We start from the raw sequence: 45,125 nt of genomic DNA, 5'->3' as shown, positions 1-45,125 counted from the left end.
GCGGCAAACGAGCGGATCGCTTCCTTGGCCGCTTCCATTCTCGTCTTGCCGCCCGCCATATTGCCCATGCTGCCGCTGGCGTCCAGCACGATCATCACGTTGTACTGCTCCTTGAACTGAAAACGGGGATCATCCATCTCCGGGCTGCCAAATGAAGCAAGCTTGATCTGGTTGATAATTTCCTGCGGTTCTGGATAATCTTCGGCAAACAGACCGAGCAGGGCGAGATAGTACAACTCAAGCGTTTCGCGATCTGGATTTTCGATATGGGGGAATTGCTGAAGCACCTTATCGATCTCTTCTTTCTGCTTGCCATATTGAACGCCTGAAAAGCGTCCGGGTGGTAAGTTATAAAAATCCTCTGCTGTTTCGGGGAATTGAGTCACTCCTTCTGGTATTAAAGCCTTGAGTACCTCGATCTGCTTTTCCTTGTCGATGGGGCTTTCCCCAGACGTTGCGTTTTCTTCATGATCAATGTCATTAGGCTGTACAGATTGTGACTCTGGCTTTTTAGAAGAAGGTTCTGTAACGACCGGTTCCTCCCTATCAGCAAAACAACCATACAAACCGCTAATAAAAACGAGGAGGATAAGGAAAAAAAATGATTTGCATGTTCTCATGAAAGAAGCAACGCCTCCTCCTTTTGTTTGAGCCACTCATTATGTAAAGAAGCTGGCAAAACAGATGACTGATTGCCAGCACCTATTAGCCAAACAATATATCTGTTAATTATTCTCCTCCACCAATGCCTTCGATGATTTTGGACAGAGTATTGGAAACAGCACTTCCAACTGCATCATCCCCCTTAAAAAACAACTGAATCGAAGCAAACACAGCCAGAATCACCCCCGCAAGCGCTATCCACTCAATTGCCTGGGCCCCTTTTTGATTGTTCAAGGATACCAGCATCTTGGCATACCATTTTTGAATCGTGTTTGTCATCATGTTTCATGTCTCCCTTCATGGATAAAAATGTTTGTGATCCTGCATTCTTCCAAACTTCCCAACCCTTCAAACAACCATTCTGACGAAGGTATCACCTCCCCCAAAGTCCATGCTTTATTTGCTCAACATGTCGGAAAACATCGAAGTGTTCTCCAAGATGTTTAACACCATTAATCCGCCGATCAGGGCGATCGCGGTAGGCGCCACGACAAACGTGGTGATCAGGGTTACTTTGGGCGAGGCTTTTGCCGCTTTCTCCTTGATCAGCTCCTTGCGTATGCGCCGCATGTTCTCGGACTGGATTTTGAACGTGACCGCGATCGGAACGCCCAGGCGCATCCCCTGTATCAGCGCTTTGATCAGCATTTGAAACTCCGGGTTGTCATTGCGCCGCAGCAGCTGTTCATACGCTTTTTCCCGCGGCACCCCCAGATCCAGCTCCTGATTGAAGCGGGAGAACTCTTCCTGCAGCGGTCCGGGAAAAAATTGAATAACCGAGCGCAGCGATTGATCCAGGCTGACGCCTGCCTGCAGCGTCACGCTGACCGTGTCGAGAAACTCAGGCAGATCGTAGCGAAGCCGCTCCTGCCGCTCCCTCGCCTTTCTTTCAGCAGGATGATCGGCAAAAAGTAGCCGACCATCGGCCAGACGATCAGTCCGTAGGGAGCGAGCGGAAAGCCGAGGACAAAGAAAACGGTACCGGCGATGACGCCAATCAGGGCGAGCAGGATTTTTGTCCCCTGGAAGCGTTCCACGCTCAGGTCCAACGGGCGGCCCGCTTTCAGCAGCCACTCCTCCACCTCGTGCGACTCGCTGAAAAAGTTGATCCTCTGCCCCAGTGCCGCGTAATCGTCGCTGTACTGCAGCAGTTTTTTCATCCACTTTTCGGCAGAAGTTTCCCGCTTGCGGATCTCGTATCCCCGTCTTCCCGTGGTTTCGTGGATGTGGGTGAGCAGCTTTTCCTTCTCCACGGAATAGCGGTAGGTTTCCTTCAAAAAAATGGCGAAAAAGAGCAAACACAGGAACAGACAGGTGACCATGAGCGCGTCCATCGTCTCACACCTTTATATTGGTTACTTTTCGGACCAGCACATAGGACAGGATCGTTCCCAGGATAAACACGCCCAGCAGGATCAGTCCGAAGCCGGAGAACAGCGGATCGATAAACCCCTTGTTCATCGTGTTCATCATCAGCACCAGGGCGATCGGCATGATCGGTACCAGAATGGAGACGTAGCGCTGTTCGGCGGTCATCGTCTTGATCTCCTGGTTGACGATCCGCCGATCCTCCAGCGTTTCTGCCATCTCCTGCAGCACTTCGCTGAGGTTCCCTCCGGCGCGCCGCTGGATGTACAGCGTGGCCGCAAAAATCCGAAAATCCCGGGTCGGAATGCGCTTTTCCATATCGGCGAGCGCCTTGTCAAAACTGACTCCCAACCGCATTTCACGCGCCATGCGTGTAAACTCCTGCCCGGCTGGCTGCGGGATTTCCTTGGCCACCAGTTCAATTCCCTGTGTCAGCGTAAGCCCTGCGCGCAGCGAGTTGGCAAGCAGGCGGCACACCTCCGACAGTTGGTCGTTCAAGCGCTCCTGGTACTTGTTTCGCCGCACGAGAAACAGCAGGTTTTGCAGCAGGTACATGGCGGCGGAGCCGGCGATGAGATTGTAGGGAAATGTCAGCCCGACGACGTTGTTGAAAAAGAAGGCCAACCCAAACGCGCCAACCAGCATAATGCCGTAATACTCGGAAGGGGCAAGGGAAATATTTGCTTTGATCAGCTTGCCTTGTATCTGCCTGGCATGGGGGGTACGGTCGAAGCGATCCCCCCAGTCGAGGAGAAAACTTTTGCGCTGGGATTTGACATCGTACCACTCTTCCGCTCGTTTTTTCCATTCCGTCTTTTTCGCCCGGTATCCCAGGTATTCATAGAGCCCCCATATCCCGAGCAGAACGGAGAGACTAAACAGAATGGAGATGCTCACGTCGTTTCACCTCGCCTGTCGCAAACAGCGATTCGTCAATCTCGATACCAAACGTTCTGAGTCTTTCCAGCGAACGGGGCACGACGCCGGTTGCGGCGAAGTACCCCAGCACTTCCCCCCTGCTCCCGATGCCGGTGCGCTGGAAGCGGAAGATTTCGTTTACTTCCACGCGTTTTTCTTCGGTTGTCACCACTTCCGAAATGGAGACGATCTTGCGCGTCCCGTCGGAGAGACGCGTCACCTGCACGATGATGTCGAGGGCGCTGACGATGTACTCCCGAATGATGGAAGACGGCAAATCCATGCCGGCCATCACGACCATGCCCTCCAGCCGGTTGAACGCATCCTGGGGCGAGTTGGCGTGAACGGTGGTGAGCGATCCTTCGTGCCCCGTGTTCATCGCCTGCAGCATGTCAAACGCTTCGGCGCCCCGCACCTCCCCGACGATGATCCGGTCCGGCCTCATCCGCAGGGAGTTTTTCACGAGCTGTCGAATGGTGATCTCCCCTTTTCCCTCCATGTTGGGCGGGCGGGCCTCCAGCCCAACGCAGTTGGGGTGGGCCAGCCTCAGTTCCGCCGAATCCTCGATCGTGATGACGCGCTCATAGGGGGGAATGGCGCAGGCTACGGCATTGAGCAGCGTCGTCTTCCCGCTCCCGGTGCCTCCGGAGATGAGCACGTTCATTTTCGCTTCGACGACCGCCTGCAGGAAGCGGGACATCGCCTCGTTGAACGAGCCAAACTGCATCAGGTCATCCATGGTGTAGGGGTCTTTGCGGAATTTCCGAATCGAGACCAGCGTGCCATTCAGGCTGATGGGAGGAATCACCGCGTTGACGCGGCTGCCGTCCTTCAGGCGGGCGTCCACCATCGGCGAGCTCTCGTCGATCCGCCGTCCGAGCGGCGCCACGATCCGGTCGACGATGTGGCGCAGATGCTCCTCGTCGCGAAACTTCAAATCGGTCAGTTCCAGGCGGCCGTTCCGCTCGATGTACACCTGACTGTGGCCGTTGATCGAAATTTCCGTGATCTCCGGGTCGTTCAGCAGCGGCTCCAGCGGTCCCAGACCGACGGATTCGTTGATCAGGCGGGTGAGCAGCAGTTCCTTTTCGTTTCGCGGAATGACGACCTTTTCTTCCGACATGTATTGGGATACCAGGCGCTCAATCGCCAGGCGCATCTCGGTCGACGAAAGGCTGGTCAGCCGTTCCAGGTTGGTCTCCCGCAAGAGTCGGGCCTTGTAATGTTCCGCCAGTTCGTCCAGGTACGGATTGTAGGAAGGAGCCGCAAGCGGAGATGCAAGGGTCCGGGGTGCCTCATCGCCAGGCGGGGTCTTTTCATGCCTGCGTCGGAATAATGCCATCGAACTCCCCCCTTACGACAATTTCCTGAGCACCCATTTGCGAATGTCCTTCGCCGCAGGAGACAGCTTTTTCTCGTTCGCTTCTTTTTGCAGCGGCTTCCCCTGATTGACGGCCGCCTGAACGCCCTGGTGATCCCTGCTGATTTCGGCGGTGATCGGGGCGGTGATCAACCCCTTCAAGTCGGAAACGGCCAATTCGTTGTCCCTGCCCACCTGGTTGACGACGACTTCCAGCCTGCCGGCGGTATCGATCCGAAGCCGTCTGAACAATTCTTCCGCGAGCCGGTAGATCTGAACCGAAGGCGTGTCGAGATTCATCACGTAGTAGATCAGGTCCGACTCCGTCAGCGCCGTGTAGGTCAGCTCGTTCATGTACGACGGCAGGTCGACAATGACAAAATCGTAGCTGCGGCGGCTGGCGCGGATTAACCGGGTGACAAATTCCTCCGAGATGTGCTCCGCTGTCTCCGCATCACGCGGACTGACCAGGACTTCCAGCTTGGAATGGATCTCCCGCTGCGCCACATTGCGAATGTGGTTCTCGTTCATCTCGTTCATGACCGGCATCAGATCGGCCAGCGTGCGATTGCTGTCTAGCGAGAGAAAGGTTTCCACGCCGCCGTACTGCAGGTTGAGGTCGATCAGCAGGACGCTGGCGGTGGATTCCAGTTTCAACGCCTGCGCAAAGCCGGTGGCAAGCTGCGTGCGGCCGCTCCCCCCTTTTCCGCTGTAAAAGGAATACACTTTTCCCCGGCCGCGGACCAACGCCTTGCCGGACGCGTCCGCTCCCTTTTTGCGCTGCTGCATCTGCGCCAGCTCGGAGATTTTCTCCAGACGGTCCGTCAGCAGCGCCAGTTCGTCGGGCATCACGATGTATTCAACCGCACCGGCGCGGACGACATCCCGCAGCAGGACGAAATCCTGCTCTTCCGTGAGAAAAATGACAATTCCCTCGGGCAGCTCGCCCTGTATGTACTGAACCAGTTCCACCCCCGCCCCGTCTTCCGGCTGCACGAGCAGGACGACATCGGGTCCGATCCGGTCAATCTCTTTCTTCACTTCCATCGATGTGGTGTACTGCACATGCTCGTAGGGAGCGAGCCATTCCCGCAACAGGTCTTTCACCGAATCGTAATCGGCTACGACGAGAATGTTGAGTTCCGTTTTCATGCCTTACCCTCCGGTTTTGGTTCCTGCTTGCTGCTTCGCGGGCTGTCCCGCGTTTGGCGCCGTCGCAGGGGATGTCTGCGGCGCAGGAGGTGTCTGCGGCGCCTGTGACGCCGGTTTTGCCGCCGGACTTGCGGCCGGTTTGGTTCCGGGCGCAGGGCTTTTGCCAGGCGTCTCCTGCTGGCCGGGTTTCGTTTCTTGAAACGGCTCGGGAATGGCCGCTTCTCCTTTGCCGACATTGGCCTTCAGGATCCGCATGAGCTCAGCGTAGTTCTGCTGATGGATGAACCGGGGCACGTCCTCAAATGGCAGTTCCAGCGCCACGCCTTTAAACTTGCCCTCCGATTTGGCCACCATCGCCACCGGCACGTCTTTCATGAACACTTCCGTCACCGGCTTACCGTTCACCTCGTGCGAGATGATGACGTCCACGCGGTCCAGCGCCTCCAGTTCCTGGTCGAAGATGATGTTCCCCCCGGCATACACCGTGATCAGGCGGTGATTTTGGTCCCGGACGATGTTGGCGGGCTTGAGGATGTTTTTGGTAATGACGTCGCCCTTGGACAGGGGAACGACCGTCACCTGGTTTTTCAGGCTCAGTTTGTCGGTCACGTAGGATTGATCCGCGTATTTCTTCGGGATGGGCCTCGTCGTCAACTGATCCGGCTGAATCAGCGAGCGGGACGGAATGTCGGCGTTCGCCACGTAAATCTCCACCATTTCCCCCAGTTCGGCGTTCAAATCCTTGATTTTTTTCAGAAACAGAAAGCCCGCCAGAGCCGCAAGCAAAAAGGACAATGTGAGAAAAATGATGGCACGTCGTTTGGATTCCAGCATGCAGATGATTCCCTCTCCTTGGATAAATGGTGTCAGCCGCGAGACACGGCATGATGCTGTCAGACCATGCGGATCGGCTCACGACTGGGTCGGAAAGCGCAGGATGGGGTTCCTGGATGCTCCATCATGCCAGCCGCGAAACATGTCGAAAGATTTTGAAAGCAATTTGTAAGTTACAAAATAAGGAAAATATTTGCCGCAACACGGCCGTCTCCCCGGGGTGGATCAGACAGCGGCTGCTGTCAGGTATAAGAGAATCGTCCCCCCCGCTATGAACGGAGCCAGCGGAACCTCTTTCCATTTTCCTACTGCCGCCCATCTTTTTCCGATGGCCCACAGGGGAATGGCGACAAATCCCGCGATGATGTAGGCAAGGGCCATGATCAGCAGCCCGGCCTGCCACCCCACGGCGGAGCCCACAAGCGCAAACAGCTTGATATCCCCTCCCCCCAGTTGGCCGCTGCTGACGACAGCCATGCCAAGCGAGATCCCGCCCAACACGATCGCGCCCAGCGCATACGTCACCCATTGACCGGGGTGGGCGATGGCATGAAAGATGAGGAAGTACGCGATCCCCGGCAGCGTGAGCCAGTCGTAAATCATGCGTCGGCGCAGGTCGGTGTAGACGGACACGGCCATGATGAGAAAAACGGGAACGGTCACGAACGGGGACAGCAATCCATGCCCTCCTTCCCATTATTTGGGGTGGGTGTTTTCACCATCATCGACGGAATTTGTCAGGAAAAGGTTGCAAGGTTTGAAAAATTTTTGGTCGAAAAGACCCAGGGACGTTTTTCGCGTCCGGCTGCAGGAAGGGCGGACAGCCCGGCGGTTCGACGAATGGTCGGGGGGATGGTGGAGAAAAACCGGGGTGTTTCAATCGGTACGGGTAGATGACAAACAAGGTCTGGGCGGTGATGCGCATCGGCGCGATTGGTTCACCGCTGCACCGCTACCTTAGGTAGACAGCGGTCTGGTACAGAATGCACAGCCACAGCCAGATTACGGTGAATGCCGCGGCAATGGCTCGGCCTTTCATCGCATGGGTCTTGAGCCGTTTCCAATTTCGCACAAATCCGGGCAGCACCAAGATTGTCAGAAAAGAGTTGAACACGATCAGTCCGATGTAAAGGCCTACACTCAAGATCCCTGCACCCTTTCCATGAGTTTGCAGCCTGCCTCCCTTCAACGACAAACGCCCTGCTCTCTGTGACGGTACCGACAGACAGCCTCATTCACCATTGCCAAGAACAAGAAAAATATAGCAAAAATGCCAAAAGAACGGTATAGTTCTTTTGGCATTCCTGTTATCGCCTCACGCGATCTTCGTCTGTCTTCTGTTAACTGCCGGTTCTCGCCTGCCTCAAACGCTTACCACGCGGCCACGCAGCCGTCCGTGCGCATGTCGGTGCCGCCGATCAGCACGCCGTTTTCGTCCCGCCAGATGATCTGGCCGCGGCCGAAGTTGCTCGAAAACGATCCCCACTTGATCTGGTGCCCCTTTTGTTCCAGGGCGAGGGCGATATGTTCCGGGAAGTGGCGCTCCACCTCCACCGTTTTCCCTTCCAGCCACTGCCAGCGCGGGGCGTCCAGCGCGGCCTGCGGGTTGAGGTGAAAATCGATCGTGTTCATCACCACCTGCACGTGCCCCTGCGGCTGCATGAAGCCGCCCATCACACCGAACGGTCCGACCGCCTTGCCGTCCTTGGTCAAAAAGCCCGGGATAATCGTGTGGTACGTCTTTTTCCCCGGCTCCAGGCGGTTGTCGTGGGCGGGGTCGAGCGAGAAGTTGTGGCCCCGGTTTTGCAGCGCGATGCCCGTTCCCGGCACGACGATGCCCGAGCCGAAGCCCATGTAGTTGCTCTGGATGAACGAGACCATGTTGCCTTCCCCGTCGGCCGTCGCCAGGTAGACCGTCCCGCTGGAGCGCGGGTCGCCCGGCTCCGGCGTGAGCGCACGCTCGCCGATCAGGCGGCGCCGCTCGTCGGCGTACCGGTCGGACAGGAGCTCCTCGACGGTCACGCTCATCTTGTCCTGCTGCGTGATGTAGCGGAACCCGTCGGCAAACGCCAGCTTCATCGCCTCGATCTGCTTGTGGTACGTGTCAACCGTCTCTTTTTCCCCAAACGCAAACCCCTTCAAAATGTTCAGGGCCATCAGCGCCACCAGGCCCTGGCCGTTGGGCGGAATTTCCCAGACGTCATAGCCGCGGTAGTTGACGCTGATCGGCTTGACCCACTCCGGCCGGTAGGCGGCCAAATCCTCTTTGCGCAGGAAACCGCCGCACTGCCGGGAAAACGCGTCGATTTTTTCCGCCAGTTCGCCGCGATAGAAGCTTTCCGCTCCCGTCTCGGCAATCTGCCGCAGCGTCTCGGCATGGCCGGGCGACTTCCAGATCTCGCCCGCTTTCGGCGGCCGACCGTCCGGAGCAAAGGTGGAGAACCAGGGGGCAAATTCCTCACCGCTCAGCACCTGGGAAAACTTGTTGTAGGCGATCGCCCAGTAGCGGGCCAGCGTCGGGGAAAGCGGGTAGCCGTTTTCCGCGTACTCGATCGCCGGCTTCAGCACTTCCGCGAGCGGCAGGCGGCCGAAACGGCGGGACAGTTCCGCCCATGCCGCCGGTGCCCCCGGCACCGTAACCGGAATCCAGCCGTAGGTGGGCATGGTTTCGTGCCCTCTCGCCTTCACCGCTTCGATGGAAATGGCCTGCGGCGCGGGACCACTCGCGTTCAGCCCGTGCAGTTCCCCGTTGGTCCAGACCAGCGCAAACGCGTCGCTGCCGATGCCGTTCCCCGTCGGTTCCACCACGGTGAGGCAGGCGGCCGTGGCGATCGCGGCGTCAATGGCGTTCCCTCCTTTTTTCAAGATGTCCAATCCGGCCTGCGCCGCAAGCGGCTGAGAGGTGGCCACCATGCCGTTTTTCGCATACGTCGTCATACGCCGGGACGCGTACGGGTACTCCATTGCGTCAAAGTGTGTCATACGTATACCTCCGATTCAACTGTAATCGTTAGCCGATGAAGAAAAACCCGTAACCCATGGACAGGGCGATTACAAGCGCAGGGTTCAGCTTCCACTTTTCCAGCAGGAGAAAGGAGGCGATGGCCAGGATGCCGGTCTGCATCCAGCCGATGCCCTCCACGGCTCCGAGGAAAAACTCGTACGTCATCGTGCCCAAGAGCACGGTGACAATCGGACGGACCGATTGCGTCATCGCTTTCACCTGCGGCGCGTTGCGAAACACGTTGAGGAAGTTCAGCAGCAGGATCATGGCGATGGCCGTCGGCGCGATTGTCGCCAAGAGCGCGACCGTCGCCCCCGGCACGCCGGCCACCTGGTAGCCGACGTAACCCGCCAGCTTGGTGGCGATCGGACTGGGCAGGGCATTGGCGACCGCCAGCACCTCCCCGAACTCTTTCATCGTCATCCAGTGATAGTGGTCGACCACCTCGTTCTGGATCAGCGGGATGCTGGGCGGCCCGCCGCCGTAGCCGAGAATGTTGGAGATAAAAAACGCCCAGAACAACTGCAGGTAAATCATGCCGCCCCCTCCTTGCCGCCCGGCGTTTTCCGCTTCCGCAGCACCCAGGTGGAATAGGCAAACGAACCGGCCAGGGCAATGCCCACCACAATGCCGGGGTGCAGGTCAAGGAAGAGCAGGGCCACCAGCGACAGGACCAGCATGAGGGCGACGCCGCTCTTGTTCCCCGCTCCCTGCCAGCCCTTCTGCAAAAACTCCCAGGTCAGCACGCCGGTCATGACGGCGATCACCGGCTGGATCGCCTGAATCATCCCGTACACGCCGGGCGCGTCCTTCCACTGGTAAATCACCTGCAGCAGCGCGATCATGACCAGCACGATGGGCAGCACCACCGCGCAGTTGGCCACCAGCGCGCCGCTCCAGCCTTTGACCCGGTACCCGATAAACGCTGCCAGCTTGGTGGCGATCGGGCCGGGCAGGGCGTTGGCCAGCGCCAGGTTGTCGGTAAAGTCCTCTTCGCTTACCCATTTGTACTTCTGCACGCACTCGGCGTAAAACAGGGGGACCATCGTCGGGCCGCCGCCGTAGCCGAAAATGCCGATGCGAAAAAACGCGAGAAACAACTGCCAGTAGATCATCTGAATGCCTCCGTCCCGCCGTCAGGTCGCCAGCTCGCCTGCATGTACCAGGTGGCAGGAGACGAACTGTCCTCCCCCGATATCGGTCAGGCTCGGCGCTTTGGTCTTGCACAGGTCGGTCGCATGCGGGCAGCGCGGATGGAACGTGCAGCCGCTCGGCGGATTGGCCGGACTGGGCAGGTCGCCGGTCAGCAGGATGCGTTCCCGCTTCTGCCGCGGTTTGGCCACGGGAACGGCGGACAGCAGCGCCCGCGTGTACGGATGGCTGGGATTGTCGAACAGCGTCCGCTTGTCGGCAATTTCCACCACCCGCCCCAGATACATGACGGCCACCCGGTCGCACAGGTGTTTGACGACCGACAAGTCGTGTGAGATAAACATCAGGGTCAGGTTAAACTCTTTTTTCAGATCTTTCAACAGGTTCAGAATCTGCGACTGGATCGAGACGTCCAGCGCCGACACCGGTTCGTCCGCGATGATCAGCTTCGGCTTCACCACCAGCGCCCGGGCGATCCCGATGCGCTGCCGCTGGCCGCCGGAAAAATCGTGCGGATGCCGGTTCAGGTGCTCCTTGCGAAGACCGACGATCTCGATGATCTCTTCGATGGTTTTCAGCCGTTCCTCCCGCGTCCCGATGTTGTGCACCTCCAGCGACTCCATCAGGATTTGCTTGATCGTCATGCGCGGATTGAGCGAGGCGTACGGGTCCTGAAAGACCATCTGCAGGTCCTTGCGCATGCGCCGCATCTCTTCCTTGGACAGCTTGGCGAGATCCTTGCCGTCAAACCAGACTTCCCCTGCGGTCGGTTCCAGCAGCCGCAAAATGGTCCGGCCGGTGGTCGACTTGCCGCACCCCGACTCGCCCACGATGCCCAGCGTCTCTCCTGGAAACACCTGCAGGTCGATGCCGTCGACGGCCTTCACGTATCCCGTCGTTTTCTTGAAAAAGCCGGACTTGATCGGAAAGTGCTTCTGCAGCCCTTTTACTTCCAACAGCGGCTTCATGCCTCATCCCTCCCTTCCGCGTACAGCCAGCAGCGGCATTTGTGGCCGTCCAACTGCAAAAGCTCGGGCGGCTGTTCGTGGCAGATCGGCATGGCCTGCGCGCAGCGCGGGGCAAACCGGCAGCCCTTCGGCATCTGGTTGGGCAGCGGCACCGCGCCCGGGATGGTGTCCAGGTACTCCCGCTCCTCGTCCAGCTCGGGAATCGATCTCATCAGGCCGATGGTGTACGGGTGTTTCGGCTGTTCAAACAGCGTCTCCACGTCGGTCTCCTCCACCACCTGCCCGGCGTACATGACGATGACGCGGTCGCACATCTCGGCGACGACGCCCAGATCGTGCGTGATCAGCATGATCGATGTGCCCGTCTTCTCCTTCAGTTCCCGCATCAGGTCGAGAATCTGCGCCTGGATCGTCACGTCCAGGGCCGTCGTCGGCTCGTCAGCGATGATCAGCTTGGGGTCGCACGCCATCGCCATCGCGATCATCACGCGCTGCCGCATCCCCCCGGAGAGCTGGTGCGGGTACTCCCCGTAGATCTCCTCCGCGCGCGGCATGCCCACCGCTTTCAGCATCGCGATCGCCCGTTCCTTGGCCTGCGCCTTGCTCACTTTCCAGTGCAGCAGGATCGCTTCTTCGATCTGCCTGCCCACCGTGTGCAGCGGGTTGAGCGAGGTCATCGGCTCCTGAAAGATCATCGAGATTTCGTTGCCGCGCACCGCCTGCATCTCTTTTTCCGACAGCTCCAGCAGGTTGGTGCCGTTGAACCGGATCGTTCCCTCCGCCCTGCCGTTGGGCGGCAGCAGGCGCATGATCGAGAGGCTGGTGACGCTTTTGCCGCAGCCGGATTCGCCTACGACGCCAAGCGTCTCGCCGGCGCGGATGGAGAAGTCGACGCCGTCGACCACGTTGACGACGCCGTTTTCCGTGCGAAACCGCGTTCTCAGTTGTTCCACTTCCAGTATGGTCGTCATGAGGCTCTCCTCCCCAGTTTATTTCCGCACCCGCGGATCTAGTATTTGCTGCAGACCGTCGCCCAGCAGGTTGAAGCCGAGCACGACCAGGAAGATTGCCATGCCGGGGTAAAAGGTGGCGTACGGCGCGACGGACATCAGCGTCTGGGCCTGATTCAGCATGCTGCCCCAGGACGGCGTCGGCGGCTGTACGCCCAGCCCCAGATAGGAGAGCGAGGCTTCCGCCAGAATCCCCGCCGCCATCGCCAGCGTGGCCTGGATGACGATCGGGTTGAGCGCGTTGGGCAGGATGTGGCGGAAAATGATCCGGCTGTCCTTGACGCCCACCGCCCGGGCGGCCTGGATGTACTCCATGTTGCGAAGCGACAGTACCTGTCCCCGCGTAATGCGGACAAAGGCGGGGGAAAAGCCGATCCCGATCGCCAGCATGGCGTTGCCGAAGCCGGAGCCGAGCACGGCGGAGATGGCGAGCGCCAGAATCAGAAACGGAAACGCCTGCATCGCGTCCACGGTGCGCATGACGATCCACTCGTCCCAGAAGCCGCGGTAGTAGCCGGACAAAAGGCCGATGGGCACGCCGATCAGCATGGCGATGCCGACGGAGATGACCGCCGCTTCAATCGAGATGCGGGAGCCGTAGATGACCCGGGAGAAGATGTCCCGTCCCAGATCGTCCGTACCGAACGGATGCTCCGCGCTGGGCGGCATCAGCACCTTGTCGTAGTTTTGCGCGTTGGGATCGTAGGGGGCGATCTGCTCCGCGAAGATGGCGACGACGATCAGCGAGAGGATGATCAACCCGCCGAGAACGCCCAGGCCGTTGCGCACAAATTTTCGCATCGCGTTCATTATCCTTCCGCCCCTTTCCCCGCCTTGATGCGCGGATCGATGACAGCGTACAGGAGGTCCACCACCAGGTTTACCGCCACGACCAGAATGGCCGACACCAGGATGGCTCCCTGGACCGTGACGTAATCCCGCTTAAACACCGATTCCACGATCAGCCGACCGAATCCCGGAATGGAAAAAATCGATTCGGTGATGACCAGCCCGCCCAGCAGGCCGGCAATCATCAGACCGGAGGTGGTGACCACGGGAATGAGTGCGTTGCGCAGCGCGTGGCCGAGCACGGTGCGCACCTCGTTCAGCCCCTTGGCCTTGGCCGTGCGGATAAAGTCCATGTTGACCACTTCCAACAGGGACGAGCGCAGCATCCGCATCAAGACGGCCGATTCGCGCAGGCCGGTGGCCAGACAGGGCAGAATCATCGCCATGATGTTCTGCGCCGGGTTTTCGCTGAACGGCACGTAGCCCGAAGACGGCAGCCATTGATTTTCCACGGCGAAGTAAATGATCAGCATCATCGCCAGCCAGAAACTGGGGATGCTCATGCCGCCCAACGCGGCAAACGTGCTGGTGTAATCGATCCACGTTCCCCGCCGCACGGCGGCCAGGATGCCGGCCGGAAACGCGATGAGAAGCGCGACGAGAAACGTGCCGATGGTCAGCTCCACGGTGGCCGGCAGCCGCTGCATGATCAGTTCGGAGACCGGCACGCGGTCGGTAATCGACATGCCCAGATCTCCCTGGAGCACTTTGCCCAGCCAGGAAAAGTACTGGACCACAATCGGTTTGTCCAGCCCCAATTCGGCCCGCAGCGCCTGATACGCCTCCGGTGTCGCCTCTTGTCCTAAAATGACCCGGGCTGGATCGCCCGGGATCAAGTGGATTAAGGAGAACGTCATGATCGACACCAGAAGGAGAATCGGGATTGTCAGCAGCAGGCGTCTCACCACAAACATCATGACAATTCCTCCCCGTACTACGGTGTGTCGGTTACTGCTTGTCCAGCGTCGCCGTGCGGATCAGGCCGTCCGGCACGTAGGTAAAGCCGCTGATCTTCTTGCTCATCGCCAGCAGGTTGTACTGGTGGTAGACGTAGACGTAGCCCGCTTCTTCCTGCAGGATCTTGACCGCCTCCTCGTACATCCGCTTGCGCTTCGCTTCGTCAAGCTCCACGCGCGCCTTGGCGGCCAGCTCGTCCAGCTTCGGAATGCTGATGCGGCCGTCGTTGTTGGGGGTGCCGGTGACGACGAAATCATAGAAGTTTTGGTCGGGGTCCTGGCGTCCGGACCAGCCCAGGTTGAGCGCCTCGAAGTCGCCTTTGTCCCCTTTTTCGATCAATTGGCCGAATTCCAACTTTTCCAACTGCACGTTGATGTTGTAAGGTTTCAGCATGTTTTGGATCACGGCGCCGAACTGTTCGTTCTCCGTCGAGGTCGCGATGTTCAGCTTGAAGCTGAATCCGTTCGGCTTGCCGCCTTTGGCCAGAAGCTGCTTGATCTCATCCGGATTCGGCTTGACCGGCTTGTCCAGATCGCTGCTGTACGCCAGGTTGCCCGGCGCAAACGGCGAACGGCCCGGCAGCGCGTAGCCGTTGAACAGCACCTTGACCACGGCTTCCCGGTCGATGGCCCGCTCCACGGCCTGGCGCAGGTACTTGTTGTCAAACGGCGGCTTGCTGTTGTTCAGATAGAAGCCCATGTAGCCCATGCTGGGTTCGGCCACCAACTGCAGGTTGGCATCTCCTTTGATCGCCGGAATCTCCTTCACCGGCACCTCGTCGATGATGTCCAGCATGCCGGAGCGCAGGTTCTGCACCTTGGCCGTGCCGTTGGTGAACACCTTGTAGGTGACCTCATCCACGTTCACCTTGCCGTTCCAGTAGTTGTCGTTGCGCTTCAGCGTCACGTGGTCCCCTTTGACGTGCTCGACGAAGACGAACGGCCCGGTGCCGACCGGATGGTTGAGGAAGTCGTCCCCGTACTGTTTGACAGCCGCCGGCGAGACCATCATCCCCGAGCGGTCGGCCAGGATGGAGAGCAGCGGCGCGAACGGCTCCTTCAGTTGAATCTTGACCGTGTGCTTGTCAACGGCCGTGACGGAGTCCACCACTTTCAGCTCGCTTTTGCGTCTGGACTTTTCGCCGTTCATGTTGCGCTCGAAGTTGAACTTGACCGCCTCCGCGTCAAAGTCGGTGCCGTCGTGGAACTTGACGCCCTCTTTCAGCTTGAGCGTGTAGGTTTTGCCGTCCGGCGACACTTCGTACGAGCTGACCAGCATCGGCACGATCTTGCCGCTCGGATCGATGTCAAACAGCTTGTCGTAAATGCTGGCGTACACCATGCGGTCGACCAGCGCGGTGGAGGTGCTCGGATCGAGCGTCGGCGGATCGGCTTTCAACCCGATATTGATCACTTTTTTGCCTGTGCTGGCGGACGGAGCGGTCCCCGTCTGACTGCCGCCACCTCCTCCACAACCGGCGGCCAGCAGCGCTGTTCCCAAGACCGCTGCCAGCAGCGTTTTGCCCATCTTTTTCGATAACATAAGTCCTCCCCTTCCTTTTTGTTGAATGTATATGGCAACCGCTCCTGCTGCCAGGAACGATTGTCTTCAGCGGATAAAGCGAAAGCGCGATTTCAGCACTTTCAGTTCGTTGATGACGTTGACCTTGGTGATGCCCTTGATTTTGTTGAGCTTATTCATTAAAAATTGCGACAATTCTTCGTAATCGCGGTTCAACACCTGGATCATCAACTGGTAATCGCCCGTGGTCAGCACGACCAGCCTGACCTCGTAGATGTCCTGCAGTTCCGCCACCACGTCGTCCAGCTTGTCCGCCTCGACGGCCACCTGGATCAGCGACTGCACCGTGATTCCGGCCTTGACCGGGTTGACGATTCCTACCAGGCTGAGCACGCCCTCGTCCTGCATCTGCTGGACGCGTATCCGCACGGTCTTTTCCGTGACGCCCAATTCCTTGGCGATCTGCGTAAACGGCAGCCGCGCATTGTCCTGCAGCGCGCGGGCGATGGCGTAATCCAAATCGTCCAGTTGGGAATACAGTGAGCGATGATATTTCTCTTCCATAACTCCCCTACCTTTTTTCGACCAGATTTCCTGTAAGTCATTACCTATTGCGGCAATAAAAATAAATTTTCCGACGAATATCGTCTATGTTTAGATACTATAATACGATTCTCACCTAAGTGCAATAGTTTTCTCAAAATTTCTTCTACACAGCATTTTCAATATACTTTCTGAAAACATATGCTGTTTCGCCATATTCATCCAGCTTCGCGCAGCCGCATCACGGGCCACGCCCGGCTTCCCTCCAACGACAAAGATCCCGGGCAGCAGGGTCCTCCTGCCGCGCGGGATCTGCGCAGGCCGCTTTCTATAACACCGCTTTTTTCAAGTGGAACAGGTAGCGGTTGCGGATAATCCAGAAGTAGACGAATTGCACCAGCACAAAACTTGCCAGCACGATCACCGTCGGTTTGAAGACCGATGCGATGAGCATCAGCTTCAGCATGCTCTGCAGCGACACAAACGCGACGGCGCTGTGGACGATCGCCACCAGGATGGGAGCGAAGAACAGCAGGGCAATTTGCGTCGTGACGATTTTGGACAGCTCTTGTTCGGAGAGCCCGATCTTGGTGATGGCGCCGTACTGCCGCTTGTCGTTTTCCAGGTCGGTGTACAGGCGGAAGTACAGGAAGCTGGCCGCCGCGACAAAGAACAGGACGCCGACGAAGAGGCCGATGAACAGGCCGGTGTTGGCCATCTGTTTCAAGATGTAGTACTGCGGAGCGCGGGCGGAAAGGGAATACGACCTGGTACGTCCGTCGCCCAGTTCCTGTTCCAGCTTTTCGCCAATCTCCTTCGTCTCCTTCCAGTTGTCCACGACGTACCCATAGCTGTGCTGCTCCGCCACCGGTTTTGCCCGATCATACAGCTCATCCGGCACGACGGCGATCGGCCCGCCGGTGAGCGAAGGGAGCAGGGGAAATCCCTCCACCCCTTTGGGCTGCAGCCGTACGTTCCCGATTTGCAGCGTCCCGCTCTCGATCAGCTTCTCGTCCGGCCAGCGCGGGAAGTAGACCGCTTCCCGATCTCCCACCGTCACTTCCTCCGCGCCAGCCGCGCGGGCAAAGCGGTTGTAATCGGACTGCTTCACCACGGCGACCGAGGCGTCCCGCTCGTCCTCGCTGGTCGGGACGGGCAGGTAGCGAACCGTCAGGGCGTACTTTTCAAACGGAAAGCCGCCTTCTCTCAGCGCCGTTTCAATCATGGCCAGATGCTGCTGTTCCTGCTTGTTTTCCGCCATCGAATGATATTCGAACGCAAACGGATTGGTCTTGACCACCGTTTCCTGAATCGAACCGGCCAGGGCCGCCAGCGTCCCGATCGCGCAGAACGCCACCGTGGAAACGATGCAGACGAGGAAAAACATCCGCGCGTTGTCCTTCATCCGGTACGCCAGGTCGGAAAGTGTCACCAGATTGGTGCGCTTCCAGTATACGCGGCGGTCTCGCTTCAACAGCCGGATGATGAACACGCTCAACTGCGTGAACAGCAGGTAGGTTCCGGCAATCGTCAGCGCGCTGACCGGCAGCAGCAGCACCGGGACGTACGTCCCTTCCGCCCAAAGCGCCAGAGCGTAGGCCGTCCCCAGCAGTCCCGCCGCCAACAGCGAGAGAAAGACGGACGCGGTCGGCTCCCGCTTCGGCCGCTGGCTGCCCTGCAGGAGTTCCAGCAGGTTGCTCCGCTTCAAAAACAGGACGATACACACGGAGATGGCGACAAACAGGAAGAGGAACGCGACCACCGTCAAGGCAATCGCCTTGAGCGGCAGGTAAAACGGCAGCGCCTCTACATCCAGCAAAAAGCCGGCAAACAGGAAGAACAGCTTGCCCAGCACCATCCCCAGGCCGATGCCGAACACGATCGCCAGCGAGCCGATGATGAGGTTTTCCATAAAGATCAGCACGTTGCGCTGCCAGCGGGTCATGCCGTGCATGAACAGGATGCCGAACTCTTTCTCCCGCTTTTTCAAAAAGGCGCTGACGCAGTAAAACAGAAAAAAGAACGAAAACAGGTAGATGATGTACTCGGCCACCATCATGCCCTTGGCCACGTTGGCGTTAATCTCCCCGTTCTCAATCTCCGGATGGAAGATAAACATCGCATAGATGAAGAAAATCATCACGGAAAAGACGCTGCTCAGGAAAAACGCGGCATAGGTGCGCTTGTTGCGGGAGACGTTGTTACACGCGAATTGTCGAAAGGTCATGCGCGTTCCCTCCCAACAGCGACAGGGCGTCGATGATTTTCTGGAAGAACGCCTGCCGGCTCTCTCCCCGGTACATCTCGTTGTGCAGTTGGCCGTCCTTGATGAAGATCACGCGGTGACAGTAGCTGGCCGCCAGCGGGTCATGGGTGACCATCATCATCGTCGTGCCGTCGTTCTTGTTGATCGCCTCCAGCGTCTCCATCACGCTGCGGGAGGCTTTCGAATCCAGGTTGCCCGTCGGTTCGTCCGCCAAAAGGAGCGACGGCGAGTGAATGATCGCCCGCGCGATGGCTGCCCGCTGCCGCTGGCCGCCCGACACCTCGTAGGTGCGTTTGTCCAGAATGTCGCTGATGCCCAATTTGGCCGCCACGGTCTCAAGCTTCTCCTGCATGACGCGTACGTTTTCGCCGTCCAGCGTCAGGGGCAGGATGATGTTTTCCCCGATGGTCAGCGTGTCCAGCAGGTTGAAATCCTGGAAGACGAAGCCCAATTCCCGGCGGCGGAACAGCGCCAGCCTGCTCCCCTTCAACTGGTGGGGATTGGTGCCGTTCAAAAGCACCTCCCCGGAAGTGGGCTTGTCGATGGTGGAGATCATGTTCAGAAGCGTCGTTTTCCCGCTTCCGGACGGCCCCATGATGCCGACAAACTCTCCCTTGCGAATGGTAAAATCGATGTCGGTCAGCGCGCGATACGTGACCTTGCCTCCGTATATTTTGCTGAGTTTCCTGACTTGCAGCATGTCCATGTGCGCTTCTCCTTTCGTTCGAGCGTTTCAAACCGTGCAGTCTTCCTGCTCTCCTTCCCACTATACGGAAGCGCGCGCAGCCAAGCTATCGAATTAGCTTTCATCCTCCTTACGTTCTTGTAAGGTTGGGACGACGGCGGCAAAGACGATGCGGACCGACGTGCCCTCGCCCACCTTTGACTCCAGTTCCACCCCGTGATGCAGGCGGCCGCAGATTTCCTTGACCAAATACAGCCCCATGCCGGTCGATTCCGGGTATCGGCGTCCGTTTTCCCCCGTAAAGTACGGCTGAAACACGCGGTGGACGTCCTCCGGCGGAATGCCGATGCCGTTGTCCCGCACTTCCAGGACCACATCCATCCCGCGCGGATAGGCGAGGATGCCCACTTTGCTGCTTTTGCCCGCGGAGTAGCGGACGGCGTTGGTCAGCAGTTGATTGAGCACGAACGACAGCCATTTCTCGTCCGACTCCACCGCAAGCCGCTCGTCCACCTTCACTTCGGGATACACCTGATTGCGGATAAACAGCCGCTTGTTTTCCGACACCACCGCCTGGACCAACTGCCTAAGCGAGACCGGTTCGATGAGAAAATCCTGTTCAAACCGGTCCAGCCGGGCGATGTACAAAACCGTCTCCAGCCCGCGCTTGATCCGGTCCACCTCTTCGCGGACGCTTTCCGCCCGCGGATCGGGATCATCCTGCAGCAGCAGGTGAATGACCGAGATCGGCGTCTTCATCTGGTGCACCCACTGCTGGATAAACGTCGTGTACTCCCGCTGCTTCGTTTCGTAGGCGTGGAGCTGCTCCTTGAACAGCCGGTACAGCTCCTGAAACGTCTGGTCGACCGCTCGTCCCAGGGCGGCGTTGCCGTGCCGCTGGTTCAGCTCGTCCAGCGACTGGACGGGATGGCTCAGCCGTTGGTAGACCGGCCGGTTCAGCAGGTACCGGACGACCAGGTAGCTGCCGGCAAAAAACGCGCACAGAAACACCGCGTAGCTGATCAGCGAAGGGTTCCAGTACCCGTCCAGCGCAAAGATGAGCACGAGCAGCGCCAACTGGACAAAGAAAAACACCAGAAAGACGAGCTGGTCTTTCCAAAACAGCCTCATCGCCCGTCCTCCCAGGTGGCCCGCAGGCGGTAGCCGGAGCCGCGAACCGTCTCAATCGCTCCGTCCAGGTTCAGGTCTTTCAGCTTGCTGCGCACGCGCGTAATGTACACATTCAACGTGTTTTCGTCCACGAACTGCTCGTCCCACAGCTTCTCCAGCAGGCGTTCGCGGCTGACGACGCGCGGGTACTGGGTGATCAGCGCCTCCAAGAGCAGCGCCTCTTTTTTGCTCAGCTCCACTTTCCTGTCGTGCATCACCAGCTCCATCCTCTCCGGAAACAGCTTCAGCCCGGCCGCCTCCACCGTCCGCTCCCCTTCCTGGACGGCGTACATCCCGTAGGCGCGGCGAAGCTGGCTGCGGATTTTCGCCAGCACCACGTCGTAGTCAAACGGCTTGGTGATGTAATCGTCGGCACCGTTCTCCAGCGCCATCACCTGGTCCATCTTGCTCTCCCGCGCGGAGATGAACAGAATCGGGCAGTTGGACACCTGCCGGATCTGCCGGCACCAGTAAAACCCGTCATACTTGGGCAGGTTCACGTCCAGGAGCACCAGGTCGGGCTTCACCTCGGCAAACACCTCCATCACCCGGTCGAAGTGTTCGATGGTGACCGCGTGATAGCCGTATTTCTCCAACTGGTTTTGCAGCAGCTTCGTGATTTTTGGATCGTCTTCCACAATCATGATCGTCGACATCGGCATACTCCTCGCTCTCATACTCCCTATGTTGTACTATACCAAAAGAGTTCCGCCGGCAGTAGCGGACGGGCCCCCGCCCGGATTCGCCCCCGCGATGCGCGGACACACGAAAGAAAAGGGATGGCGCTGTCGTCCATCCCTCGGTGGGTTCCTATCCTTGGGCAGCCATTAGCTGCTGCAGTTTGCGGATGCCGCGGAAGTGCAAAATCTTCACGGACGCTTCCGACTTGCCCAGGATTTTTGCGATTTCGTTCATTCTCAGGTCGGCCAGGTAGCGCAGCGAGATGACGCGGCGCTGGTCCGCAGACAGCGTCCGCACGTTTTTCCACAGCGCGTCATGGGATTCCCGGTTCAGCAGCCGCTCCTCCGGCAGCTTGTCGTTCGCCTTCATCGCCGCAAACGTCTCGGTGTCGACCGGGCACTCCCGCTTTTTGCGCAGGTAGTCGACCAGGGTATTGTGGGCGATGCGGAAGATCCAGGCGCCAAACGGATGCCGCCTGTCGTACTGGTCCAGCTTGGCGTACACCTTGACAAACACGGTGGTCGTCAAATCCTCCACGTCCCAGACGTTTTTGACGCGATAGCGGAAATACCGGTGAATGTGGGCGGAATACTCTTCGTAAATGCGCTGATGATTCCATTGTTCATGCGTGCGTGTGGTGTTCATGGTTTTCTCCCGTTTCCTCATCAAGAATTCCGAATGATTTGTCTTTATTGTAAAAGCAGGCGGCTGCCCGAACCATCGCGTTACATTTCAAGAACCTTACATTTTTGTAAGGTGGGGAGAGAACCGCACGGTTACGATATGAACGGGAGTAAGACGGCGGGGAGGCCCTTTGTCTTCACGTTTGAAACCTTACCTCAGAACGGAGGTAAGGTTGAATGTACGTTCGCTCGGTTTGAGCCTAACGGTAAGTGTAGCAATCGTCCAGCCATGTTTCATGCTTACCGCAGTTTGAGCCAGGAGGAAAAATACGTCTCTTTCACCGAGAAATAGGTCGTCGCAAACCGGATAAACTCCTTGGTGTCCACCTGTTGATAGGAATATCTTTCGTAATACGCGCGAAGAAAACGCCAGCCTTCTTCCACATCGCCGTACGTGGAGACCAACTCCCACAGCCGCAGTGACGGAACGGCGTAAAACGCTCCGTAGGTTTCGCCGTCATACTGGTCCAGCGGCAGATTGGACGGCTTCTCACCAGCAATGACGGCAGCCCGGTTGGCTTGAGCGAAAACCTCCTCCTCTGTCATCTTGTCGTGACCAAGAAAGAACAGAGAGACCGCGAATTCAGTGATGCCCTCGTCCAGCCAGCCCTCGTGATAGGGGTCGTTTGCCACAACGGCGTAGAACCATTGATGAACAATCTCGTGAACGACCGTTTTCCTCAATGATGCAAGGTCGTCTTGCGGAGCGACGGTTACGATGCCGGGATACTCCATACTGGCGCCATCGTCCAGCATGATGTCCAGTTGCCGATGGGGATAGCTGCCGATCTTGTTGATAAAAAACGGCACGGCCTCCCTGGCGGTTGCGAGTGCTGCCTCCATTTTCCCCCTGTTCACTTCCTCGCCAAACACGCGAATCTGTACTCCGCTTACGGTGTCGGAAACGCAGGTGAGGCCGTTTACGACCGCAGCAAACACTTCTCTGACGCGAGAAATGGTCACCTGCCCCGTCTCTGTCGCTTCAACCGGATCTTGATCAGACGAACTGACGAACAGATACCCTGTAGGAATGTGGTAGGAAACGGTAAAATCGGCGTGACCCGTATGATAGGATTCGCTGCTGATCCGGAAATCCTGCTTGTTCCATCCGTTGTGGTACGTGGCCAGCATGGGATAGGCCTGGGCCAGGTAATAGCGATGCCCTTTCCTGGCGAAACGAATTCCGTCCTTCGGGACCGTAAACGTGTACGAGATCCGTACTTCCCGCTTTTCGCCCGGTGCCATCCCCTCCGTCAGGGGAATGGTGAGCGTATCATGTGTAAGCTGGTAATCCGTTTTCTGCTGATCCAGGTGGAGGCTGACGATCTTCACGTCGGCCGCGTCCTTTACCGTATGGGGCTTGTTGGCGTTGGTAAACGCGTTGGGAATAAAGTAAAACAGCAAGCGATCCCAGGTATCCGGTGAACGGTTCTCCACCACAATCGTCGCCTCAGCCGTAAACTTCCCGCTTTGATCCATGTGAAATGCCAACTGGTACGTTCCTTTGCTCCCGTCTGGAACCGGACGGGGATCAAATCCGGCCAGATCGCCAACCTTGCCCGGTCTTTCTTTGGCGCTGTCCCCTGTTGACTGATTGGGTACGTATGCAGAAATCGATGTATCTGCCTCCTGCCGGGGATACATCTGCCACAATCGGGTCGTGCCGGCTGCGGCTCCTAACAGGCTGGAAACCAGCAGCACAGCAATCGTCAACTGCAGCTTCCGTTCCGTACGCTGACGATTTCGTTGTGATCCGCGAATGCCTGCGGCCGGCCTTAGGCGAATGGCCATTACCGCCGGGAAAAGAGCACCGAGGACGGCAGCCAAAATCGGAATCAAGCCGACCCCCATCAGCCATAGGACATCGAGGCCGGGCAACTGACGGTACATCCACGCAATCAAGGCATATCCCAAAGCCAGCCCGCATCCGGAAGCGAGGAGTCCGCACATCACCCCTTCCCATACGATCAGGCGAAAAATAGCCCCGCTGCGCCAACCGACGGCCTTGAGTAAAAGCAGTTCCGCTTTTCGTTCCATGACGTTTTGCCACATGATCTCCGCCGTTGTCAGCACAGCCAGTGCCAAGGCGAGTATCATCGCGATGTAATGGGCATCCCCGATCTCAACGGCCACATACTGCCCCAGCCACGACGTGTACAGAACTCCCTGCAGGCGGTTCGTGACAAACTCATAAAAGACCAGAAAGCAGGTGGGCACTGCCATGGCAAAGACGGACAACAGACAGCGGCGATACCTTGCCAACAAATGGCCCAAGGCCAGAGAAAACGTTCCCTTCACCCGTACGGTCCGTCGAGTAACGGGACGCATCTCGCCATACCGCATGATCACGTGCGGCGGTATCTTGCGAACTAGCCATGCAGCCGGAATCGCCGCCAGCACATAAATGACCAGACCGCACAAACCAATGAAAAGAATACGCCACACCGGCACCGCAGCTTGTTGCTGCCATACAGCAAATCCCGCGATTGCCCAGCTAACCAGCGCGGCCCCTCCCCCCAACAGGGCCGCCTCGACAAACATCATGCCCGCCACGCGTCCGGGCCGCCAGCCGACAGCAAGCAGCAGACCGAACTCGTCTATCCGGGCGTACAGCGTAACCAGATTGGTGGCGAACACGTAGGCAACAGCTACGAGCATCACGATACCAATCACCCCGGAAAAGCCCAGCTTTGTCTCCTGAACCAGGGTAAAAGCCGTCCCAAGCTTGATAAAAAACTGCTCCATCCACCCCAACTCGTCGTATGTCCCGTTTTTCGGGATGTGAACGAGAACGGGCTGAGGAGACGATCCCAGGGTGATATCGACGATCAATCCTGTCTTGTTTTCGATCTCTCTCGCCAATAATTCTAATTTTTCCCTATTCTCTTCACTTACCTCCTGCACTCCCTTTACCTTCAGCCGAATCGCGGCAATCGGTTTGTCACCCAACAACTCCGCTGCCGCTTCCAAGGTAGTCAACAGCAGAGGTGGACTGGTAAGAAGGCCAAACGGATTGTTAGTCGGTTTCACCTGTACCGGGGGGTTTAATGGTTTGTCGTCTTTGTCTAGCACCAACCGCCCAGTAGCGGGCCGATAGGTTTCCATGGGCAGTTCGCTGTCAGGTTCTTTGGAAATACGTAACTTCTCGGGATCGTAAAACCCTATCCAGTAAGGGGTTATATCCTTGTTCTTCCAATCAACAAAAAATTGGGTGGAGCGAAAGGAGTTGGGATAACGCTCGGGCTTCATTAATAAGAAGTATGTCTGAAGCTCTGCCGGAATATTGGGCTGCACGGGTATCGCCTCGTACCCGTAAGGCCAGCGCTCTGGGTAAGGACTGCTCACTTTCCGCAGGGAAAGCGAAGAAGGCTTTTCCAAAAATAGTCCGGCGAGAGCGGCCGACTGGCCGCCGTGATCATAGCGTGAAAAAGGCTTTCCCGTTTCAGGGTCCACGCCCGACAAACTGGCCAGAATCAATTGGTGCATCTGCCGGGAGTCAAACACATATTCCAGCCGTTCTCCAGCGCTTTTTTGTTGGTGCAGATAGGAAACCCCTCCGTTCTTCTTCACCTCTTCCATCGTCCGGTTGGCATCTTCACTCGTCGCAAACGGGAGATCCAATCGTTCGTACCTGTAAATAACCTGCAGGTCGCTGTCCATTCTGCTGCTCATCAGGATGGGCACATTCATCACCTTTCGTCCGTCTCCCGCATCTATCGTTGTCACTTTGTCCTGTTCCGTAAAATACCGGCTTTTCCCGATCGGCAACACGGCTTGATCCAATCCGACCAGCGCCGCTTCTGCCTGCGGATCGATGCCAACAACCAGCAGTGGATTGATTCCTCCGCCCATATCTAGTATCCATGTTTCCACCCCATAGTCACGCAGCGCCTGCTCCCAATCGGTCGGCATGCCCCAAGGGCCGACCGTGTAATACCTTGTCTGTTGCATCATTAGATTGGGTTGTACGCCATCGTCGGCATATACTTCCACAACATGTCGATAGATTCCCGGTTGTTCTGGCTTGCTGATCTTCCCAAACCAGAAAACAGTCGTGTCGTATCCGACAGGGGCCAGCGGTGCGGCAACTTCGACTTCCGGCATTCTTTTGATCGCCTCGTAATCCGCGAGGCTGATTCCCCCGTGCAGACCGCTCAGATAGTTGGGTTCCAATAGCCCGTCCCGTTCCGTGACACTGCGTGTATCCGGGGGACGAACCACCAGATGATAGGCCGCCTTCCAGCGTTTTTGCAAGATGTCCTGGGTCGTGCCGCTGCTGCTCTCCGTAACGCCGATAAAGTAACTGAGAACGGAACTGACGGCCAACATCCCGACCAGCAGCAGGAGAAAGCGTTCGGGGTGACGCCACCACTGTGTCCAAATGAACCGAATCATCCCGTCTCCCTCCCGGAATCGGACACGATTCGCCCATCGCGCATCTCGATGATCCGATCCGCTTGATCGGCTAGGGTTTGATCATGCGTGATAAAGACGATGCCGCTACCGTGCTCCTGCTGATAGGTTCTCAGCAGTTTCACGATGTTTTCACTGTTTTTCGTATCCAGGTTGCCGGTCGGTTCATCGGCAAGCAGCCAGTCCGGACGATTGACCAACGCGCGGGCAATCGCCACGCGCTGCTGTTCCCCGCCCGATAATTGGGACGGCAGTGCATCGCTCTTGGCCTCCAGCCCCACCCAGGCCAAAAGTTCCCGGGCTCTCGCTTTTTTGTCATAGGAAACCTTTCGCGAAAACAGCGGTGCCATCACGTTCTCCAGCGCCGTCAACGCAGGAAGAAGATGAAATTGTTGGAACACGAACCCGATGTGCTCAAAGCGGAAATCGGCAATTCGCTTCCCCTTCAACGCCAGAACGTCCACGTCACCGTATCTGATTGTTCCAGCCGTCGGTCGGTCAAGCGTGCCGATCAGGGTAAGCAATGTCGTTTTTCCCGACCCTGAGGGGCCGAGAATTGCCGTAAATTGTCCTTTGTCCAGCGTCAAGGTGACGGATTGGAGCGCTCGGGTAACCACTCCGTCACCATGGTAGGTTTTTTCTACGTCCACAAGTTTAATGGCTGTACTCATTGGTTCACCCTAGCTTACTTTTTCGGCCGATAAGCCAATCATGTCCATAATATTCTCGTAACTGGAAACGGATTGGGTGGCTAAAATGATTCCTTCCCGGTCGATCAGCATCGCGGTTGGCACCGAATGAATCAGGTATGTATTCATAAGCTCATCCGAACGAATGAGATGAACACCATCTGGCACCTGCAAGCCTTCTTCGTAGTAGATTGGACTGGACACAACAATAATTCTGAGATCGGTGTAATGTCTTTTTACATGATCTAATTCTGTTATCACGTGTTTGCATGTTCCGCACATATCGTTTGTAAATACCATCAACGTATTTTTTTCTTGTTCATCCGGCATTTTTACGATTTGCCCATGCTGATCCCTTTCCCGGAAAAAAGGCGCTTTGTCTCCTTTGCAGATCCCTCATGCCAAAGCCAAGACGATATAAGAAGTAAAAATCATTTCATCCCCCACATGAAAGTATGTGCCTGCTCATAAAGAGAGGAAAAAGGAGGTCGCCTTCATGAAGGCCTCCTTTTCCGCTTCCACGCATGTATTTTGATGTCGTCTCGCTATGAATCTCTGATCATTGCTGACGAAGTTGTTAGCAGCATCTCACTTCAGTTTCCGAACATCTTTCGCCGCTTCTCGTGTCATACGTGTACTGAATATACGTTTTGACACCGCCGTATTTCTTGTAACATTCAGACCAAGTGACATACTCGCATACATATTTGGGGCCAGCGATGAAGCCGGGGTTGTCGCAAGATACGTACATAGGAGCTACCCCAAAGAGTTTTGATTTTTTTGAAATATTTCCATTTAACTCCTCAACTATATATGTTATTCAATTCATTCTTTTCTGTAAATATTTTTTTCTACATGATGTTTTTTTAATATTCGACATTATTTTACATTCATAGGAGGTTTTATTTCTTATTTACTGTCATCAACAACAATAAGGAATATGGAGGGTATTTTTTGACTGGCTGAAGAGAAATAACGGATTCCTTATTTTGGTAATCCCTTCAAAGAAAAATCGCCCCCGGCTTCCTGCCGGGAGCGTTTGTATGGATAGCGTGTAGAAATCAAAGCAGTCCAAGACGCTTGAAAATCGTATCCACGTGCTTGAGGTGATAGCGGTAGTCGAAGCAGTCGTCCAGCTCTTCCTTGGTCAGCGTGGCGGTCACGGTCGGGTCCTCTTCCAGAATGGAGCGGAACGAGCGCTGTTCCTCCCACGCCTGCATGGCGCGCGGCTGCACGGTGTCGTACGCCTGCTCGCGGCTCATGCCCTTTTCGATCAGCTTCAGCATCACCTGCTGCGAGTAGATCAGGCCGAACGTGCGGTCCATGTTGCGCTTCATGTTTTCCGGGAAGACGGTCAGGTTTTTCACGATGTTCATGAAGCGGCGCAGCATGTAGTTCAAAAGCTGCGTCGCATCCGGCAAAATGACGCGCTCCACCGAGGAGTGGGAGATGTCGCGCTCGTGCCAGAGCGGAACGTTTTCGTAGGCGGAGAGCATGTGGCCGCGCACGACGCGGGCCAGGCCGGAGATGTTCTCGCAGCCGATCGGGTTGCGCTTGTGCGGCATCGCCGACGAGCCCTTTTGCCCCTTGGCGAACGGTTCTTCCACTTCGCGCATCTCGCTCTTTTGCAGGCCGCGGATTTCCGTCGCGAACTTGTCCAGCGAGGTGGCGATCAACGCCAGCGTCGCCATGTACTCGGCGTGACGGTCACGCTGCAGGGTCTGCGTGGAGATGGGCGCCGGTTTCAGCCCCAGCTTTTCGCAGACGTACTGCTCCACAAACGGGTCGATGTTGGCGTACGTGCCCACCGCTCCGGAGATTTTGCCGTAGGCCACTTCTTCCTTCGCCGCGCGGAAACGGGCCAGGTTGCGCTTCATCTCTTCGTGCCAGAGCGCCAGCTTCAGCCCAAAGGTGGTCGGTTCCGCGTGCACGCCGTGGGTGCGCCCCATGCAGACGGTGTCCTTGTGCTCTCGCGCCTTGTCAGCGAGGATGGCGATAAAGTCTTCCAGGTCTTTTTCCAAAATCTTGTTGGCCTGGAGAAGCAGGTAGGAGAGCGCCGTGTCCACCACGTCGGTGGAGGTGAGGCCGTAGTGCACCCACTTCTTCTCCTCGCCCAGCGTTTCCGAGACGGCGCGGGTGAAGGCGACGACGTCGTGGCGCGTCTCTTCCTCGATTTCGTAAATCCGCTTGATGTCAAAGCTGGCGTTTTCGCGCAGCTTTTTCACGTCTTCCTCCGGGATGACGCCCAACTTGGCCCACGCCTCGCAGGCGAGGAGCTCCACTTCCAGCCACGCCTTGAACTTGTTCTCTTCCGTCCAGATGGCGCGCATCTCCGGTCGCGTATAACGATCAATCATGATGTACCTCCGCTTTGTTCGTCCAGATTTCGAGCCGCTCAATCTGTGCCAGCGCCTCCTCCACGCTGGGCGCCAGCACGTTCAGGTGCCCCATTTTCCGCTTGGGCTTGCTTTCGTGTTTGCCGTACAGGTGCAGCTTGGCCGTCCGCGGCAGTTGGCCGATGCGGTCCAGCACCGGCTGCAGGTGCTCCCCGAGGATGTTGACCATGACCACGGGGGAGAGCAGTTCCGTCGAGCCCAACGGCAGGTCGCACACGGCCCGCACGTGCTGCTCGAACTGCGACGTGACGCAGGCGTCCATCGTGTAGTGGCCGGAGTTGTGCGGGCGGGGGGCCAGCTCATTTACATAGAGTTCCCCGCTTGCGGTGAGAAACATCTCGACCGCGATCAGGCCGACCACGTCCAGCCGTTCGGCGATGGTCCGGGCGATCGCTTCCGCCCGCTGCCGGATGTCGTCCGGCACCCGCGCCGGCACGATGGACAGGTGCAGGATGTTCTCCCGGTGTACATTTTCCGCCGCAGGAAAAACGGCCAGCTCGCCGGACGGATTGCGCGCCGCGATCACGGACAGTTCCAGTTGAAACGGCACAAACTGTTCCACGATCAGCTCTGTGCCCGCTTTGGACAGGGTCTCGTACGCTTCGGCCAGTTCCGCTTCGCTTCTCAGGACCCACTGTCCCTTGCCGTCGTAGCCGCCGGTGGCCGTTTTCATCACCGCCGGCAGGCCCAGCTCCCCGATCGCCGCCCGCAGGCTGTCCAGCGTGTCGATCACGCGAAACGGCGCCACCGGAATCCCCAGCTCGCGGATCGCCGTCTTTTCGCGGATGCGGTTCTGCGTGATGCGCAGCAGACGGCTGCCCTGCGGCACATAGGCCCGACTTTCCAGCACTTTCGCCACACACGCGTCCACGTTTTCAAATTCGTAGCTGATCACGTCGCTGATCTCGGCCAACTGCATGGCCGCGTCCACGTCGTCGTACCGGGCGACAATCTGCCGGTCGGCCGCCTGGCCGCAGGGCGCGTCCTCCGTCGGGTCCATCGTGACGAAGCGGTATCCCATGGCCCGGCCGGCCAGAGCGATCATGCGTCCCAACTGGCCGCCGCCGAGAATCCCGATGGTTGCGCCTGGTTTGATGGGGGTTCTGTTCGTCATGCCAGTTCACTTGCCTCCAACACATTCTTGCGGATCGCGTCCCGTCTGGCGGCAAACCGCTCCTGGATCTCCGGATACTTGATCCCGAGGATCTGGGCCGCCAGCAGTCCGGCGTTGACCGCTCCCGCCTTGCCGATCGCCACGGTGGCCACCGGCACGCCGCCCGGCATTTGCACGATCGAGAGCAGCGAGTCCAAACCGTTCAGGCTGGACGATTTGACCGGCACGCCGATCACCGGCAGTTCCGTCTTGGCCGCCACCATCCCGGGCAGATGGGCAGCGCCGCCCGCTCCCGCGATAATCACCTCAAGGCCGCGGCTCCTGGCGCCTTCGGCGTAGTCGAACATCAAGTCGGGCGTGCGGTGCGCCGACACCACTCTCTTTTCGTACGGGATTGCGAGCTCGTCCAGAATCGCGCAGGCGTCCTTCATTGTCTCCCAGTCCGACGTGCTGCCCATGATGACACCCACCAACGGTTTGACCATGACACACTTCGCCCCTCTCTGTCAATGTCAGAAGAAAACCCAAACGACTTCCGGCCACGCATCGGCCGGTCATCGCCTGGGCTTGCTTGTATGGATCACACGCATATCAACATCTTCAGTGTAACAGGGGGAGAGTTTGCCTGTCAACCTTGATTCCGAACGTTAATAATTTCATGACATATTAATATTCGTTTTTAAAAGATTCGGAACGGACGTCCGCTGCGCATCCACGCCTCCGCCTCGTCCCGCTTTTCCAGATCCATCCCCAGCCAGTAGTCGAAAAACGGCGCCGCGTCTTCCCCGACCGCCCGGGAAAACGCCTCGATCAGCTCCGCTCCGCCCGCCTCTTTGTACTGGTGCTCCCGCACGTAGTCGCGCAGCACACGATGCAGCCGCTCCTTCCCCCACTCCAGCCGCAGCTTCCACCACATCGCCGCTCCCCGCGCATAGACCAGATCGCTGTAGCTCTTCCAGTCGGGAAAGCGGTCCAGCGGCTGCCGGACGCGCAGTCCCCTGTTCGCGTACTGCTCCGAGACTTTTCCCCGCTCCATCCGGTAGCCGATATAGCCGTCGGCGGCGATTCGTTCGTCTTCCAGAAACGACATCGCGGCGTAATCGGCCAGGCTTTCGTCCACCCACGCCTCCCGCACCTCGTCGCTTCCCACCAGCCCGTAAAACCACTGATGGGCGGTCTCGTGGGCGACGACGGCGGCTCCCATGCCGTTCGGCCGGGTGAACGTATCGCCCTGGACAAAAACGATGCCGGGGTATTCCATGCCGCCGAAAAAGCCGCCTGTCTTCACCACGTCGTACTCCCGGTACGGATACGTGCCGAACTGCTCTCCGTAATAGCGCAGCGCCCGTACGGCCACGTCGTGCAGCAGGACCACGGTCTCCTCGCTGTCCCCCTCCTGCCACCAGGTGCGCACCACCGTTTCGCCCACCCGGCTCACCGTCTGGCGGTAGCTGTCGTCCATCACCACCAGGGCAAAATCACGAACATTCCACGCGTCCACCTCGTAATGCGACTTCCCCTGCGGGCGAAGACGGGTCACCACCGCCTGACTTTCCGTTCCGCTCGTCGCCAGGCTGTAGCCGTCCGGCAGGGTGACGCGCAAATGGTAGTTGGCCGTGCCGCTGTAAAAGGGATCGCCCATCGGGTAATAAGGGTCCAGCCGCCAGCCGGTCTCATCCTGCACGGCCAGAATCGGCAGCCAGTTGCCCAGCCACAGCGCGTGGTCGTTGTACGACAGCCTGCCGCTGTTGTACGGGACGCGCAGTTCGAAGCCCATCTCCACCTCCGTCCGGCGGCCCGCCGCCCCTTCCAGCGGCACCTGCAGGATCGTTCCCGTTTTGCCCAGCGTCCGAACCGGAACCGGGCGGCCGTCCACCTTCACCCCGGTGATCCGGATTCCTCCCGGCAGCCGCTGTTTGCCCAGGATGTGCTCCCAGTTGGCCCCGCTCAGATCGGCTGATTCGTGAAAGGCGTTGGGGTAGAGATGAAAAAGGGCCTGGCCGTCGCCAGGTACGAATCGGACGGAAAGCGTCCCGGCTGCGGTGTGCGCGTGCGGATCAATCCGCACATCCGCCCGGTACACAGCCGGGGCGGACACCTGCTCCGGCGGCAGCAGCTCCGCCTCGGTCCACTCTGCCCACGGCTTGCTCCACAGAAAAACAGCCAGCGCCGCTCCCACCGCCGCACTGACCGCCAATCTCCACCGCTTCATAACACCCCTCCGCCTGTTTTGCTGTCGTGTTCGGCTCACGTGCATGCGCAGCCGTACCAGCCGCCCCTCCGTTTACTGCCGCTTCGCCCCGCGCTGTCGGTCCAGCCATGCCTCTGCGGCTGCTTCCCGGCTCTGGTCAAGCTGCAGCCAGTAGGCCACGAACGGTTCCGCGTCTTCCCCGGCCTCCCGGGACAGGGCCGCCTTCCAGTCTGCACCGGTGGCGACGCCAAACCGATGGCTCGTTACGAACTGGCGCAGCATCCGGTTCAGGCGCTCTTCGCCCCCGCTTCCCGCAGCAGCCACAGCATGCTTGCCGTGCGGGAATACACCAGATCGCTGTAGCTGTCGTTGTCGGGAAACAGGCGCAGCGGCTGCCACGGCCGCACATTTTTCTCCGCGTAGGCATCGGCGGCCGTGCCCCGCACCAGCCGCTGCACCACCAGCGCGTCGCCGAGCGGCGGGTACCAACGCTCCAGAAACGAAAGCGACGCGTATTCCGTCAAGCCTTCGTCCAACCAGGCCTCGTTCACCTGGTCGTTCCCGACGATGCCGTAAAACCACTGGTGGGCGGTCTCATGCGCGACGGCCGCGATCGACTGCGCAAAGACCTGTTCGTAGTGGCGGCCGTCGAGGAACACCAGACCGGGGTACTCCATGCCGTTGATGCCTCCGCCGGTTCGCACGACATCGTACTCCCTGTACGGATACGGCCCAAACTGGTGCTGAAAGTACGCGAACGACTTCACGGCGGCGTCGTGGACGAGCCTGGCCTGACCGGGGTCGTCCGTCGTCCGCCACCAACTGCGGACCGTCGTCCCGCCAACCGTCGTCTCTGTGCGCTGATACGTCCGGTCCATGATGACCAGGGCGAAATCCCGCACGTTTTCGGCACGCAGCCGGTACGTCTTTAACCCCGGAGCGGAAGTGAAGCCGGCTTCCTGCCGATCGTCGGCGGTGCTGGCCAACTGGTAGCCCTCCGGCACGGTTGCATTTACCGAATAGTCTGATGTTTCGCTGTAAAACGGGTCGCCGATCGGCTCGTACGGATCGAGATGCCAGCCGTTCCGGTCGCAGACCGCCAGGACGGGCAGCCAGTTGCCGAGCCAGATGGCGTGTTCGTCCAGCGACATCCGGCCCTGATTGAGCGGCAGCGTCATTGTAAAGGCCAGCTCCAGTGTGACCGGCTCCGCCGCGCCGGCAGCGGGCGGCACGCCGTTGGAAGCGGACGGCACGCGACTCACGCCGTCCGCCCCTCCTTTCCCATCGGCTGGCGCGCCCTTCACACCGCTCGATCCGGCCTCGCCCTCAAGCGGCACCTCCACCACGGTCCCTGCCCGTTGGACCGGCACCGGCCTGCCCTGGACGGACAGCCTGGTAATATGATACGTGCCGGGCACCGCATCCTTTCCTAAAAATTCCTGCCACAGCGGCCCGTCATGACGTTCCGCAAACGCAAACGGATAGACGTGCAGATACGCCTTTTTCCCGTCACGCGGCCAAAATTGCACCTGGACGCTGCCCGTCACCCGCTTCTGCTGCGGCTCGACCCGTACATCCGCCAGATACCGCGTCTTTCCCCCGGCATCGCCGCCCCGGTCTGCGCCGTATCCTCCGGCCGCCCCTGCTCCGGCGCCGCTTGCCGCGCTCCAGACAAGCGCGGCGCCTGCCAGCCAACCCGCCCACTTCCTCACACGTCCCCCCTCCTTTCCTTTTATCCTACCGCATCTGGAAAAAAAAGCTAGGACAATAGCTGCGCAATCGCGTCGACCAGCCGATCTCCCGCAAGCGCCACGGTCCGCTCCTCCCCAGAGCGCATGTCGCGCAGCGTCACCGCCCCGGCGTCCCGCTCGTTCTCCCCGTAGATCAGGACGAGCGGAATCCGCTCCCGGTTGGCGTAATCCAGCGCTTTTTTCAACCGGCGTCCGGACAGCTCCAGCTCCACCCGGATGCCGGCCGCCCGCAGCCGGTTGGCCACTCCCAGCGCGTCCGCCTCCGTCCCCAGCGGCACGACGAAGACGTCTGCCCGGTTGTCGGCTCCCTCCGCGCCGCCCATCGTGAGCGCGGTGAGAATCACGTCCAGGCCGAACGAGATGCCCACCGCAGGATATTCCCGTCCGCCGCCGAGGAATTGACCGATGATGCGGTCATAGCGTCCGCCGCTGCCGATGCTGGACGTGATGCGCCCGTCCCGCAGAAAGATTTCATACACCGTCCCTGTATAAATGCTGAGTCCCCGGGCCAAAAACGGAGCAAAGCGAACGTCCCCGGACACCCCTGCTCCTTTCAAACAGGCAAACAGCTCGCGCAGCTCCGCGACGCCTTCCTGCACAAGCGGCTCCGCAAAACGGCCGGCCAGCCTGTCCATCGTCCACTCGCCGCTTTGGAGGAACGCCGCGACGGCCGCAATCGTCTCTTCGTCGATGCCGCGAAGCCGCAGGTCGTCCACCACGCCGTCCACGCCGATCTTTTTCAGCTTGTCCAGAGAGAGCATCACGCCCTCCGCCTGCTCTTCCGCAACGCCCAGCGCCTGCAGCAGCCCCGACAGCAGCTTCCGGTTGTTCACTTCCACGTAGACGTCCAGGCCCAGCCGTTCAAACGCCGCAAACGCCATGCTGATCAGTTCCGCTTCCGCCAGCATCGAGGAAGTCCCTACAATGTCCACGTCGCACTGGACGAACTCGCGGAACCGTCCCGGCTTGACGGGCCCGTCGCGAAACACCTTGCCGATCTCGTACCGCTTGAACGGCAGCCGCATCTCCGGATTCATCCCCACCACTTTTGCCAGCGGAACCGTCAGATCGTAGCGCAGCGCCAACTCCCGCTCCCCCTGGTCGCTCAGGCGGTACACCTCCTTGACGATCTCCGCCCCGCCGCCGTACTTGGACGCCAGCAGGTCGTAATACTGCAGCATCGGCGTCTCCAGCGGCTTGCAGCCGTATGTTTCAAACACCTCCTCCAGCGTCCGCCGGATGTAGTTGCGGAGCCCCTGCTCCTGCGGCAGAAAATCCTTGGTGCCCTTTACGTTGCGCAGTGTCGTTTCCATGACAATCTCCTCCTTTTTTATCCAAACAAAAAAGCCACGCGGGAAAAAACAAGGCCCGCATGGCTTTCGTTCACCCCGCAGGCACAAGCACAAACAGCGCTTGCACCTGCGGATGGATTGCACGTCCACAGATACAAACGCTCTAATCGTGATGATGCAGTTGAAGGAATGCGCGAAGACGCAGCATCGGTGCTTCCTCCTGACATGAATTTTTTCCATCATACACCACCTGCCCGCCATCACGCAAGCCCGTTTTCCCAAACGCCGGTGCCCTCCCTGTTCCTGTTTGGGCGGCAGCCCTGTGCACTCCCGCCGGTGTCAAACGCAAACAAAAAGACTGCCGCGCCGAGACGCGGACAGTCTTTGTGATTGTGTTTCTATTCCCGCAGCCAGATGAAGTACGCCAAAAACACGAAGAAGAGCGCGTACATCACCGGATGCACTTCGCGGCCTTTGCCTTTCATCAGCTGGGTGATCGGGTAGACGATGAATCCGGCGGCGATCCCGGAAGCGATACTGTAGGTCAGCGGCATCATCAGGATCGTCAGGAAGGCCGGGAACGCTTCCTCCATCTCGCTCCAGGCGATGTTCGCCATGTGCGACGCCATCAGCACGCCGACGATGATCAGTGCCGGGGCCGTTACCGCAGGCGTGACCACGGCGAGAACCGGCGAGAAGAACAGCGACAGCAGGAACAGCGCGCCCGTGACCACGGAGGCAAATCCGGTCCGTCCGCCGGCGGCTACGCCCGCAGCCGACTCAATGTAGCTGGTCGTCGTGGACGTGCCGAGCACCGCACCGGCCATCCCGGCGATCGCGTCGGAAGCCAGGGCGCTGCCCGCACGCGGCAGTTTGCCGTCTTTCAACAGCCCCGCCTGGCTGGCCACACCCAGCAGCGTACCGGTCGCGTCAAAGAAGTCCACAAACAGGAACGTGAACACCACGATCAGCATCTTCATGCTGAACAGCGCGGAAAAATCGCCGAGGTACTGGAACGCGGCGCCGAACGTAGGCGCCAGGCTCGGCGGCATGGAGACGATCTTCTCCGGCAGGCTGACCAGCCCGAAGATCATGCCAACGATGGCGGTCGTCAGCATGCCGATAAAAATGGCCGCGTTCACCTTGCGGGACATCAGAACCGCGGTGAGGACCAGACCGAATACGGCCAGGAGCGCGTTTTTCACCGCCACAATCTCTTCCGGTTTCATGCCTTCTTTGATCGTCAGATGGCCAAGCGAGACGAACGTCGCCGGATTGTCGACGATGATTCCAGCATTTTTCAGACCGATGAAGGCAATGAACAAACCAATCCCGGCCGATACCGCGTGTTTCAGCCCCTGCGGAATGGAGTTGACGATCGCTTCGCGGATGCCGGTCAGCGACAGCAGCAGGAAAATCGAGCAGGAGAGAAATACGCCGGCCAGCGCTTGCTGCCAGGGAATGCCCATCGTCAGCACGACGGTGTACGTAAAGAAGGCGTTCAGCCCCATGCCCGGCGCCTGCGCGATCGGCAGACGGCCGACGAAGGCCATCACCAGCGTCCCGATGGCGGCTGCCAGCGCGGTCGCGGTGAAGACGGCTCCGAATTCCGGATAGTTCGCTTTCAGCTCCGGCGGCAGGTCCGCCCCGCTGAGCATGTACGGATTGACGGCCAGGATGTAGGCCATGGCCAAAAACGTGGTAATGCCGGCGATCGTCTCGCGGCGGTAGTTGGTGCCCAGCTTGTCAAACTCAAAATACTTCCGCACCGATAGGTCCCCCCAAGTCTTGTTTGCGGTTTGCGGCAAATGAAAAAGGTCGAGGCGCAAGCAACGCCTCGACTCCGAACAAAACTCACCGGGCAAAACAGAATGATAAGATCTGCATACGCATCCCGTTGACGTTTCGTTCGTAGCCAGGCCGTTTACGGCGGCCTCGTAGAAACTCCCGAGCCATATTCCCGGGATTATACGAACCTTCTTCTTTACCTGTTCACAACGAGAAGTGTACCAGGAAGAATGATCGATGTCAACGGAAAATACGAACATTAAAATTTTCTTATCGTTTAATATGCGGTTATTCCCACTCGATGGTAGCCGGCGGTTTGGAGGTGATGTCGTACACGACGCGGTTGACGTTCTCCACTTCGTTCACGATGCGGGTCGAAATTCTCTCCAGCACGTCCCACGGAATGCGCGCCCAGTCCGCCGTCATGCCGTCGATCGAGGTGACCGCGCGGATGCCCACCGTGTAGGAGTAGGTGCGGACGTCGCCCATGACGCCCACGCTCTTCATGTCGGGCAGCGCCGTAAAGTACTGCCAGATTTCCCGGTCCAGGCCGGCTTTGGCAATCTCTTCGCGCAGGATGGCGTCCGATTCCCGAACGATCTCCAGCTTTTCTTCCGTCACTTCGCCCAGGACGCGAATGCCCAGGCCCGGTCCCGGGAACGGTTGGCGCCATACGATCTCGTCCGGCAGCCCCAGTTCGGTCCCCAGCTTGCGCACTTCGTCCTTGAACAGTGTTTTCAGCGGTTCAATGAGCTTGAACTTCATGTCTTCCGGCAGGCCGCCCACGTTGTGGTGGGACTTGATCGTGTGGGCCGTCGCCGTTCCGCTCTCAACGATGTCGGTATACAGCGTGCCCTGCGCCAGGAACTCCATGTCGGTCAGCTTGGACGCTTCTTCGTCAAAGACGTAAATGAACTCGTTGCCGATGATCTTCCGCTTCTGTTCCGGATCGGTCACGCCTTTCAGCTTGTCGAGGAAGCGGCGGCGTGCGTCGATTTTGATCACGCGCATGGAGAACTTCTCGGCGAACGTCTCCATGACGCTTTCCGCTTCTCCCTTGCGCAGCAGGCCGTGGTCCACGAACATGCAGGTCAGCTGGTCGCCGATCGCTTTGTGGATCAGCGCCGCCACGACGGAGGAGTCGACCCCGCCGCTCAGCGCGCACAGCACTTTCTTGTCGCCCACGGTTTCGCGGATGCGCTTGATCTCGTCCTCGATAAACGTGGTCATGCTCCAGGTGCCTTCACAGCCGCAGATGTTAAACAGGAAGTTGGCAATAAACTCGTTTCCTTTTACCGTATGGCGCACTTCCGGGTGGAACTGCACGCCGTACAGCTTGCGCTCCGGATGGCTGATCGCCGCCACCGGGCAGCTCTCGCTGACCGCGTCTACGCGGAACCCTTCCGGCAGCTCCACCACTTTGTCGGAGTGGCTCATCCAGACGATTTCGGTTTCGTCCCACTTCTCATAGAGGCTGTGCGGCTGCTGCAGGCGAAGCTCCGCTTTGCCGTACTCGCGCTTCCCGGCGCGCTCCACCTTGCCGGCAAGCATGTGGCTCATCAACTGCATGCCGTAGCAGATGCCCAGAAGCGGCACGCCCAGATCAAAAATGGCCGGATCCACCTTGGGCGCCCCTTCTTCGTACACGCTGGCAGGACCGCCGGAGAAAATAATCCCCTTCGGCTGCATCTCCTTGATTTTTTCCACCGGCGTATTGTAGGGCAGCAGCTCGCTGTACACGCCCAGGTCGCGAACGCGTCGCGCGATCAACTGATTGTACTGCCCTCCAAAATCCAGAACGACGACCATTTCCATTGGCTTGTCCATGTATATCCTCCTTCTCCTGTTTACGCCAGGTTGTCACCGGAAGTTTCCACCCTGCCCTCGGATGTACGACCCGCTCAGGTCCGGCACCAAAAAAACCGGGACTGTCGCCTCCGGTTTACCGACGCGGAGGCAGAGTCCCAGTTTGTGTACACTTGTGCGGTTGCATGTACAAAAATCCGAAGTCCTCTCCTCGTAGTCGCTCGATTTACGGTCGAGCGGTAGAAACTTTCAGGCCCTATCCCTGAGATTATACGAGTCTCATTGAAGGTCATTCTAACAGACTGCGGGTGAATGATCAAGGTTTCAGTTGACGGGTAAGCCGTTCGATCACCTGTTCCGCTATCGCGCGAGCCTTGTCCTCGATTTCCTTGTAGCCGTACAGCATGCGCTCGTACAAGTTGGTCAGGTACCACAGGTCCTGCCGCTTGTCGCCGGAGATCGTCAGGCGGCCGACGTATTCGCGCAAGGTTTCTCCCTGGCCGCGACGGCTGTAGAGGTGCTCCATCAACCGCAGCAGCAGCTTGTAGCGATCCCCGTACCGGTCGTTCGGATAGCTGCTCATCTGGCGCTGCAGCCACCAGACGGCGATGTCCCGCCTGCGCTTCCAGGCCACCGCCCCGCCCACAGCCAGCAGTCCCAGTCCAAACGCGTACACCTGCCACGGAATGCGAATCGACGGGCTTGGCGTGCCATCCGCTCCTTCCAGCTCGTCAAGCCGTCCGTCTTTCCGATCCTCGGCCGTCGTTCCGCCAAGATCGGGCAGCGGGAGCGGCGCTTGCTGCTCCGTCGTCTGCCTGTCGTATTTCACGCGGATCGGCGACAAAAACGTGCTGGTGGCCTCAAACGGGATCCAGCCGTGACCCGGGAAGTACACTTCCACCCACGAGTGGGCGTCCTTGTTGCGCACTTCCAGCAGTTCGTTCCCGTTGCCGTCGCTACCGATCCGATGACCGGGGGCAAAGCCTTTTACCCAGCGCGCGGGGATGCCGATCGTCCGCAGCATCACCGCCATCGAGGTGGAAAAGTGATCGCAGTACCCCCTGCGGGTCTCAAACAGGAACTGGTCGACAAAGTCTTGGCCCGGCGCGGGCACAGGCACGTCCTTGGTCTCGTATTTATATTCTCCGCTGGAGCGCAGGTAATTCTCGATGGCCCGCACCTTTTCGTACGGCGTTTTCGCGTCCTTGGTCACCTGTTGGGCCAGTTCGCGGATTCTAGGCGGCAGGTGGTCGGGAAGCTGCAGATAGCGCCGCTTGATCTCCTCGGGATAGTCGGTGCCCGCCTGGACCATCGCCTTTTCGCTGATGATCGGCACTTCCGCCACCAGTTGGTAATTGTCCAGCTTCAACAGCTGCGTATGGGGGCCCACCAGCGCTTCCCCTCCGGACTGCTTCAGCAGTCTGATCGTGCCGTTCCGCACTTCCACCTGCTGATGTTCCTTGTCGTACACCAGCGTCGCCCTCGACGGGGTGTAGTCCGTCAGTTGTTTCAACTGCCCCGGGTAAAAGACGGTCGGAAACTTCGGCCCCTGGAATTCCAGCGAAGCCTTCACCTCTTTCGTCTCCATCCCCTCAAACAGCGCGTGGGTCCACCGATACGCTTTCGGGTCCAGGATCGCTTCGAACTCCCTGTCCCCCTTCTGCCACCCGTTCCCCGTATAAACGTCTTTGGAATCGCCGCGCCAATAGGAGCGTTCATTGGTAATGGCCACGAACACCACGGTCTCGTCCAGCGTAAACGGACCGCCCAGGTGCTCGTCGTTGTTGTCGTACCCCACCTTTTTCATCACCCCGGCACCGAGACCGCTCCCCTCACCGGTGAGAAACGCGATCGGGTCCGGCCAGGCAGCCTCCTTTTTCGGCGCCGCGCAGGCGATGCCGACGGTGACCGCCACAATCAGCACCGGTGCCATCAAGGAGCTCCACAGCGTCCAGCGCCGACCGCCGGTAATGGGCGCCTTGTTGGCCATGGCGAACAGATGGGTGACGGCCAACAGCAAAAATCCGTACACCAGCGTGCGGATGATCCCCCCGTCCGCTTCATACGGCATGAACGTATCCAGCACAGCCAGGTACAGCTCGGTCAAAAAGACGAACCAGAGCCCCTGCCGCTGTTCCAGCACCAGATACGACAGCATCGAGATCAACACTGCAAGGAGCAGATCAAACAGCGCATTGCGCGAGATCGGCGACATGGACGTCCACTCCTGCTGAAACGCCAGCGGCAGGTCGTGCACAACCCGGACGCACAGCTCCCTCAGCCATTGGCCATCAAAAAACGGGGTGACAAAAAAACCGTCGTGCAAAATCACCAGGAGGCCCACAAGCTTAACCGGAAACGTCAGCCAGCGGTACGGCACCACCAGGTCGATCAGAAGAACGCCAGCCGCAATCGCGTAAAACGGCCACAGGGTGCCGGTGTCTGTCAGCTCCTGAAGCGGCAGCAGCCATTCCCGCAGCATGAGAAACAAGAGCAGCGCCGCGATCCACTCGAATCCTTTGGGACGCTTCCATACGCTCACGACGTCATGCACCTCCGATCCGCTTCCACTCTTCGAAATCGCTCATCGGCACCGACTTGCAGGTGACCCTGCCCGAAGCCAGCAGCCGCAGGGCCTGCTTCTCTTCGAGCGTCAACAGGGGATCGGCATGCACATACAGCAGATGGACGCGCCGGCCCCGCTGGGACAACTGCGTCAGAAGGGCGACCAGCGCCTTGTCGAGGCGGGCCGTGATCACCGTCAGGGTCACGCCCGGCGGCTGTTCCAGCGCTTCCCGGCTGAGGATGCGGACAAACGAGTCCGTCCCCTCCGGCATGACGCGGGCCAACTGGTCAAATACCCGGAAAAAGTGCGCCGGGGAACAGGCCGGAGGAATGGCCACCCGGTCCTTTTGCTTGTACACCAATCCGTAGTGATACTGGTTGCGGTTGGCGTACGCGGTCAGGCTGGCCGTCAGTTTGACCGCCGTTTCAAACAATTGAGGTGGCTTGTTCCGGTAGCGCTCTTTTTCCACGTCGAGAAAGAACACGACCTGGTTCATCGCCTGGTGCTCGAATTCCTTGGTCTTCAGCCCGGTTCCCCTGGCCGACGCCCGCCAATGAATCTGGCTCAGCCGATCCCCGCGCTGATAGTCCCGGACGCCCCGCACCGCCGCTACATCATCCGAATGGCGGTGCGAGACGTGAACCGTCCCGCTGAAGTTGCCGTCTCCCAACGACCAGTTCGTCAGCTCCCGGTAACGGGGATAGACCAAAAAGTCGTTGAAGAGGGGATACGTTCTTCGTCGCTCGATAAACCCGAAAAAGTCCCCGCCGCAGATGACGCACGCTTGCAGGTGATAGTAGCCGCGCGGCAGTCCCGGGATGACGTAGCGAAACTCCACGCTGCGCTTGAACCAGGGAAAGATGAGCTGACGGTGCGGCTCGAACACGCCGGCCAGCCGGTCGGGCAGCGGTTCGATCACCATGTTCCAGCCCAGCGGGAACCAGATCCTCCGCTTTAGCCGGACCGTCACGATCACGTCCTCCCCTTCCCGCAAGCGAGTACGGTCGATTTCACGTTCAACCTCAAGGCCGGCGAACATGAGAAAATAGGCAAACAGCTCGTACGCCAAAAAAACCAGGCTGCTGTAGAACAAAAACCAACTGGCAAAACCGCCCTGAAACTTGGCAAACGCGTAAGTGGTCACGATCAACGCAATTGCCTTGATCTTCCCGGATGTCCATTCTTTCATACGCGTCACCGCCTCTAGCTGACCGGCACGCGGGTTTCCGACAGGATAGCGGACAGAATCCGGTCGATCGTCGCTCCTTCCAGACGCGCCTCCGGTTTGAGAATGATCCGGTGGGCAAAGGTCACAGGCACCAGTTCCTTCACGTCATCGGGAATGACATAATCCCGGCCGCGCACGAACGCCAGCGCCTGCACGGCTCGGAACAGCGCCAGCGCGCCCCGCGGGCTGACGCCGAGGTAGACCTGGTGATGATCGCGCGTCCGGTGGCACAGGCGAACGATATACTCCTTGACCGACTCCGACACCTTGACGGCGGCAGCCTGGCGCTGCAGGACGGCCAGATCGTCCGCAGTCATCACCGGCTCCAGGTGTTCCAACGGATTGGTTTCGGCAAAGCGGTTCAGCATGCGCATTTCTTCGTCCACCGTAGGATAGCCCAGGCGAAGCTGCAGGAGAAAACGGTCCAACTGCGCCTCCGGCAGCGGGAAGGTTCCTTCGTATTCCAAGGGGTTTTGCGTCGCCATGACAAAAAACGGCTCAGCCAACCGATACGTCACCCCGTCTACCGTTACCGAGCGCTCTTCCATCGCTTCCAGTAAGGCCGACTGGGTTTTGGGCGATGTCCGGTTAATCTCGTCGGCCAAAATCACATTGGCGAAGATGGGACCGGGACGGAACTCGAATTCCATGCTCTTTTGATTGAAGATCGCCACCCCCGTCACGTCCGTCGGCAGCAGATCGGGCGTAAACTGGATGCGCTTGAAGTCCCCCCCGATCGAGCGGGCCAACGCGCGGACCAGCATGGTCTTGCCGACACCCGGAACGTCTTCCAGCAAAACGTGGCCGTTTGCCAAGATGGCCGTCACGCATAATTCAATGATCGACCGCTTGCCGATCAGCACTTTTTCGATATTTCCAATCAACTTTTCCACAGCAGGATGAGGCTGCTCCAATTTGATTTGATTCATGGATGACACAACTCCTGTTCCCACGTTATTGTCCAGTTACGGCAATAGCGATGGCCTGCCGCTTGTCTTGATCATCCGGCGGCTTCCGTCGAGGAAACCTACTCCTAAGGTACTGGATCACTCTGGAAGATACAAGGAAAAATTCGTTAATAGTTGTAAAATTGAGAAACCGCCTATAGAAAAAAAGAGTAGGAAGATCTCCTACTCTGCGGTTCGATATGCAATGTTATGGCGTGCCCTGAGAGATTCGAACTCCCGACCTTTTGATTCGTAGTCAAACGCTCTATCCAGCTGAGCTAAGGGCACACAAGCAACTGTCTCTCCGACCGACACGCGTGGACAGAGAGCAGAAAAAATGGAGCGGACGACGGGTCTCGAACCCGCGACCTTCGCCTTGGCAAGGCGACGCTCTACCAATTGAGCTACGTCCGCATCGTTTCGTAATTATGATGAAAAGATTTGGTACAGCACAGCCAACGCAGGCGACTCTTCCAGAAGAAGATGCTGGTCCTTGCTGTATCACAGTGATAAAAGGCTTGCACTGTCCGCAAACCTTCCCGATCTGCTATGGTGCGGGTGAAGGGACTTGAACCCCCACGGTTGCCCGCCAGAACCTAAATCTGGTGCGTCTGCCAATTCCGCCACACCCGCATGCGTCATGGGGTCCCCGCAAAGCAAACGGAAGATGCGCGAGTACATTGCTCACTTGTGGGGTTGAAAAAAACTGGTGAGCCATGAAGGACTCGAACCTTCGACCCTCTGATTAAAAGTCAGATGCTCTACCAACTGAGCTAATGGCTCATGAACATGGCTGGGGTACTAGGATTCGAACCTAGGAATGACGGAGTCAAAGTCCGTTGCCTTACCGCTTGGCGATACCCCAATACGTGGTGCCGGCGATAGGAATCGAACCCACAACCCCCTGATTACAAGTCAGGTGCTCTACCAATTGAGCTACACCGGCAAAATCCTATGAAACGAAATGGTGGTTCGGGACGGAATCGAACCGCCGACACGAGGATTTTCAGTCCTCTGCTCTACCGACTGAGCTACCGAACCGTAAGCGGTTCTCGGTGCGCCATTTTGATCCGAGGCAAGTAAATGGCGGAGCTGACGGGACTCGAACCCGCGACCTCCGGTGTGACAGACCGGCGTGAACTCCAGCTTCACCACAGCTC

General features: G+C 58.6%; 36 protein-coding genes, 7 tRNA genes, 2 pseudogenes and 2 riboswitches. All 45 genes and pseudogenes read right to left on the bottom strand.

All coding sequences use genetic code 11. The annotated features are described in order from the left end of the window. Positions 1-620: pseudogene (locus FOI68_RS21195) on the bottom strand (VWA domain-containing protein); the annotation flags it as partial. Between the two features lie 109 nt (positions 621-729). Beyond that, entirely contained in the window at positions 730-945 is a 216-nt protein-coding gene (locus tag FOI68_RS21190; RefSeq protein WP_035290422.1) for a hypothetical protein, read from the bottom strand. Positions 946-1,059: 114 nt separating this feature from the next. Continuing rightward, positions 1,060-1,997 (bottom strand): annotated as a pseudogene (locus FOI68_RS24310) (type II secretion system F family protein). A gap of 4 nt (positions 1,998-2,001) precedes the next feature. Then, the gene (locus FOI68_RS21180; RefSeq protein ID WP_029100848.1) at positions 2,002-2,928 is read right to left on the bottom strand and encodes a type II secretion system F family protein; all 927 of its coding nucleotides are present in this window, start codon (positions 2,926-2,928) and stop codon (positions 2,002-2,004) included. Continuing rightward, entirely contained in the window at positions 2,906-4,291 is a 1,386-nt protein-coding gene (locus FOI68_RS21175; RefSeq protein ID WP_029100849.1) for a TadA family conjugal transfer-associated ATPase, read from the bottom strand. The genes FOI68_RS21180 and FOI68_RS21175 overlap by 23 nt, the downstream gene beginning before the upstream one ends. 12 nt (positions 4,292-4,303) lie before the next feature. After that, positions 4,304-5,461 carry a CpaE/TadZ family protein gene (locus FOI68_RS21170; protein ID WP_035298853.1) on the bottom strand — a complete coding sequence of 386 codons (1,158 nt, stop codon included), beginning with the start codon at positions 5,459-5,461 and terminating at the stop codon, positions 4,304-4,306. A gap of 3 nt (positions 5,462-5,464) precedes the next feature. Further along, positions 5,465-6,295: a Flp pilus assembly protein CpaB gene (gene cpaB, locus FOI68_RS21165; protein ID WP_029100851.1), complete on the bottom strand. Its 831-nt coding sequence runs from the start codon at positions 6,293-6,295 to the stop codon at positions 5,465-5,467. A gap of 225 nt (positions 6,296-6,520) precedes the next feature. Beyond that, on the bottom strand, positions 6,521-6,973 hold the full coding sequence (locus FOI68_RS21160; RefSeq protein WP_255433765.1) for a prepilin peptidase: 453 nt from the start codon (positions 6,971-6,973) through the stop codon (positions 6,521-6,523). A gap of 274 nt (positions 6,974-7,247) precedes the next feature. Continuing rightward, positions 7,248-7,439 (bottom strand): hypothetical protein, encoded by a 192-nt coding sequence (locus FOI68_RS21155; RefSeq protein ID WP_029100853.1) that lies wholly within the window; start codon positions 7,437-7,439, stop codon positions 7,248-7,250. Between the two features lie 227 nt (positions 7,440-7,666). Next, positions 7,667-9,277 (bottom strand): gamma-glutamyltransferase family protein, encoded by a 1,611-nt coding sequence (locus FOI68_RS21150; RefSeq protein ID WP_035298848.1) that lies wholly within the window; start codon positions 9,275-9,277, stop codon positions 7,667-7,669. 28 nt (positions 9,278-9,305) lie between these two features. After that, on the bottom strand, positions 9,306-9,836 hold the full coding sequence (locus FOI68_RS21145) for a chromate transporter (protein WP_029100855.1): 531 nt from the start codon (positions 9,834-9,836) through the stop codon (positions 9,306-9,308). Next, positions 9,833-10,414, bottom strand: a complete 582-nt coding sequence (locus tag FOI68_RS21140) for a chromate transporter (protein WP_029100856.1) — start codon at positions 10,412-10,414, stop codon at positions 9,833-9,835. The genes FOI68_RS21145 and FOI68_RS21140 overlap by 4 nt, the downstream gene beginning before the upstream one ends. A gap of 21 nt (positions 10,415-10,435) precedes the next feature. Further along, a complete protein-coding gene (locus FOI68_RS21135) occupies positions 10,436-11,419 on the bottom strand; it encodes an ABC transporter ATP-binding protein (protein WP_029100857.1) in 984 nt (327 codons plus the stop codon). Beyond that, entirely contained in the window at positions 11,416-12,390 is a 975-nt protein-coding gene (locus tag FOI68_RS21130; protein ID WP_029100858.1) for an ABC transporter ATP-binding protein, read from the bottom strand. Before FOI68_RS21130 ends, FOI68_RS21135 begins: the two co-directional genes overlap by 4 nt. Before the next feature lie 18 nt (positions 12,391-12,408). Then, positions 12,409-13,239 carry an ABC transporter permease gene (locus tag FOI68_RS21125; RefSeq protein ID WP_029100859.1) on the bottom strand — a complete coding sequence of 277 codons (831 nt, stop codon included), beginning with the start codon at positions 13,237-13,239 and terminating at the stop codon, positions 12,409-12,411. Further along, the gene (locus FOI68_RS21120) at positions 13,239-14,195 is read right to left on the bottom strand and encodes an ABC transporter permease (protein WP_029100860.1); all 957 of its coding nucleotides are present in this window, start codon (positions 14,193-14,195) and stop codon (positions 13,239-13,241) included. The genes FOI68_RS21125 and FOI68_RS21120 overlap by 1 nt, the downstream gene beginning before the upstream one ends. Before the next feature lie 31 nt (positions 14,196-14,226). Then, entirely contained in the window at positions 14,227-15,777 is a 1,551-nt protein-coding gene (locus tag FOI68_RS21115; RefSeq protein WP_143864216.1) for an ABC transporter substrate-binding protein, read from the bottom strand. 66 nt (positions 15,778-15,843) lie between these two features. Further along, positions 15,844-16,320 carry an Lrp/AsnC family transcriptional regulator gene (locus FOI68_RS21110; protein WP_029100862.1) on the bottom strand — a complete coding sequence of 159 codons (477 nt, stop codon included), beginning with the start codon at positions 16,318-16,320 and terminating at the stop codon, positions 15,844-15,846. Between the two features lie 307 nt (positions 16,321-16,627). After that, positions 16,628-18,526: an ABC transporter permease gene (locus FOI68_RS21105; protein WP_143864215.1), complete on the bottom strand. Its 1,899-nt coding sequence runs from the start codon at positions 18,524-18,526 to the stop codon at positions 16,628-16,630. Continuing rightward, the gene (locus FOI68_RS21100) at positions 18,501-19,271 is read right to left on the bottom strand and encodes an ABC transporter ATP-binding protein (protein ID WP_029100864.1); all 771 of its coding nucleotides are present in this window, start codon (positions 19,269-19,271) and stop codon (positions 18,501-18,503) included. The genes FOI68_RS21105 and FOI68_RS21100 overlap by 26 nt, the downstream gene beginning before the upstream one ends. A 93-nt stretch (positions 19,272-19,364) precedes the next feature. Beyond that, positions 19,365-20,381 carry a sensor histidine kinase gene (locus FOI68_RS21095; RefSeq protein WP_143864214.1) on the bottom strand — a complete coding sequence of 339 codons (1,017 nt, stop codon included), beginning with the start codon at positions 20,379-20,381 and terminating at the stop codon, positions 19,365-19,367. Beyond that, positions 20,378-21,076 (bottom strand): response regulator transcription factor, encoded by a 699-nt coding sequence (locus FOI68_RS21090; protein WP_143864213.1) that lies wholly within the window; start codon positions 21,074-21,076, stop codon positions 20,378-20,380. Before FOI68_RS21090 ends, FOI68_RS21095 begins: the two co-directional genes overlap by 4 nt. Before the next feature lie 154 nt (positions 21,077-21,230). After that, a complete protein-coding gene (locus tag FOI68_RS21085; protein ID WP_143864212.1) occupies positions 21,231-21,746 on the bottom strand; it encodes a sigma-70 family RNA polymerase sigma factor in 516 nt (171 codons plus the stop codon). Between the two features lie 278 nt (positions 21,747-22,024). Then, positions 22,025-26,179 carry an FtsX-like permease family protein gene (locus FOI68_RS24125; RefSeq protein ID WP_143864211.1) on the bottom strand — a complete coding sequence of 1,385 codons (4,155 nt, stop codon included), beginning with the start codon at positions 26,177-26,179 and terminating at the stop codon, positions 22,025-22,027. Next, positions 26,176-26,868, bottom strand: coding sequence for an ABC transporter ATP-binding protein (locus FOI68_RS21075; RefSeq protein WP_143864210.1), 693 nt, complete (start codon positions 26,866-26,868; stop codon positions 26,176-26,178). Before FOI68_RS21075 ends, FOI68_RS24125 begins: the two co-directional genes overlap by 4 nt. Positions 26,869-26,877: 9 nt before the next feature. Next, entirely contained in the window at positions 26,878-27,216 is a 339-nt protein-coding gene (locus tag FOI68_RS21070; RefSeq protein WP_143864209.1) for a TlpA family protein disulfide reductase, read from the bottom strand. A gap of 731 nt (positions 27,217-27,947) precedes the next feature. Beyond that, positions 27,948-29,243, bottom strand: coding sequence for an adenylosuccinate lyase (gene purB, locus FOI68_RS21065; protein ID WP_029100871.1), 1,296 nt, complete (start codon positions 29,241-29,243; stop codon positions 27,948-27,950). Then, on the bottom strand, positions 29,236-30,396 hold the full coding sequence (gene purK / locus FOI68_RS21060; RefSeq protein ID WP_143864208.1) for a 5-(carboxyamino)imidazole ribonucleotide synthase: 1,161 nt from the start codon (positions 30,394-30,396) through the stop codon (positions 29,236-29,238). Before purK ends, purB begins: the two co-directional genes overlap by 8 nt. Beyond that, positions 30,393-30,881 (bottom strand): 5-(carboxyamino)imidazole ribonucleotide mutase, encoded by a 489-nt coding sequence (gene purE, locus FOI68_RS21055; RefSeq protein WP_143864207.1) that lies wholly within the window; start codon positions 30,879-30,881, stop codon positions 30,393-30,395. Before purE ends, purK begins: the two co-directional genes overlap by 4 nt. A gap of 194 nt (positions 30,882-31,075) precedes the next feature. After that, entirely contained in the window at positions 31,076-32,608 is a 1,533-nt protein-coding gene (locus tag FOI68_RS21050) for a M1 family metallopeptidase (RefSeq protein WP_143864206.1), read from the bottom strand. A gap of 72 nt (positions 32,609-32,680) precedes the next feature. Continuing rightward, positions 32,681-32,911, bottom strand: a complete 231-nt coding sequence (locus FOI68_RS24120) for a hypothetical protein (RefSeq protein WP_255433757.1) — start codon at positions 32,909-32,911, stop codon at positions 32,681-32,683. Further along, entirely contained in the window at positions 32,875-34,299 is a 1,425-nt protein-coding gene (locus tag FOI68_RS24115) for a M1 family metallopeptidase (protein ID WP_255433756.1), read from the bottom strand. The genes FOI68_RS24120 and FOI68_RS24115 overlap by 37 nt, the downstream gene beginning before the upstream one ends. A gap of 47 nt (positions 34,300-34,346) precedes the next feature. Then, positions 34,347-35,651 carry a histidine--tRNA ligase gene (locus FOI68_RS21040; RefSeq protein WP_143864205.1) on the bottom strand — a complete coding sequence of 435 codons (1,305 nt, stop codon included), beginning with the start codon at positions 35,649-35,651 and terminating at the stop codon, positions 34,347-34,349. A gap of 377 nt (positions 35,652-36,028) precedes the next feature. Then, positions 36,029-37,399, bottom strand: a complete 1,371-nt coding sequence (locus FOI68_RS21035; protein ID WP_044897700.1) for an NCS2 family permease — start codon at positions 37,397-37,399, stop codon at positions 36,029-36,031. 123 nt (positions 37,400-37,522) lie between these two features. After that, a riboswitch (purine riboswitch) is annotated at positions 37,523-37,624 on the bottom strand. Positions 37,625-37,706: 82 nt separating this feature from the next. Then, entirely contained in the window at positions 37,707-39,245 is a 1,539-nt protein-coding gene (gene guaA, locus FOI68_RS21030) for a glutamine-hydrolyzing GMP synthase (RefSeq protein WP_029100878.1), read from the bottom strand. Positions 39,246-39,418: 173 nt separating this feature from the next. Next, positions 39,419-39,520: riboswitch (purine riboswitch) on the bottom strand. Between the two features lie 20 nt (positions 39,521-39,540). Next, positions 39,541-41,766 carry a transglutaminase TgpA family protein gene (locus FOI68_RS21025; protein ID WP_143864204.1) on the bottom strand — a complete coding sequence of 742 codons (2,226 nt, stop codon included), beginning with the start codon at positions 41,764-41,766 and terminating at the stop codon, positions 39,541-39,543. A gap of 4 nt (positions 41,767-41,770) precedes the next feature. Continuing rightward, positions 41,771-42,979, bottom strand: coding sequence for a DUF58 domain-containing protein (locus FOI68_RS21020; RefSeq protein WP_143864203.1), 1,209 nt, complete (start codon positions 42,977-42,979; stop codon positions 41,771-41,773). A gap of 14 nt (positions 42,980-42,993) precedes the next feature. Then, a complete protein-coding gene (locus FOI68_RS21015; RefSeq protein ID WP_044897702.1) occupies positions 42,994-43,947 on the bottom strand; it encodes an AAA family ATPase in 954 nt (317 codons plus the stop codon). Between the two features lie 229 nt (positions 43,948-44,176). Beyond that, positions 44,177-44,253 (bottom strand) — tRNA-Arg (locus tag FOI68_RS21010). Positions 44,254-44,303: 50 nt separating this feature from the next. Further along, positions 44,304-44,379, bottom strand: a tRNA-Gly gene (locus FOI68_RS21005). Between the two features lie 136 nt (positions 44,380-44,515). Next, positions 44,516-44,598 (bottom strand) — tRNA-Leu (locus FOI68_RS21000). Between the two features lie 74 nt (positions 44,599-44,672). After that, positions 44,673-44,748: transfer RNA gene (locus FOI68_RS20995), tRNA-Lys, on the bottom strand. 7 nt (positions 44,749-44,755) lie between these two features. Then, positions 44,756-44,830, bottom strand: a tRNA-Gln gene (locus FOI68_RS20990). 5 nt (positions 44,831-44,835) lie between these two features. After that, positions 44,836-44,911 (bottom strand) — tRNA-Thr (locus tag FOI68_RS20985). A 19-nt stretch (positions 44,912-44,930) separates the two neighbouring features. After that, positions 44,931-45,006 (bottom strand) — tRNA-Phe (locus FOI68_RS20980). Positions 45,007-45,125: the final 119 nt, after the last annotated feature.

This window comes from Brevibacillus sp. LEMMJ03, assembly GCF_007197875.1.
Taxonomy (GTDB): domain Bacteria; phylum Bacillota; class Bacilli; order Brevibacillales; family Brevibacillaceae; genus Brevibacillus; species Brevibacillus thermoruber.
Note: the sequence above shows the minus strand (reverse complement) of the source record. Positions and strands in the feature narration are given on the sequence as shown.

Bases quoted from the DNA above. Each gene is read 5' to 3' on its own strand.
- FOI68_RS21020 (WP_143864203.1), bottom strand. From the start codon at position 42,979: ATGAAAGAATGGACATCCGGGAAGATCAAGGCAATTGCGTTGATCGTG.
- FOI68_RS21110 (WP_029100862.1), bottom strand. From the start codon at position 16,320: ATGGAAGAGAAATATCATCGCTCACTGTATTCCCAACTGGACGATTTG.
- FOI68_RS24125 (WP_143864211.1), bottom strand. From the start codon at position 26,179: ATGATTCGGTTCATTTGGACACAGTGGTGGCGTCACCCCGAACGCTTT.
- FOI68_RS21015 (WP_044897702.1), bottom strand. From the start codon at position 43,947: ATGAATCAAATCAAATTGGAGCAGCCTCATCCTGCTGTGGAAAAGTTG.
- FOI68_RS21125 (WP_029100859.1), bottom strand. From the start codon at position 13,239: ATGAACGCGATGCGAAAATTTGTGCGCAACGGCCTGGGCGTTCTCGGC.
- FOI68_RS21095 (WP_143864214.1), bottom strand. From the start codon at position 20,381: ATGAGGCTGTTTTGGAAAGACCAGCTCGTCTTTCTGGTGTTTTTCTTT.
- FOI68_RS21175 (WP_029100849.1), bottom strand. From the start codon at position 4,291: ATGGCATTATTCCGACGCAGGCATGAAAAGACCCCGCCTGGCGATGAG.
- FOI68_RS21070 (WP_143864209.1), bottom strand. From the start codon at position 27,216: ATGCCGGATGAACAAGAAAAAAATACGTTGATGGTATTTACAAACGAT.
- FOI68_RS21085 (WP_143864212.1), bottom strand. From the start codon at position 21,746: ATGAACACCACACGCACGCATGAACAATGGAATCATCAGCGCATTTAC.
- purB (WP_029100871.1), bottom strand. From the start codon at position 29,243: ATGATTGATCGTTATACGCGACCGGAGATGCGCGCCATCTGGACGGAA.
- purE (WP_143864207.1), bottom strand. From the start codon at position 30,881: ATGGTCAAACCGTTGGTGGGTGTCATCATGGGCAGCACGTCGGACTGG.
- FOI68_RS21090 (WP_143864213.1), bottom strand. From the start codon at position 21,076: ATGTCGACGATCATGATTGTGGAAGACGATCCAAAAATCACGAAGCTG.
- cpaB (WP_029100851.1), bottom strand. From the start codon at position 6,295: ATGCTGGAATCCAAACGACGTGCCATCATTTTTCTCACATTGTCCTTT.
- FOI68_RS21115 (WP_143864216.1), bottom strand. From the start codon at position 15,777: ATGTTATCGAAAAAGATGGGCAAAACGCTGCTGGCAGCGGTCTTGGGA.
- FOI68_RS21050 (WP_143864206.1), bottom strand. From the start codon at position 32,608: ATGAAGCGGTGGAGATTGGCGGTCAGTGCGGCGGTGGGAGCGGCGCTG.
- FOI68_RS21100 (WP_029100864.1), bottom strand. From the start codon at position 19,271: ATGGACATGCTGCAAGTCAGGAAACTCAGCAAAATATACGGAGGCAAG.
- guaA (WP_029100878.1), bottom strand. From the start codon at position 39,245: ATGGACAAGCCAATGGAAATGGTCGTCGTTCTGGATTTTGGAGGGCAG.
- FOI68_RS21145 (WP_029100855.1), bottom strand. From the start codon at position 9,836: ATGATTTACCTGCAGTTGTTCTGGGCGTTTTTTATCTCCAACATTCTC.
- purK (WP_143864208.1), bottom strand. From the start codon at position 30,396: ATGACGAACAGAACCCCCATCAAACCAGGCGCAACCATCGGGATTCTC.
- FOI68_RS21150 (WP_035298848.1), bottom strand. From the start codon at position 9,277: ATGACACACTTTGACGCAATGGAGTACCCGTACGCGTCCCGGCGTATG.
- FOI68_RS21075 (WP_143864210.1), bottom strand. From the start codon at position 26,868: ATGAGTACAGCCATTAAACTTGTGGACGTAGAAAAAACCTACCATGGT.
- FOI68_RS21135 (WP_029100857.1), bottom strand. From the start codon at position 11,419: ATGAAGCCGCTGTTGGAAGTAAAAGGGCTGCAGAAGCACTTTCCGATC.
- FOI68_RS21130 (WP_029100858.1), bottom strand. From the start codon at position 12,390: ATGACGACCATACTGGAAGTGGAACAACTGAGAACGCGGTTTCGCACG.
- FOI68_RS21040 (WP_143864205.1), bottom strand. From the start codon at position 35,651: ATGGAAACGACACTGCGCAACGTAAAGGGCACCAAGGATTTTCTGCCG.
- FOI68_RS21170 (WP_035298853.1), bottom strand. From the start codon at position 5,461: ATGAAAACGGAACTCAACATTCTCGTCGTAGCCGATTACGATTCGGTG.
- FOI68_RS21140 (WP_029100856.1), bottom strand. From the start codon at position 10,414: ATGATCTACTGGCAGTTGTTTCTCGCGTTTTTTCGCATCGGCATTTTC.
- FOI68_RS21105 (WP_143864215.1), bottom strand. From the start codon at position 18,526: ATGACCTTTCGACAATTCGCGTGTAACAACGTCTCCCGCAACAAGCGC.
- FOI68_RS21190 (WP_035290422.1), bottom strand. From the start codon at position 945: ATGATGACAAACACGATTCAAAAATGGTATGCCAAGATGCTGGTATCC.
- FOI68_RS21120 (WP_029100860.1), bottom strand. From the start codon at position 14,195: ATGATGTTTGTGGTGAGACGCCTGCTGCTGACAATCCCGATTCTCCTT.